The 41,249-nt window shown below is 73.8% G+C and carries 44 protein-coding genes; 19 read left to right on the top strand and 25 right to left on the bottom strand.

What is annotated here, in order from left to right:
- Positions 1-8: 8 nt before the first annotated feature.
- The 6 genes from BI06_RS55590 to BI06_RS27335 all read left to right on the top strand — a co-directional run bounded on the left by BI06_RS55590 (position 9) and on the right by BI06_RS27335 (position 5,283).
- Positions 9-164: a cold-shock protein gene (locus BI06_RS55590; RefSeq protein WP_369826260.1), complete on the top strand. Its 156-nt coding sequence runs from the start codon at positions 9-11 to the stop codon at positions 162-164.
- 157 nt (positions 165-321) lie between these two features.
- The gene (locus tag BI06_RS27355; RefSeq protein WP_078879562.1) at positions 322-2,004 is read left to right on the top strand and encodes a DEAD/DEAH box helicase; all 1,683 of its coding nucleotides are present in this window, start codon (positions 322-324) and stop codon (positions 2,002-2,004) included.
- Positions 2,005-2,517: 513 nt separating this feature from the next.
- Complete coding sequence (locus BI06_RS55585) at positions 2,518-3,243, top strand: RICIN domain-containing protein (protein ID WP_043472260.1); 726 nt, start codon at positions 2,518-2,520, stop codon at positions 3,241-3,243.
- A 48-nt stretch (positions 3,244-3,291) separates the two neighbouring features.
- The gene (locus tag BI06_RS27345; RefSeq protein WP_043472258.1) at positions 3,292-4,062 is read left to right on the top strand and encodes a ricin-type beta-trefoil lectin domain protein; all 771 of its coding nucleotides are present in this window, start codon (positions 3,292-3,294) and stop codon (positions 4,060-4,062) included.
- A gap of 42 nt (positions 4,063-4,104) precedes the next feature.
- Positions 4,105-4,863 carry a ricin-type beta-trefoil lectin domain protein gene (locus BI06_RS27340; protein WP_233290304.1) on the top strand — a complete coding sequence of 253 codons (759 nt, stop codon included), beginning with the start codon at positions 4,105-4,107 and terminating at the stop codon, positions 4,861-4,863.
- A gap of 42 nt (positions 4,864-4,905) precedes the next feature.
- Positions 4,906-5,283: a hypothetical protein gene (locus tag BI06_RS27335; RefSeq protein ID WP_149030492.1), complete on the top strand. Its 378-nt coding sequence runs from the start codon at positions 4,906-4,908 to the stop codon at positions 5,281-5,283.
- 83 nt (positions 5,284-5,366) lie between these two features.
- Here the strand turns inward: BI06_RS27335 and BI06_RS27330 are convergent, their stop codons facing one another.
- Entirely contained in the window at positions 5,367-5,981 is a 615-nt protein-coding gene (locus tag BI06_RS27330; RefSeq protein WP_051741956.1) for a TetR/AcrR family transcriptional regulator, read from the bottom strand.
- Between the two features lie 145 nt (positions 5,982-6,126).
- On the opposite strand from BI06_RS27330, the gene BI06_RS27325 reads away from it, so the two are divergent.
- The 4 genes from BI06_RS27325 to BI06_RS27310 all read left to right on the top strand — a co-directional run bounded on the left by BI06_RS27325 (position 6,127) and on the right by BI06_RS27310 (position 7,821).
- Entirely contained in the window at positions 6,127-6,795 is a 669-nt protein-coding gene (locus tag BI06_RS27325) for an FMN-dependent NADH-azoreductase (RefSeq protein ID WP_043472256.1), read from the top strand.
- A 5-nt stretch (positions 6,796-6,800) separates the two neighbouring features.
- Complete coding sequence (locus tag BI06_RS27320) at positions 6,801-7,121, top strand: multidrug efflux SMR transporter (protein ID WP_030391302.1); 321 nt, start codon at positions 6,801-6,803, stop codon at positions 7,119-7,121.
- Positions 7,122-7,192: 71 nt separating this feature from the next.
- Positions 7,193-7,414, top strand: a complete 222-nt coding sequence (locus BI06_RS27315; protein ID WP_030391301.1) for a type II toxin-antitoxin system VapB family antitoxin — start codon at positions 7,193-7,195, stop codon at positions 7,412-7,414.
- Complete coding sequence (locus BI06_RS27310) at positions 7,411-7,821, top strand: PIN domain-containing protein (RefSeq protein WP_030391300.1); 411 nt, start codon at positions 7,411-7,413, stop codon at positions 7,819-7,821. Before BI06_RS27315 ends, BI06_RS27310 begins: the two co-directional genes overlap by 4 nt.
- A 7-nt stretch (positions 7,822-7,828) precedes the next feature.
- Here BI06_RS27310 and BI06_RS27305 read toward each other — a convergent pair whose 3' ends face one another.
- The 12 genes from BI06_RS27305 to BI06_RS55580 all read right to left on the bottom strand — a co-directional run bounded on the left by BI06_RS27305 (position 7,829) and on the right by BI06_RS55580 (position 18,018).
- Positions 7,829-8,056 carry a hypothetical protein gene (locus BI06_RS27305; RefSeq protein WP_043472254.1) on the bottom strand — a complete coding sequence of 76 codons (228 nt, stop codon included), beginning with the start codon at positions 8,054-8,056 and terminating at the stop codon, positions 7,829-7,831.
- 41 nt (positions 8,057-8,097) lie between these two features.
- On the bottom strand, positions 8,098-8,901 hold the full coding sequence (locus BI06_RS27300) for a sirohydrochlorin chelatase (protein WP_051741954.1): 804 nt from the start codon (positions 8,899-8,901) through the stop codon (positions 8,098-8,100).
- Between the two features lie 10 nt (positions 8,902-8,911).
- The gene (locus BI06_RS27295; protein WP_030391297.1) at positions 8,912-9,823 is read right to left on the bottom strand and encodes an ABC transporter permease; all 912 of its coding nucleotides are present in this window, start codon (positions 9,821-9,823) and stop codon (positions 8,912-8,914) included.
- A complete protein-coding gene (locus BI06_RS27290; protein ID WP_030391296.1) occupies positions 9,810-10,613 on the bottom strand; it encodes an ABC transporter ATP-binding protein in 804 nt (267 codons plus the stop codon). The genes BI06_RS27295 and BI06_RS27290 overlap by 14 nt, the downstream gene beginning before the upstream one ends.
- Before the next feature lie 162 nt (positions 10,614-10,775).
- Complete coding sequence (locus BI06_RS27285) at positions 10,776-11,957, bottom strand: aliphatic sulfonate ABC transporter substrate-binding protein (protein ID WP_082558709.1); 1,182 nt, start codon at positions 11,955-11,957, stop codon at positions 10,776-10,778.
- A 255-nt stretch (positions 11,958-12,212) separates the two neighbouring features.
- The gene (locus BI06_RS27275; protein WP_043472251.1) at positions 12,213-13,553 is read right to left on the bottom strand and encodes a sulfate adenylyltransferase subunit 1; all 1,341 of its coding nucleotides are present in this window, start codon (positions 13,551-13,553) and stop codon (positions 12,213-12,215) included.
- On the bottom strand, positions 13,553-14,509 hold the full coding sequence (cysD, locus tag BI06_RS27270) for a sulfate adenylyltransferase subunit CysD (RefSeq protein WP_043472249.1): 957 nt from the start codon (positions 14,507-14,509) through the stop codon (positions 13,553-13,555). Before cysD ends, BI06_RS27275 begins: the two co-directional genes overlap by 1 nt.
- Positions 14,506-15,105 carry an adenylyl-sulfate kinase gene (cysC, locus tag BI06_RS27265; protein ID WP_255360254.1) on the bottom strand — a complete coding sequence of 200 codons (600 nt, stop codon included), beginning with the start codon at positions 15,103-15,105 and terminating at the stop codon, positions 14,506-14,508. Before cysC ends, cysD begins: the two co-directional genes overlap by 4 nt.
- Positions 15,106-15,155: 50 nt before the next feature.
- On the bottom strand, positions 15,156-15,857 hold the full coding sequence (locus tag BI06_RS27260) for a phosphoadenylyl-sulfate reductase (protein WP_233290303.1): 702 nt from the start codon (positions 15,855-15,857) through the stop codon (positions 15,156-15,158).
- Complete coding sequence (locus BI06_RS27255; protein WP_043472248.1) at positions 15,838-16,017, bottom strand: hypothetical protein; 180 nt, start codon at positions 16,015-16,017, stop codon at positions 15,838-15,840. The genes BI06_RS27260 and BI06_RS27255 overlap by 20 nt, the downstream gene beginning before the upstream one ends.
- Positions 16,014-17,738, bottom strand: coding sequence for a nitrite/sulfite reductase (locus BI06_RS27250; protein WP_030391289.1), 1,725 nt, complete (start codon positions 17,736-17,738; stop codon positions 16,014-16,016). Before BI06_RS27250 ends, BI06_RS27255 begins: the two co-directional genes overlap by 4 nt.
- Positions 17,739-17,934: 196 nt before the next feature.
- Positions 17,935-18,018: a putative leader peptide gene (locus BI06_RS55580; protein ID WP_310593185.1), complete on the bottom strand. Its 84-nt coding sequence runs from the start codon at positions 18,016-18,018 to the stop codon at positions 17,935-17,937.
- A gap of 313 nt (positions 18,019-18,331) precedes the next feature.
- On the opposite strand from BI06_RS55580, the gene BI06_RS27245 reads away from it, so the two are divergent.
- Both BI06_RS27245 and rsgA read left to right on the top strand, forming a co-directional pair.
- Entirely contained in the window at positions 18,332-19,627 is a 1,296-nt protein-coding gene (locus BI06_RS27245; RefSeq protein WP_078879560.1) for a YihY/virulence factor BrkB family protein, read from the top strand.
- A gap of 332 nt (positions 19,628-19,959) precedes the next feature.
- Positions 19,960-21,129: a ribosome small subunit-dependent GTPase A gene (gene rsgA / locus BI06_RS27240; RefSeq protein ID WP_051741952.1), complete on the top strand. Its 1,170-nt coding sequence runs from the start codon at positions 19,960-19,962 to the stop codon at positions 21,127-21,129.
- 77 nt (positions 21,130-21,206) lie between these two features.
- Here rsgA and BI06_RS27235 read toward each other — a convergent pair whose 3' ends face one another.
- Positions 21,207-21,662: an ASCH domain-containing protein gene (locus tag BI06_RS27235; protein ID WP_082558708.1), complete on the bottom strand. Its 456-nt coding sequence runs from the start codon at positions 21,660-21,662 to the stop codon at positions 21,207-21,209.
- A 171-nt stretch (positions 21,663-21,833) separates the two neighbouring features.
- Here BI06_RS27235 and BI06_RS27230 point away from each other — a divergent pair, with 171 nt between their 5' ends.
- Together BI06_RS27230 and BI06_RS27225 are read left to right on the top strand one after the other, a co-directional pair.
- Complete coding sequence (locus tag BI06_RS27230; RefSeq protein WP_051741950.1) at positions 21,834-23,405, top strand: DNA-3-methyladenine glycosylase 2 family protein; 1,572 nt, start codon at positions 21,834-21,836, stop codon at positions 23,403-23,405.
- Complete coding sequence (locus tag BI06_RS27225) at positions 23,402-23,914, top strand: methylated-DNA--[protein]-cysteine S-methyltransferase (RefSeq protein ID WP_030391284.1); 513 nt, start codon at positions 23,402-23,404, stop codon at positions 23,912-23,914. Before BI06_RS27230 ends, BI06_RS27225 begins: the two co-directional genes overlap by 4 nt.
- Before the next feature lie 37 nt (positions 23,915-23,951).
- Here the strand turns inward: BI06_RS27225 and BI06_RS27220 are convergent, their stop codons facing one another.
- Together BI06_RS27220 and BI06_RS27215 are read right to left on the bottom strand one after the other, a co-directional pair.
- Positions 23,952-24,497, bottom strand: coding sequence for a GNAT family N-acetyltransferase (locus tag BI06_RS27220; RefSeq protein ID WP_043472246.1), 546 nt, complete (start codon positions 24,495-24,497; stop codon positions 23,952-23,954).
- A 104-nt stretch (positions 24,498-24,601) separates the two neighbouring features.
- Positions 24,602-25,117 carry a MarR family winged helix-turn-helix transcriptional regulator gene (locus tag BI06_RS27215; protein WP_082558707.1) on the bottom strand — a complete coding sequence of 172 codons (516 nt, stop codon included), beginning with the start codon at positions 25,115-25,117 and terminating at the stop codon, positions 24,602-24,604.
- A 142-nt stretch (positions 25,118-25,259) separates the two neighbouring features.
- Between BI06_RS27215 and BI06_RS27210 the strand changes: the two genes are divergently transcribed.
- A complete protein-coding gene (locus tag BI06_RS27210) occupies positions 25,260-26,720 on the top strand; it encodes an MFS transporter (RefSeq protein WP_043472244.1) in 1,461 nt (486 codons plus the stop codon).
- A 166-nt stretch (positions 26,721-26,886) separates the two neighbouring features.
- Here the strand turns inward: BI06_RS27210 and BI06_RS27205 are convergent, their stop codons facing one another.
- The 3 genes from BI06_RS27205 to BI06_RS27195 all read right to left on the bottom strand — a co-directional run bounded on the left by BI06_RS27205 (position 26,887) and on the right by BI06_RS27195 (position 28,981).
- Positions 26,887-27,621, bottom strand: a complete 735-nt coding sequence (locus BI06_RS27205) for a DUF305 domain-containing protein (protein WP_078879557.1) — start codon at positions 27,619-27,621, stop codon at positions 26,887-26,889.
- Positions 27,618-28,298 carry a DUF3105 domain-containing protein gene (locus BI06_RS27200; protein ID WP_030391279.1) on the bottom strand — a complete coding sequence of 227 codons (681 nt, stop codon included), beginning with the start codon at positions 28,296-28,298 and terminating at the stop codon, positions 27,618-27,620. The genes BI06_RS27205 and BI06_RS27200 overlap by 4 nt, the downstream gene beginning before the upstream one ends.
- A 134-nt stretch (positions 28,299-28,432) precedes the next feature.
- Complete coding sequence (locus BI06_RS27195; RefSeq protein ID WP_149030491.1) at positions 28,433-28,981, bottom strand: hypothetical protein; 549 nt, start codon at positions 28,979-28,981, stop codon at positions 28,433-28,435.
- Between the two features lie 293 nt (positions 28,982-29,274).
- Here BI06_RS27195 and BI06_RS27190 point away from each other — a divergent pair, with 293 nt between their 5' ends.
- Positions 29,275-30,921 carry a protein phosphatase 2C domain-containing protein gene (locus BI06_RS27190; RefSeq protein ID WP_051741948.1) on the top strand — a complete coding sequence of 549 codons (1,647 nt, stop codon included), beginning with the start codon at positions 29,275-29,277 and terminating at the stop codon, positions 30,919-30,921.
- A 15-nt stretch (positions 30,922-30,936) separates the two neighbouring features.
- On the opposite strand, the gene BI06_RS27185 is transcribed toward BI06_RS27190, so the two are convergent.
- Positions 30,937-31,545, bottom strand: a complete 609-nt coding sequence (locus tag BI06_RS27185) for a TetR/AcrR family transcriptional regulator (protein WP_051741946.1) — start codon at positions 31,543-31,545, stop codon at positions 30,937-30,939.
- Positions 31,546-31,689: 144 nt separating this feature from the next.
- Here BI06_RS27185 and BI06_RS27180 point away from each other — a divergent pair, with 144 nt between their 5' ends.
- Positions 31,690-31,914, top strand: coding sequence for a hypothetical protein (locus tag BI06_RS27180; RefSeq protein WP_043472242.1), 225 nt, complete (start codon positions 31,690-31,692; stop codon positions 31,912-31,914).
- 34 nt (positions 31,915-31,948) lie between these two features.
- Here the strand turns inward: BI06_RS27180 and BI06_RS27175 are convergent, their stop codons facing one another.
- From BI06_RS27175 to BI06_RS27165, 3 genes are read right to left on the bottom strand one after another with little or no spacing between them, the layout of a single operon-like run.
- Positions 31,949-32,992 (bottom strand): agmatine/peptidylarginine deiminase, encoded by a 1,044-nt coding sequence (locus BI06_RS27175; protein WP_030391274.1) that lies wholly within the window; start codon positions 32,990-32,992, stop codon positions 31,949-31,951.
- A gap of 60 nt (positions 32,993-33,052) precedes the next feature.
- Positions 33,053-34,756 carry an urease subunit alpha gene (locus tag BI06_RS27170; RefSeq protein ID WP_043472240.1) on the bottom strand — a complete coding sequence of 568 codons (1,704 nt, stop codon included), beginning with the start codon at positions 34,754-34,756 and terminating at the stop codon, positions 33,053-33,055.
- Positions 34,753-35,463, bottom strand: a complete 711-nt coding sequence (locus tag BI06_RS27165; protein ID WP_043472238.1) for an urease subunit gamma — start codon at positions 35,461-35,463, stop codon at positions 34,753-34,755. The genes BI06_RS27170 and BI06_RS27165 overlap by 4 nt, the downstream gene beginning before the upstream one ends.
- A gap of 628 nt (positions 35,464-36,091) precedes the next feature.
- Here BI06_RS27165 and BI06_RS27160 point away from each other — a divergent pair.
- Together BI06_RS27160 and BI06_RS27155 are read left to right on the top strand one after the other, a co-directional pair.
- On the top strand, positions 36,092-36,445 hold the full coding sequence (locus BI06_RS27160) for an ATP-binding protein (protein WP_030391272.1): 354 nt from the start codon (positions 36,092-36,094) through the stop codon (positions 36,443-36,445).
- 282 nt (positions 36,446-36,727) lie between these two features.
- A complete protein-coding gene (locus tag BI06_RS27155; RefSeq protein ID WP_051741945.1) occupies positions 36,728-38,977 on the top strand; it encodes a SpoIIE family protein phosphatase in 2,250 nt (749 codons plus the stop codon).
- A 148-nt stretch (positions 38,978-39,125) separates the two neighbouring features.
- On the opposite strand, the gene BI06_RS27150 is transcribed toward BI06_RS27155, so the two are convergent.
- Positions 39,126-40,193: a DUF2637 domain-containing protein gene (locus BI06_RS27150; RefSeq protein ID WP_030391270.1), complete on the bottom strand. Its 1,068-nt coding sequence runs from the start codon at positions 40,191-40,193 to the stop codon at positions 39,126-39,128.
- A gap of 225 nt (positions 40,194-40,418) precedes the next feature.
- A partial coding sequence (locus tag BI06_RS27145; RefSeq protein WP_051741944.1) for a (2Fe-2S)-binding protein occupies positions 40,419-41,249 on the bottom strand: 831 nt, incomplete at its 5' end.

Genomic DNA, 41,249 nt, shown 5'->3' with positions numbered 1-41,249 from the left:
TCGGCTTCATCGAGCAGGAGACTGGCGGCCCGGACGTGTTCGCCCACTACTCGAACATCACGGCTCAGGGTTTCCGTGAGCTGCTCGAGGGCCAGAAGGTCGAGTTCGACGTCACCCAGGGCCAGAAGGGCCCGCAGGCCGAGAACATCCGCGTCATCGGCTGACGTCAGCCTCCGCTGACGCGCGATTTCGCGTAGCGAGGGCCCGCACCGCACGGTGCGGGCCCTCGCTCATGCCGCCGAACGGCCGGGGCGGCGAACTCCTTTCCGACGGCCGGACCAGCCCCTCACCAGGGGCTGTCATGCTCTGGATGGAGATCCTGTGACCACCCCTGCCCAGTCGCCCCGCGACGGCGGTCGTTCCCGCAAGCCCCGCACCGGTGGTGCCCCGCGCACCGGCGGCGCCCCGCGTACCGGTGCCCCGCGCACCGGCGCTTCCTCCCGGCCCCCGCGCCGGAACGCCCCCCGGGTCGCCGAACCCGCCGACTTCACCGTGGTCGAGGGCACCCCGGCCCGCCCGCCGGCGGCGAGCTTCGCCGAGCTGGAGCTCCCCAAGGGCATCCTGAGCGCGCTGACCCGCCAGGGCGTCACCGAGCCGTTCCCGATCCAGGCCGCCACGCTCCCCGACTCGATCGCCGGGCGCGACGTGCTCGGCCGCGGCCGCACCGGCTCCGGCAAGACCCTCGCCTTCGGCCTGTCGCTGCTCGCCCGCACCGCCGGCCGGCGCGCCGACGCCCGCCACCCGCTGGCGCTGGTGCTGACGCCCACCCGCGAGCTGGCCCAGCAGGTCACCGAGGCCCTCACCCCCTACGCCACCGCCGTCAACCTGCGGATCGCCACCGTCGTCGGCGGTATGTCGATCACCCGGCAGGCCAACGCGGTGCGCCGCGGCGCCGAGGTCCTGGTCGCCACCCCCGGCCGACTGGACGACCTGATCGGGCGCGGCGACGTCAACCTCTCCGACGTCGCGATCACCGTGCTCGACGAGGCCGACCAGATGGCCGACATGGGCTTCCTGCCGCAGGTCACCAAGCTGCTGGAGCAGGTCGCCGAGGGCGGGCAGCGGATGCTCTTCTCCGCCACCCTGGACCGCAACGTCGACCGGCTGGTCAAGCGCTTCCTCACCGACCCGGTGACCCACTCGGTGGACCCCTCGGCCGGCGCGGTCACCACCATGGACCACCACCTGCTCCAGCTGGACCCGGCGGACAAGGCGTCCACCACCGCCCACATCGCCTCCCGCGAGGGGCGCGTGATCATGTTCGTGCACACCAAGCACGGCGCGGACCGGCTCGCCAAGCAGCTGCTGGCCAACGGCGTGAAGGCCGCCGCCCTGCACGGCGGCAAGTCCCAGCCGCAGCGCAACCGGGTGCTCGACCAGTTCCGCGACGGCCACGTCACCGCGCTGATCGCCACCAACGTCGCCGCCCGCGGCATCCACATCGACGGCCTCGACCTGGTCGTGAACGTCGATCCGCCGATCGACCACAAGGACTACCTGCACCGCGGCGGCCGCACCGCCCGCGCCGGCGAGTCCGGCACCGTCGTCACGCTCGTCCTGCCGGATCAGCGGCGCGAGGTCAGCCGGCTGATGACGGTGGCCGGGATCCGCCCCACCACCACGAAGATCCGCCCGGGCGACGTCGAGCTCACCCGGATCACCGGTGCCCGCACCCCGAGCGGTGTGCCGATCACCGTGGCCGTGCCCGCCCCGGCCGCGCCGGCCCAGTCCGGTGCGGAGGGCGGCGCCGCCGGGAAGAACGGCTCCCCGCGCCGACGCTCCGGCAAGCGCTCCGGCCTGCCGACCGACGTCGACATGAACGGCAACCCGCGCCGGCCCCGGCCCAAGCAGCGCACCGGCGCCGCGGGCGGCGGACAGGGCGGCGGCGCGTCGCGCCAGGCGGCCGGCTTCATCGGCCGCTCCTCCGGGCGGGCGAAGCCGGGCAGCGGCTCCAAGACCGGCTCCAACTACGGCACCGGCCGCCAGCGCCGCCAGGGCGACTGACCGACCAGGCTCCCGACGGCCCGGATCCCCTCCAGTGGGGGAGCCGGGCCGTTCGCATGTGCTTCCGGAGGTGGATCCCGGCCACGACGCGTAGACGGTGGACGGTCGATCCCGGAGGCCGGCCGCCGACCGAAAGGCCCGACTGTCCGTCAATATTATTCAATAGTTGATGAGTTGACGTCCGTCGGCGAGCGAAAAGGCTCGGACTCGGGGGTGATCGGCCCCGAGTGGCGCGTGTGCCGCGCGGGCCGGCTCGGAGTGCGCGGCGCGGCGGCCGTGGGCCGGTGGTTTCCGGACGTATCGTCCGGAGCCCCGGCCTGCGGCCGCTTTCGCGCGTCCGTTCGTACCGCTGCCCGTCCGTGGACGGACCGTTGGCGTGATCATCTCCCCCTCATGTTGACCGTGGCCGTACATCACCCCGAGGCTTCACGCGGCCCGCACAACCGATACACCGTCATCACGGTTCCTCGACAGCGGGTTGACCGGTTCATCGTCTTCGGAAGGACCTTCCCGATGCGTCGTACCGCCGCGCTCCTCGGCGCTGCCGCCCTGCTGGGCGGAGCCGCCGCCCTCGCCACGCCCGCCACCGCCGCCCCGGCCGCGGCCAACTGCTACTCCTACGCCGGAGGTTGGAACGCCTACGGCGTCTGCAGCGGCAGCGACCCGCTCCAGGGCTGGTACGTCACCGTCACCTGCCAGTCCTGGAACGCCAACCACACCGTGCCGTTCTACCGCACCGCCATGGGCGGCGTGGTGTTCGGCGACGGCACCTCGGTCGCCTCCTGCGGGATCAACGACACCCTGAGCTTCCCGAACATCGTCTACGCCGGCCGGCTCCCCGTCCCGCCCGCCGGGCCGGTCGGCCGGATCACCGGCTACGCGGACAAGTGCGTGGACGTGAAGGGCGCCAGCAGCGCCGACCGCACCCCGGTGCAGATCTACGACTGCAACGGCACCAACGCCCAGCAGTGGAAGATCGCCGTGGACGGGACGATCCGCTCGCTCGGGAAGTGCATGGACGTCGCCGGCGCGGGCACGGCCAACGGCACCAAGGTCCAGCTGTACGCCTGCAACGGCACCGGCGCCCAGCAGTGGCAGGTCCGGGCGGACGGCTCGGTCCTCAACCCGGCCTCCGGCCGCTGCCTCGACGACCTGGGCTTCTCCACGGAGAACGGCAACCAGCTCGGCATCTGGGACTGCAACGGCGCCGCCAACCAGGTCTGGCACGTCCCCGCCTGACGCGTCGTTCCCCCCGATCGTCCCTCATCACTTCCCAGGAGCTTCCCCGTGCGTCGTACCACCGCCATGTTCGCCACCGCCCTGCTCGCCGGTGCCGCCGCGCTCACCGCGCCCGCCACCGCGGGAGCCGCCACGAGCGCCCCTGCCGTCGCGGGTGCCGCAGGTGCCGCCGCCGCCCCGGCCGCCCTGACCGCCGGCAGCTGTACCGTCACCCGGGCCGGCCTCGGCTTCCTCGGCACCTGTACGGACATCGACCCGATGCAGACCTGGCGGGTCGCGGGCACCTGCCAGACCATCGGCACCAACGGGATCCCCGTGTACTCGGCGGCCAACGGCAGCTGGGTCACCGGCAACACCCGCGCCACCGCCACCTGCTTCGGCACCGCGATGCCGCAGTCCGGCTGGATCGTCGCCGGCCCCGCCGTCCCGGCCGGCCCGGTCGGACAGATCAGCGGCTACGCGAACAAGTGCGTGGACGTGCGCGGTGGCATCAACGGCAACGGCACCCCGGTCCAGATCTGGGACTGTCTGGGCAACGCCGCCCAGACCTGGAAGGTCGGCAGCGACGGCACCGTCCGCGCCCTCGGCAAGTGCCTGGACGTGCAGGGCGGCAACACCGGCAACGCCACCCGGGTGCAGCTCTACGACTGCAACGGCACCGGCGCCCAGCAGTGGCAGGCCCGGGCGGACGGCTCGCTGCTCAACCCGCAGTCCGGCCGCTGCCTGGACGACCTGGGCTACTCCACCACCAACGGCAACCAGCTCGGCATCTGGGACTGCAACGGCGCCGCGAACCAGGTCTGGCACCTGCCGGTCTGACGCACCGTCGCCCTGTCCCCACTACTCCCTAGGAGTCTCCCCGTGCGTCGTATCGCCGCCATGTTCGCCACCGCTCTGCTCGCGGGAGCCGCCGCGCTGACCGCGCCCGCCGCCCAGGCGGCCGGGGGTGCCGCCCCGCAGGCCGCAGCGCCCGCCCCGGTCGCGGCCGCCACGGCCGCCCAGAACTGCTCGTTGCGCTTTTTCACCGTTGGCGTCAACGGGACTTGCACCGGCCTCGACCCGGAGCAGCTCTGGGGCATCTCGGGCTGGTGTCAGGAGTTGGTGAACGGGGTCCTGTACCAGGAGCCGCTCGTCGGCCCTAACACCACCGGTGACGGAACCATCGGCGCGTCCTGCATCCAGGGCGGGTATGTGGCCTTCGCCCAGATCATCTTCGGGCCCACGCCCCCGGCCGGGCCGAGGGGGCCGATCACCGGGTACGGGAACAAGTGCGTCGATGTCCGCTACGGCAGCAACGCCAACGGCACCCCGGTCCAGATATACGACTGCCTGGGCAACGCCGCCCAGACCTGGAAGATCGCCGCGAACGGCACCATCCACGCGCTCGGCAAGTGCCTGGACGTGCAGGGCGGCAACACCGCCCTGGGTACCCCGGTGCAGATCTACGACTGCAACGGCGGCGGCGCCCAGCAGTGGCAGGCCCGGCCCGACGGCTCGCTGTTCAACCCGATGTCCGGCCGCTGCCTGGACCTGTTCGCGTACTCCACCGCCAACGCGAGCCCGATCGTGATCTGGGACTGCAACGGCGCCGCCAACCAGGTCTGGCACCTGCCGGCCTGACGTGCCGTTGCCCCGCTCCCACTACTTCCCAGGAGTCTTCCCGTGCGTCGTACCGCCGCCATGTTCGCCACCGCCCTGCTCGCCGGGGCCGCCGCGCTGACCGCTCCCGCCGCCAATGCCGCCGGGAGCGGCCCGCAGGTCACGCCGCCCGCGCCGGTCGCGGACGCCGTGGCCGCCGAGAACTGCTCGCTCTCCGGCCGGATCACCGCCGTCGTCGGGACCTGTACGGGCCTCGATCCGCGGCAGACCTGGGGCATCTCGGGCTATTGCCAGGAATTCGCGAACGGCTTCCCTGTCATCGAGCCGCTCTGGAGTGCTGGGCCGGGCACCGGTGACGGCTCCGTCTTCGCCTCCTGCATCTACGGCGGGTGGGTGGCCTCCGCTCGGATCGTCTTCGGACCCAAGCCCCTGGCCGGCTAGACCGGCCCGGTACCACCCCGTCCGGCTCCGGGGCTGTGACGGCTGCGCCGACCAGGTCCGGTGCCTGCCGGTCCGCCCTCCGCTCAGCCCTGGCCCAGGGCGCCCCGGGCCAGGGCGGCGAGGCCGGCCGTGATCCGTTCCGGAGTGATGCCGCGCTCCCGCTGGTGGCGGAACAGCTCGGGGGCGAGCGGGGCGAGCAGCTGGTCGGCCAGGACCTCCGGGTCCGGCCGGCCGGCCTCGCGCACCAGGTGGGCGACGTGCAGCCGCCAGAAGGCGTGGGCGCCGGTCCGGTAGCGGGCCTCGCCGGTCTCGGCGCCGAGCACCAGGTGGACGTGGGTCTCGAGCAGTTCGACCATCGCCGCGTAGAAGGCGGCCAGCCGCTCCGCCGGGGCGGGGACCGTCCCGGCGGCCGTGTCGCCCGGGCCGAGCGGCGGGTCGCCGCGCAGCAGCCGCTCCTGCAGGGCGCGTTCGTGCTCGTCGAGCAGGGCGCGGGCGATCGAGGCGCGGTCGGGGTAGCGGCGGTAGAGCGTGCCGCGGCCGATGCCGGCGGCCCGGGCGATGTCGTCCATGGTGACGGCGGCCGGGTCGCCCGACGCGAAGAGCCGCTCGGCGGCGGCCAGCACCTTGGCCCGGTTGCGGGCGGCGTCGGCCCGTTCTCGGGGCGGCGGGCCGTCGGCCAGGGGGAGCTCGGTCGTCATGGGGAGCAACGGTAGAACGAAGGCAGGCCCAAGGGAAGTGGACACGGTGTCCGCTTCCCTTTACTGTTGGGCGCGTCGACAAGTGGACGCTGTGTCCGCTTAAGTCGGCGGTACCGTCCCGCCCAGACCGTCCCGGGGGTTCACCGTGTCCCACCTCCTGCACCTCGACAGCAGCGCGCGCACCGACTCCTTCACCCGCCGCCTCGGCGCCGCCTTCGCCGACGCCTGGCGCGCCGGCGGCGGCGAGGTCACCCACCGCGACCTCGCCGCCGAGCCCGTTCCGCCCGTCCGCGAGGGCTGGACCCGGATCTGCGACACCCTCCAGCGCGAGGAGATCACCGACATCGCCCGCTACCCCGAGGCGGTCCGCACCGACCAGGAGCGCGCGGCCTGGGCCGTGGTCCGGCCGCTGCTCGACGAACTCGTCGCGGCCGACGCCGTCCTGGTCGGCGCGCCGATGTACAACTACGGCATCCCGTCCGCCCTCAAGGCCTGGATCGACCAGGTCACCTTCCCCCGGATGGTGCTCGCGCCGCGCAAGTTCGTGGTGGTCGCCGCCCGCGGCGGCGCCTACGGCCCGGGCACCCCGCGCGAGCCCTACGACCACAACGGCCGCTACCTGACCGACTTCTTCCGCGGCCACTACGCGGTCGAGGACGCCGAGGTGATCGCCGCCGAACTCGTCAACTCCCTGGTCGACCCGGCCCTCGCCGGGCGGCTCGGCCAGCACCGCGAGTCGCTGGCCGACGCGCTGTCCCGGGCCGGCGAACTCGGCACCAAGCTGGTCGGCTTCCGCATCCCGAGGGAGGACTGAGCGCCGTGCCGTGGCTCTGGCTGCTGCTCGCCGGGGTGGTCGAGGTCGCCTGGGCGCAGTCGATCGAACCGACCCGGGGTTTCACCCGCCTCCCGCAGAGCGCCCTGTGCCTCGCGCTCATGCTGGCCGCGGTCTACCTGCTCTCCCGCGCCCTCCAGGACCTCCCGGTCGGCCCCGGCTACGCCGTGTTCACCGGCATCGGCACTGTCGGCACCGTCCTGACCGCTCTGCTCGTCCGCCACGAGGTCCCGTCCCCCACCGCCTTCGCGGGCCTTGCCCTGATCACCGGGGGGCTGATCACGGTCCACCTGGGCTCGGCGGGCTGAGGCTGTCGGTAGAGATGTTGATGGAATACAATGGCTTGTACATCGCCAACATCGTTTGCCGGAGGTGCGGGATGTCCGTGACGCAGATCGACATCGACGACGAGGCGCTGGAACGTGCCATGTCACTGGCCGGAGTCCGGACCAAGAAGGAAGCCGTGAACCTGGCACTCCGGTACTACGCCGAGCAGCAGGAGCGCGCGGCGCGCATCGGCCGCCACTTCGAACGGGCCCGCCACTGGGGAGCCGTCGAGGATGCGGAGCGTCTGCACCGGATGGAGAAGGACGCCCGGTGATCTACCTGCTCGACACCTCCGCCCTGGTGCGGTTGCTGCGTGACCCGAAACTGCAGACATCCTGGTACGAGGCGATCGACGCCCAGTCGATCGCCTCGTGCTATCCGCAACGCGCCGAGTTCCTCTACACCGCGCGCGACGGCAGGGAGTACGACGAGGTCGCGGAGATGTTCGCGGACCTCTACCCCGACGTATCGGTCCCGAAAGGCGCGGGTCGATGGATCGACACTGTGCAGCGCCGGATGGCCCTCGCCGGACAGCACCGGAGCGCCTCTGCCGTCGACCTCATGATTGCCGCCACAGCCGCGCACCACGGGCTCACCGTGCTCCACGACGATGCCGACTACCGGACGGTGGCTCGCCACGCCCCCGATCTGACCGAGCACAACATCTTCGCGCACGATTGACAGGGAACTACTCGTCGACTCCCCGGAGCTCCGAGCGGGCGATTCGTTTGGCCTCGGAGCCGAGGTCAGGATTGGCACTCACTCCTATGCCGGTGAAGCTCAGCCGATGGCGTGGCGGAACCTCGCCCTCGCCCACCAGACGGAGGGCGTGGCGGCGGACTTCCTCGGCCTGCTCCGGGTCCAGCCGGTCGATGAGGTCATGGAGCTCGGGGTAGTGGTCGTGGGCGACGCTCATGGCCTCACGATACTGCCGTTGGGGCTGGGCCCGGGGCCCGTTCAGGCCGTGAGGGCCCGGGGTGTGCCGGTCGCCGTGCGGGTCGCCGCGTGGGCCTCGTCGTAGCGGGTGAGGAGGAGGCGGGCCAGCTCGGGGGTGGGGGCGAGGACGTCGGCGAGGTGGTCGACGGCGGCCTCGGTGGCGGCCTCGGCGATGCGGTCGGGGAGCAGGCCGGGGGCGAGCAGGTAGGGGGAGACGGCGACCCGTTCGACGGCCGGGGCGCGGCGCAGGGCGGCGACGGCGTCGGGGACGCGGGGGCCGCCGGCGGAGGCGTAGGCGACCTCGACGGCGGCCCAGCCGCGGGTGCGGCGCCATTCGGCGGCGACCGCCCTGGTGGCGGCGTCGGCGGCCGGGTCGGAGGAGCCGGCGGCGGCGAGGACGACGCCGGTGCGGGCGCGGGCGGCGGGGGAGGCGAGTTCCGGCGCGGCCTCGGCGAGCCGGCGGTCGAGCGCGGCGAGCAGCAGCGGTGACGGTCCCAGCACGTCCGCGAGCGGCAGGTCGGCGCCGGCCGTGCGGAGGGCGGCGGGGATGTCGTGCTTGGCGTGGAAGGCCCGGTTGAGCAGCAGCGGGACGGCGATCGTGGCGCGGTCGAGCCGGTCCACCACCTGCGGGATGCGCGGTGCGCAGTGGTCCAGGTAGGCGGTGGCGACGTCCAGGCCGGGGCGCAGCCGGTGCAGCTGGGAGACCAGGGCGGCCACCGCGGCGGCGTGCCGGGGGTCGCGGCTGCCGTGGGCGATCAGCAGCAGGGCGGGGCTGCCCGCCGCCACCGGGGTGGCGGGGGCGGCGGACAGCCGTCGTTCGGTCATGCGGAGGGCCTTACTTGACGGCGGCCAGCAGGCCGCGGTTGCGCAGGACCCGGCGCTCGACCGGGGTGAAGACGAGCAGTTCGATGGCGATGCCGACGAACAGGATCAGGATGATGCCGAGCAGGACGCCCGCCATGTCGGAGAACTCGCGCTGGTTCTCCAGGAACCGGCCGAGGCCGAGGCCCAGGTCGGGGGAGGAGGCGACGAGTTCGGCGGCCATCAGCGAGCGCCAGGAGAAGGCCCAGCCCTGCTTGAGTCCGGCGAGGTAGCCGGGCAGCGCGGCCGGCAGCAGGATGTGCCGGGCCCCGGCGAGGCCGGTGGCGCCGATGGTGCGGCCGGCCCGCAGGAACAGCGGCGGCACCTGGTCGATGCCGGCGACCAGGCCGTTGGCGATCGAGGGGACGGCGCCGAGCAGGATGACGGCGTACATCATCGAGTCGTTGATGCCGAGCCAGATGACAGCGGCCGGGACCCAGGCGACCGAGGGCAGCGACTGGAGGCCGGAGAGGACCGGGCCGACCGCGGCGCGCACCGGCCTGACCCGGGAGACCAGCAGGCCGATCGGGGTGCCGATGAGGAGTGCGACCACGAAGCCGGACAGGCCGCGCCAGACGCTGGTCCAGATGATCGAGAACAGCGTGCCCTGGTACCAGAGATCCTCGGCGGCGTGCCAGACGTCGAGCGGGCTGGGGAGCTTGTAGGCGGAGGTGACGTGCAGGCTGTAGGCGGCCTGCCAGAGGGCCAGCACCAGGAGGACGCCGAGCAGCGGCGGCAGGACCTTCTGCCGCAGCGTCTCGGCGGTGGAGTTGCGCTGGGTGACGACCGCGTCCAGCGCGTCCAGCCCGGCCTCGACGCCGGCGAAGTCGGCGACGGTACCGCCGTGGCCCGACCCGGCCTTGGTGGTGATGTCAGTGCTGGCCATGGCGGCGGATCTCCCCACGCAGTTCTTCGGTGATCTCGATGGACAGGTCCGCCACGCCGGCGGACTCGATCCGGCGGGGCTGCGGGAGGTCGATCGTCCACTCCCGGGCGACCCGCCCGGGGCGGGAGGAGAGCAGCACCACGCGCTGGGCGAGCCGGACGGCCTCCCGCACGTTGTGGGTGACGAAGAGGACGGACAGCTTCTGCTCGGCCCAGATCCGGGTGATCTCGTTGTGCAGGACGTCGCGGGTGATGGCGTCGAGGGCGGCGAACGGTTCGTCCATGAGCAGCACCTGGCTGCCCTGGGCGAGGGCACGGGCCAGGGCGACGCGCTGGCGCATGCCGCCGGACAGCTCGTGCACCCGCTTGCCGTAGGAGTCCTGGAGCCGGACGAGCTTCAGCAGGCGCTCGGCCTCGGGGCGGCGTTCGGCGCGGGCCGTGCCGGCGAGCTTGAGGGCGAGTTCGATGTTCTTGCCGGCGGTGAGCCAGGGGAAGAGCGCGTGCTCCTGGAACATCAGCGCGGGGCGTCCGCCGGGGACGTCGATGCTGCCCGCGGTGGGCTTGTCGAGGCCGGCGACCAGGTTGAGCAGGGTGGACTTGCCGCAGCCCGAGGCGCCGAGCAGCGTGACGAACTCGCCCGGGGCGACGTCGAGGGTGATGTCGTCCAGGACGTGGGTCTGCGCGCCGGGGCGGCCGAAGGTCTTGTGCACGTGCGAGATCCGGACGGCGGGGGCACCGTCGAGGGTGCCGACGCCGTCGGCGTCGTTCGAGGTGGTCAGTGCCGGGCTCATTCCGGGCACCTCCTGCGTGGTTGGTCTGGCATCTGGCGACGAGGGAGCGGGGCCGAGGGCCGGGCCCCGCCCGGCCGTGCTCGGGGCATCGAGCGGGCAACGGACGGACGGGCGAGGGCCGGACCTCGGGGTTTCGGGCGCGGTACTGCGGTACGGCGGGCGCTACTTGGCGCCGAGGCCGGCGTCCGCGACGGGGCTCTGCCCCTTCTCCTTCAGCACCTTGTTGAGCAGAGTGAGGTCGTAGATGCCGTTCAGGTTCGGCTTCTTGAGCAGGCCCGCGGTGACCGCGTTGTCCGCCTCGGTCTGCAGGGTGGAGGCCAGCGGGTCGTCCAGGAAGTCGATGTCGGCCCAGGCCGGGTCGAGGATGGCCGGCTCCAGGGCGTTGCCGGCCTCCTTCTTGATCGCCTCGTTGGCGGTGGCCTTGGCCTTGTCCGGGTTGGCCTTGATGTAGGCGTTGGTGCTCACCGAGCCGCGCAGTACGGCCTCGACCACGTCGGGGTGCTCGGCGAGGAACTTCTGCGAGACGATGATGTTGGTGATCACGAACTTCTTGTCCGGCCAGATGTCCTTCTCGTTGAGGAGGACCTTCGCACCGAGGGTGACCAGCTTGGAGGCGGTCGGCTCGGGCACCCAGGCGGCGTCGATGGAGCCCTGCTTGTAGGCGTCCGGGGTGACCTTGTTGTCGGAGCGGACCACGCTGACGTCGCCGGCGCCGGACTGGGCGTCGACCTTGAAGCCCTTGCCGGCCAGGTAGTTGAGCAGCGCCACGTCCTGGGTGTTGCCCAGCTGCGGGGTGGCGATCTTCTTGCCCTTGAGGTCGTCCAGCGAGGTGATCTTGTCCGGGTTGGCGACCAGCTTGACGCCGCCGGAGGCCGAACCGCCGATGATCTTCAGCGACTTGCCCTCGGACTTGGTGAAGCCGTTGATCGCCGGGGAGGGGCCGATCCAGCCGATGTCGATGGAGCCGGCGTTGAGCGCCTCGATCTCGGCCGGGCCCGCGTTGAAGACCTGGGTCTTGATCTGGGTGGAGCCCAGCTCCTTCTGGAATATGCCGTCCTGGAGGCCGACCAGCGGGGTGCCGTGGGTGAGGTTGGCGAAGTAGCCGATCCGCACGGTGTCGGCGGAGAGCTTGGCCGCGGCCCCGCCGGAGGCGGAATCGGCGGCGGGGGCGGCGGTGTTGGTCTTCTTGTCGTCGTTCTTGGAGCCGTAGCTGCACGCGGAGAGCAGCGCGACGGCGGTGAGGCCGGCCACGACGGTCACGGCGGAGCGTCTGATCCGGCCGGCGCGGGGGCGAGTGGTCGGATGCGGGTCGTGGCCGTGCGACAGTGCCTGGTTCGGTGCCATGGTGAGTCCTGTTCGCGGACGGACCGTCAGGAAGCGGTCTCGGGGCGGAAGTTCGGTCAAGGTTGTGCTTGCGGCACCGTGCGGGGTGCCGGGCAAGCCGGGCCGGCCTGCGGTCGGGGCAGTCGGTCCGGTGACAGGGCGCTTCTCAGCCCTGTCGGCCCGCACATCGCGTCAGGCCGCCCTGGCCGCTGCCGAGGACGCCGCTGCCGATGCGGCCGCCTTCCTTGTCCATGCCCGAGAACGCCTCGCTGGGCATCAGACCCAGTCCTCCTCGTCGGGTTCGCTGTCGTCGGTGGTGCGTACGGTTCCGAAGGCCTCGCCCGCCATGCCGGCGGTGAGGGTGGTGCCGTCGGCCGGGTCGATCAGCAGGAACGATCCGGTCCGGCGGTTGTCGGTGTAGTCGTCGAGCGCCAGCGGCTCGGCGGTGCGCAGCACCACGCGGCCGATGTCGTTGACGTTCAGGCCGTCGGCGCCGGAGCGCCGCTCCAGCGTGTCGATGTCGATCCGGTAGCCGATCTCCTTGACCAGCGCCCGGACCGTGCGGGTGGTGTGCTTGAGCAGCACCTTGTCGCCGGCCCGCAGCGGACGCTCGTTGAGGTGGCTGACGGTGGCCTCGATGTCCTTGGTGGGGACGGGGGCCGGGCCGGTGGCGATGAGGTCGCCGCGGGAGATGTCGATGTCGTCGGCCAGGCGCACGGTGACCGACTGGGGGGTCCAGGCGATGTCGGTGGCGCGGCCGAGCACGTCGATGCCGGTGACGGTGGTGGTGTGGCCGGAGGGCAGCACGGTGACCGGGTCGCCGACCCGCAGCACGCCGGAGGCCAGCTGGCCCGCGTAGCCGCGGTAGTCCGGGTGCTCCTCGGTCTGCGGGCGGATCACGTACTGGACCGGGAAGCGGGTCGGTTCGGCGCTCGGGTCGCTGCCGACCGGGACCGTCTCCAGGTGCTCCAGCAGGGTCGGGCCGCCGTACCAGTCCATGTGCGCGGAGGGCTCGACGACGTTGTCCCCGGCGAGTGCGGAGATCGGGACGGCGAGCACGTCGCCGATGCCGAGCGAGGCCGCGTAGGCGGTGAACTCGGCGGCGATGGCGGCGAAGACCGGCTCCGCGTAGTCGACCAGGTCCATCTTGTTGACGGCCAGCACGACGTGCGGCACCCGCAGCAGGGCCGCGACGGCGGCGTGCCGGCGGGTCTGCTCGACGACGCCGTTGCGGGCGTCGACCAGGACGACGGCCAGTTCGGCGGTGGAGGCGCCGGTGACCATGTTGCGGGTGTACTGCACGTGCCCGGGGGTGTCGGCGAGGATGAACCGGCGCCGGGGGGTGGCGAAGTAGCGGTAGGCCACGTCGATGGTGATGCCCTGCTCGCGCTCGGCGCGCAGGCCGTCGGTGAGCAGCGCCAGGTCGGGCGTCTCCTGGCCGCGGCTGAGGGAGACCCGCTCGACGGCCTCCAGCTGGTCGGCGAGCACCGACTTGGAGTCGTGCAGCAGCCGGCCGACCAGGGTGGACTTGCCGTCGTCGACGGAGCCGGCGGTGGCGAAGCGCAGCAGCGAGGTGGCGGTGCCGGTCCGGGTCGTGCCGGTCGGGGTGGTGCTCATTAGAAGTATCCCTCGCGCTTGCGGTCTTCCATCGCGGCCTCGGAGAGCTTGTCGTCGGCCCGGGTGGCGCCGCGCTCGGTGAGGCGGCTGGCGGCGATCTCGGCGATGACGGCCCGGATGGTGGCGGCGTCGGAGTCGACGGCGCCGGTGCAGGACATGTCGCCGACGGTGCGGTAGCGGATCAGCCGCCGCTCGACGGGCTCGTCGTCCCTGGGGCCGCCCCACTCGCCGGCGGTCAGCCACATGCCGCCGCGGGCGAAGACGTCGCGCTCGTGGGCGTAGTAGATCTCCGGGAGTTCGATGGACTCGCGCTCGATGTACTGCCAGACGTCCAGCTCGGTCCAGTTGGAGAGCGGGAAGACGCGCACGTGCTCGCCGACGGCGTGCCGGCCGTTGTAGAGCGACCACAGCTCGGGGCGCTGGCGGCGCGGGTCCCAGGCGCCGAACTCGTCGCGCAGGGAGAAGACGCGCTCCTTGGCGCGGGCCTTCTCCTCGTCGCGGCGGCCGCCGCCGAAGACGGCGTCGAAGCGGCCCTTCTCGATGGCGTCGAGCAGGGGGACGGTCTGCAGCGGGTTGCGGGTGCCGTCCGGGCGTTCGCGCAGCCGGCCGTCGTCGATGAAGTCCTGCACCGAGGCGACGTGCAGCCGCAGGTTGTGCTCGGCCGCCACCCGGTCCCGGTACTCGATGACCTCGGGGAAGTTGTGGCCGGTGTCGACGTGCAGCAGCGAGAACGGGATCGCGGCCGGCCGGAAGGCCTTGAGCGCCAGGTGCAGCATGACGATGGAGTCCTTGCCGCCGGAGAACAGGATCACCGGGCGCTCGAACTCCCCCGCGACCTCGCGGAAGATGTGCACCGACTCGGCCTCCAGCGCGTCCAGGTGGGACAGCGCGAAGGGCCCCTCTGAATTCTGGTCGGGGTCGTCGTTACGGAGCAGGCTGTCCGTCGCGGTGGTCATGCCAGGCCCCTCTCGGTCAGGAAGACGTGCAGCTCGGCGGCGGAGTCGGCCACCTCGCGTCCCTGGGTCTGCAGCCGCAGCTCCGGGTGCTCCGGGGCCTCGTACGGGTCGTCGACGCCGGTCAGGCCGGAGATCTCGCCGGCCGCCTGCTTGGCGTACAGCCCCTTGACGTCGCGTTCGGCGCAGAGCTCGACCGGGGTGGCGACGTGGATCTCCAGGAACGCGGTGCCGTTGGCGCCGTGCCGCTCGCGGACCGCCGCGCGGGAGTCCGCGAACGGGGCGATCACCGGGGCGAGCACCTTGACGCCGTTGGCGGCGAGCTTCTCGGCGACGAAGCCGATCCGGGTGACGTTGGTGTGGCGGTCCTCGCGGCTGAAGCCGAGGCCCTTGGAGAGGAACTCGCGGATCTCGTCGCCGTCCAGGACCTCGACCTTGTGGCCCTCGGCGCGCAGCCGGTCGGCCAGGGCGAAGGCGAGCGTGGTCTTGCCCGCGCTCGGGAGCCCGGTCAGCCACACGGTGGCGCCGCGCTCGCAGGGACCGGCCGCGGGGGCCGCCTCTGCGGCTCCGGCGGCGGCCGGGGTGTCGGCTGTGGTCACGGTGGAAGTCCTTAGAACGGGGGTCGACGGTGGGTCTGCCGGGGTCGGGTCTAGAGGTGGATGCCGCACTCGGTCTTGCCGGAGCCGGACCAGCGGCCGGACCTGGCGTCCTCGCCCTCGCCCGGCTTGCGGGTGCAGGAGAGCGGCGAGCAGCCGATCGAGGTGTAGCCCTCCCACAGCAGCGGGTTGAGCAGCACGCCGTTGGCGTTGACGTAGGCGTCCACGTCCTCCTGCGTCCAGCGGGCGATCGGGGCGAGCTTGACCTTGCGGCGCCGGGGGTCCCAGGAGACCACCGGGGTGTTCGCGCGGGTCGGCGACTCGTCGCGGCGCAGTCCGGTGGCCCAGGCGTCGTAGCCGCCCAGGCCGCGGTTCAGCGGCTCGACCTTCCGCAGCGCGCAGCACTGGTCCGGGTCGCGGTCGTGCAGCTCCGGCCCGTACTGGGCGTCCTGCTCGGCCACGGTCAGCGCCGGGGTGAGCGTGATGACGTTGACCGGCATGGTCGCGGCCACCGCGTCCCGGGTGCCGATGGTCTCCGGGAAGTGGTAGCCGGTGTCCAGGAACACCACGTCGACCCCGGGGAACACCGAGGAGGCCAGGTGGGCGACGACCGCGTCCTCCATCGAGGAGGTGACGCAGAAGCGCTTGCCGAAGGTGTCGGCGGCCCAGCGCAGGATCTCCTGCGGCTCGGCCTCCTCCAGCTCGCGGCCGGCCCTGGTGGCCAGCTCCTCGAAGTCAGTCGTCGTGCCGGTCACTCCGGTTACCCCCATTGCTCGGTGACAGCAGGCCGAGGAACTTCAACTGGAAGGCCCGGCGGCACCCGTGGCATTCCCAGGCGCCGTGCCCGGCCTCGGACGGACGCAGCTCCTCGTCCCCGCAGTACGGGCAGAAGAAGGGGGCGGCACGCTCACTCACGACAGTTGCTCCTCGCTGGCCCGGGCCGCCCACTGGGCGAAGCGCTCGCCCTCGGTGCGGTCCTCCTGGTACCGGGTCAGGACGCGCTCGACGTAGTCGGGCAGGCCGTCCTTGGTGACCTTGAGGCCGCGGACCTTGCGGCCGAAGCCGGCCTCCAGTCCGAGCGCGCCGCCCAGGTGCACCTGGTAGCCCTCGACCTGGTTGCCCTGCTCGTCCGTCACCAGCTGGCCCTTGAGACCGATGTCCGCGACCTGGATGCGGGCGCAGGCGTTCGGGCAGCCGTTGATGTTGATGGTCAGCGGCTCGGCGAACCCGGGCAGCCGCTGCTCCAGCTCGTCGATGAGCGTGCGGCCGCGCTCCTTGGTCTCGACGATGGCGAGCTTGCAGTACTCGATGCCGGTGCAGGCCATGGTGCCGCGGCGGAACGGCGAGGGGGTGACCCGCAGGTCCAGCGCCTCCAGGCCGGCCACCAGGGACTCGACCCGGTCCTCGGGGATGTCGAGCACGATCATCTTCTGCTCGGCGGTGGTGCGCAGCCGGTCGCTGCCGTGGGCCTCGGCGAGGTCGGCGATCTGCCCGAGCAGCTTGCCGTCGACCCGGCCGACCCGCGGTGCGAAGCCGACGTAGTAGCGGCCGTCCTTCTGCCGGTGCACGCCGACGTGGTCGCGCCAGCGGCCGCTCGGCTCCGCCGGGGCGGGGCCGTCGACCAGCTTGTACTTGAGGTACTCGTCCTCCAGCACCTGGCGGAACTTCTCGGTGCCCCAGTCGGCGACCAGGAACTTCAGCCGGGCGCGGTTGCGCAGCCGGCGGTAGCCGTAGTCGCGGAAGATGCCGATCACGCCGCCGTAGACGTCGGCGACCTCGTCGAGCGGGACCCAGGCGCCGAGCCGGACGCCGAGCTTGGGGTTGGTGGACAGGCCGCCGCCGACCCAGAGGTCGAAGCCGGGGCCGTGCTCGGGGTGGACCACGCCGACGAAGGCGATGTCGTTGATCTCGTGGGCGACGTCCAGGAGCGGCGAGCCGGAGACGGCGGACTTGAACTTGCGCGGCAGGTTGGAGAAGTCCTTGTTGCCGATGAAGCGGCGCTGGATCTCGTCGATGGCGGGGGTGCCGTCGATGATCTCGTCCTCGGCGATGCCGGCCACCGGGGAGCCGAGGATGACCCGCGGGGTGTCGCCGCAGGCCTCGGTGGTGGACAGGCCGACGGCCTCCAGCTTCTGCCAGATCGCCGGGACGTCCTCGATCCGGATCCAGTGGTACTGGACGTTCTGCCGGTCGGTCAGGTCGGCGGTGTTGCGGCCGTACTCCTCGGAGACCTCGGCGATGGCGCGCAGCTGGGCGACCGTCAGCCGGCCGCCGTCGATCCGGACCCGGAGCATGAAGTACTCGGCGTCGAGCTCGTGCGGGTCCAGGATCGCGGTCTTGCCGCCGTCGATGCCCTCCTTGCGCTGGGTGTACAGCCCCCACCAGCGCATCCGGCCGCGCAGGTCGGCCGGGTCGATCGAGTCGAAGCCCCGCTGCGCGTAGATCGTCTCAATACGTGTCCGCACATTGAGACCGTCGTCGTCCTTCTTGAACTGCTCGTTGGCGTTCAAGGGGGTGAAGTGACCCATGCCCCACTGGCCCTCGCCGCGGTGACGGGTCACCTTGCGAGCTGCGACGGGGCGGCGCGCCGGGGCGCTCTCGGCCGTGGGCTCGGCGGTCTCGGGGGTGGTGGCCATGGTGAAGTCCTTCGGGGCAGGTGGCTCTGACGCCGAGTTGGTCGCGGGGCGTGCTCGACCGGCGAAGCTGCTGTGACCTGCGGGTTTCTCAGGACCGGGGGAGCTTTCGCGGCGGCCGGGCGGCGCCTGCGCATCCGCTTCGACGGGGATGGCGGTGAGGTGGCGCCGGGTGCGGTGGGAGGCGGCGGGGTTGGGCTCAGGTCACCGGACAGATGGCGCTGGACACGCGAAGGAGATCGACGTGAAGTCGACCAACTAGGGTGGTTCCGGCGCTCGGCATGGCAAGAGATTCGCACGGAGCACGACTCGCGGTCCACTAACGTCCGCATTTTGGACCTCGTAGTTTCGGATGGCGAGATGCGGGCGCGTTCCCGCCGCTCCCGCCGACCGGCCCCTGGATCCCCTTCTTTTCCGCGCCGGCGGGACGCTTCTTCTCCGCGTTCTTCTCCGCGTTCTTCTCAGCGCCCGCACGCCGCTCGCACGCCGCCCGGGCCCTGCTCGCGCACGGCCCGGATACCGTCCGCGCGCCGCCCGTGTCGCGCCCGTGCCCCGGGAGAGCGGCCGACCGGTCCGGGCCCGATAACGTTGGGCCTGTGCAAGCAGCAGGCGAAACGACCCGGTCGGCCCCCGAGCGCCCCTCCCGTCGTCGGGGCAAGGGGTCCCGGCGGGCGGCCAAGCAGGCCACCTGGCGGACCACCGTCTGGGCACTGGTCAAGGACACCACCAACACCTGCGTCGAGTACCGGGTCACCGGGCTCGCCGCCGAGGCGGCGTTCTTCACCCTCCTCTCCATCCCGCCGCTGCTGCTCTGCCTGGCCGGCACGCTCGGCTACCTCGACGACTTCCTCGGCGCGGGCACCATCGACAAGCTGAAGGCCGACATCGTCAAGGCGGCCGGCACGGTGCTCTCGGACTCCTCCATCACCCAGGTCGTCCAGCCGCTGCTCCGCCAGGTCTTCGACCAGACCAGGCCGGACCTCATCTCGATCGGCTTCCTGCTGTCGCTCTGGTCCGGATCCCGGGCGCTCTACATCTTCATCGACACCATCACCGTGATGTACGGGCTCGACGGCAAGCGCGGCATCGTCAAGACCCGGCTGATGTCGCTCGGCCTCTACCTCGGCGCGCTGGTGATCGGCTCGCTGGTGCTGCCGCTGCTGATGGCCGGGCCCGAACTGGTGACCAACGCCGTGCCGGAGAGCGGCGGGCTGATCAACGCCGCCTACTGGCCGTTCGCGATCCTGCTGCTGATCGTCTCGCTGACGACGCTCTACCACCTGGCGGTACCGGTCTCCACGCCCTGGCGCGAGGACATCCCCGGCGCGCTGGTCGCCCTGGTGGTGCTGGTCTTCTGCAGCGTCGCGCTGCGCCTCTACCTGGTCAGCTCGATCGAGGGCCACTCGGTGTACGGCTCGCTGGCCGCGCCGGTGGCCGTACTGCTGTGGATCTTCGTGGTCGCGCTCGCGGTGCTCATCGGCGCCGCCATGAACGCGGCCATAGACCGCCGCTGGCCCACCCTGGAGACCGCCGACGCCCGCGCCGAGAACGAGCGCGCGCACGAGGAGGCCGCCGCCGCCGTGGTCCGCGAGGTGGCCGCCCGGCGCGCCGTCGAACGGGCCCGCCGGGCCCGCGAGCTGGGCCTCGCCGAGGGCGGCGAGGAGGAGTACTGGGAGGAGGACGGCGAGGACGCCGACGTGCCCTCCGAGTACCCCGAGCGGTGGGCCGACGTGCTCGCGGCCGACAACGTCCGCGGCCGGATCACGGCGCGCGGCGGCGGTCCGCACCACCGGCCGGCCCCGCCGCCGCCGGACAGCGACCGGCCCACCGCGCCGCCGCCCGAGTACCCGCTGCCGGGCCGCCCGCCGAGCCCGCCGTGGGACCGGCGGTGAGCTCCGGGGCGCACGGGACCCCGCGGGTGGCGTACTGAACCCCGAAGGTGGTGGACGCGACCGCGCAGGTGGCGGACGCGACCGCAGGTGAAAAACCGGTTGGCAGGGCCGGTCGGCCCCGCTAGCGTGTTGGACGTCCGGTTCGGGCGGCGTGGTGCGCCGTCCGAGGAGAGAAAGCAGGAGGTGAGTCTCGTGGCCACGATTGCCATGACGGCTGCCCTGGGCAGCGACCGCGTTCACCTCTCCCTCCCGGCCGCCGGCTGACGTAGCCCTTCGCGCACGCAGCCGCAGCAGCCCGGCGGGACCACTTTCCTCCCGAAGGGCCCACTGCGTTGTTCAACGCTGCCTCCGCTCCGTTCTCCTCCTCCTTCCCCTCCACCGCCTCCACCGCCTTCGCCGGCGCCGACGGTTCCGCGCCCGCCGAGGCCGCCGGATCGCTGGTCGGCTACGGCTGGACCACCGCGCTCGACGAACTGTTCGCGCCGCTGGCCGAGGCCGGGCTGGTCCCGGCCCGGATCGTCCGGATCGACCGGGGCCGGTGCGACGCCGTCCTGGTCGACCCCGGGACGGGCGAGCTCCGCACCGTCCGCGCCGACACCCGGCAGGTCGGCGACGCCGACATGATCAACTGCCCGTGCACCGGGGACTGGGTCGCCGTCGACCTCTCGCCCGGGCTGCCCATGCCCGCGGTCGCGGCCCTGCTCCCGCGCTCCACCGCGATCATCCGCAAGGTCGCGGGCAAGCGCTCCGACGGCCAGGTGCTCGCGGCCAACGTCGACACCGTGGTGATCGCCGCCTCGCTCGCCGCCGAGCCCGACCTCGGCCGGATCGAGCGCTTCCTCGCCCTCGCCTGGGAGTCCGGTGCCGAGCCGCTGGTCGTGCTCACCAAGGCCGACCTGGTCGACGACGCCGACTTCATCCGCTCCGACGTCGAGGCCGCCGCGCCCGGCGTCACCGTCCTGGTGGTCAGCGCCGAGACGGGCGAGGGGATCGACGTGCTGCGCGCCTGTACGCCCGGCACCACCGCCGTGCTCGGCCAGTCCGGCGTCGGCAAGTCCACCCTGACCAATGTGCTCGCCGGGGTCGATGTGATGACCGTCCAGGCCGCCCGTTCCGGCGACCAGAAGGGCCGGCACACCACGACCACCCGTGAGCTCGTCCTGCTGCCCGGCGGCGGGGTGCTGATCGACACCCCCGGCCTGCGCGAGGTCGGCCTCTACGGCGGCGAGGGCGTGGCGCTCGCCTTCGCCGACATCGAGGAACTGGCCGAGGGGTGCCGCTTCCACGACTGCCACCACGCCGGCGAGCCCGGCTGCGCCGTGCGGGCCGCGCTGGAGGACGGCTCGCTGCCCGAGCGGCGGATGGACAGCTACCTCAAGCTCCAGCGGGAGAACGAGTGGATCGCCTCCCGCTCGGACGCCCGGCTCGCCTCCGAGCGGTTGAAGAAGTGGAAGACCATCACCAAGTCGATGCGCGCCGCGGGAGGCCCCGTGAAGCGGTGACGTCGGGCCGGCGGCTGCCGCCCCGCCCGTCCGGCCCGCCGCCGCTGCCGGTGGCGGGTCGGGGTGGGCGGCGGCCGTCAGCGGAAGTCGGCGACCAGCCGGAACCGCTCCAGGATCACCCGGGTGTCGTCCTCCACGGTGAAGTCCGGGTCGCCGAGCACCGCGTGCATTTCGTCGCTGTGCCAGAACCGCTCGTGCCCGGCCCGCCACTCGGCGACCGTGGTGTACCCCTCACCCTCGTCCAGGGCGTGCTGCAGGTCGACCTCGTCGAGCGTGACGATCCGGACCTCGGTGGTCTCGGTCACCGCGACGATCCGTCCGGCCGAGTCCACCACGGCGCTCCGGGTCCCGGCCCGCGGCACCGGCTCGTCCTCGGCCTCGTACTGGGTGACCAGGCCGGTGGTGCTGGTCTTGGCCCCGGACAGCACGGCGTTCACCAGTCGGTCCCGCAGCGGGCCGGGGAAGGCGAAGTTCTCGACCCGCAGGGCGGTGACCCGGGGGTCGTCCGGACCGGAGTAGGGCTGCTCGGACACGGGATCTCCTGTCGGTCGGGGAACATCGGGAAGCACTGCGGACACCGGGGAACACCGGGGAATGCCGTGGCACGTCGGGCGTCGGGCAGGCTACCCGGCCGGTGCGGGCGCGGGCTCCTGGTTTTCCACCGCTCCCGGTGCCCCGGTCGGCCGGAGGAGCGGCCGACGCCCATGTCCGATTTCCGCCGGTCGACGCCCCTCCGGTGCCGCAGACTGGACAGCGTGATCGACGACGACATCCGGTACCGCGCCGTGGACAGCCGGGACGCCCGCTTCGACGGCGTCTTCTTCACGGCCGTCACCTCGACCGGCATCTACTGCCGGCCGAGCTGCCCGGCCGTGACCCCGAAGCGCGTCAACTGCACCTTCTACCCCAGCGCCGCCGCCGCCCAGCACGCCGGCTTCCGCGCCTGCCGCCGCTGCCGCCCCGACTCCGTCCCCGGCTCGCCCGAGTGGAACCAGCGCGCCGACCTGGTCGGCCGGGCCATGCGGCTGATCGGCGACGGCGTGGTGGACCGCGAGGGCGTGGCCGGTCTGGCCGACCGCCTCGGCTACAGCTCCCGCCAGCTCCAGCGCCAGCTCACCGCCGAACTCGGCGCCGGGCCGATCGCGCTGGCCCGCGCCCGCCGCGCCCAGACCGCCCGGCTGCTGCTCCAGACCACCGGGCTGCCGGTCACCGAGATCGCGTTCGCGGCCGGCTTCGCCTCCGTCCGGCAGTTCAACGACACCGTGCGCGAGATCTACGACCGCACCCCGAGCGGGCTGCGCGCCGAGGTCGCGGCCGGCCGGCGCGCCGCCACCCCGGCCGGCGGCCTCGCCCTGCGGCTCGCCTACCGGGGGGCCCTGGACAGCGACCACCTGATCGACTTCCTCGCGCTGCGGGCCGTCCCCGGCGTGGAGGAGGTCGTGCCCGGTCCGGGCCCCGGGGTGCGGACCTACCGCCGCACCCTCGCGCTCCCGTACGGCACCGGCCTCGCCGAGGTGGACGGCCTGGGCACCGACCGGCCGGCCACCCGGGGGTGGCTCGACTGCCGGCTCTTCCTCACCGACCTGCGCGACCTGCCGACCGCCGTCCAGCGCCTGCGGGTGCTGTTCGACCTGGACGCCGACCCGGTCGCGGTCGACGAGCAGCTCGGCGCCGACCCGCTGCTCGGACCGCTGGTCCGGGCCCGCCCCGGGCTGCGCTCGCCGGGCCACGTCGACCCGCACGAACTCGCCGTGCGCGCCGTCCTCGGCCAGCAGGTCACCGTCGGCGCGGCCCGCACCCTGGCCGGCCGGCTGGCCGAGAAGTACGGCACCGCGCTGCCCGAACCCAGTGGCGGACTGCGGCTGCTCTTCCCGACCGCCGCCGCCCTGGCCACCGCCGACCCGGAGGACTTCGCGATGCCGGCCGCCCGGCGCCGCGCGCTCACCGGCCTGTGCGCCGCCCTCGCCGAGGGCACCGTCCGGCTGGACGGCGGCGTCGACCGGGAGGAGGCGGCCGCTCAACTGCTCGCCCTGCCCGGCATCGGCCCGTGGACCGTCGGATACCTGCGGATGCGCGCGCTCGCCGACCCCGACGTCTTCCTCCCGAGCGACATCGGCGTCAAGCACGGACTGCTCCGGCTCGGCGCCCCGGGGGACCCGAAGTCCGCCGCCCTCGCGTCCGACGCCTGGGCCCCCTGGCGCTCCTATGCCGTGCACCGCCTCTGGGCGGCCCCGGCCGACGACCTCAGCACCCGAACGGAGAACACCCCCGCATGAGCACCACCGTCTTCACCTTCCTGGAGAGCCCCTTCGGCCGGCTGCTGCTCAGCGGCGTCCTGCCGGAGGACGGCGGGCCGGCCGGGCTCGCCACCGTGACCGCTCCCGGCCAGAAGTACGCGCTCGCCGAGCCCGCCGACGACTGGGTGCACGACCCGGACGCGCTCGCGGTCGCGGCCACCCAGCTCACCGAGTACTTCGCCGGCGAGCGCACCGCCTTCGACCTGCCGCTCGCCCCGGTCGGCACCGACTTCCGCAGGCGGGTCTGGGAGGCGCTCGACCGGATCCCGTACGGGGAGACCGTCACCTACGGGCAGCTCGCCGATCTGGCCGGCGAGTCGCCGCGCGCCGTCCGCGCGGTCGGTGGCGCGGTCGGCGCCAACCCGCTGCTGATCGTCCGCCCCTGCCACCGGGTGGTCGGTGCCAACGGCGCCCTCACCGGCTTCGCCGCCGGGGTGGACCGCAAGCGCTGGCTGCTCGACCTGGAGGGCGGCACCAGCCTGTTCTGAGCCCGGGGCCCGGTCTCCCGGTTCCCGCCGGTGCGGGTCAGGCGCCCGTGAGCGCGCCGAGGTCCACCCGCCAGTCGTTGCTGCGCATCCAGCGACCGGGCGGGAACTCGAAGTCGGTCTCGCCGACCAGGGTGAAGCCGGCCCTGCGGCAGACGGCGTTGGAGGCGGGGTGGTCCACCGAGGGGAAGGCGTGCAGGTGGCGGTGGCACGCGGTGCGGGCGGCGGCCTCGACGGCGGCCCGCGCCGCGGCGGCGGCGATGCCCCGGCCCCGGTAGGGCGCGAGCACGTTCCAGCCCATCTCGTAGACGGTGCCGCCCTGCCAGGCGCGCTCGGCGTAGCCGACACTGCCGACATCCACCGCCCGGGACACCCCGCCGGGCACGTCCTCGGTCTCCAGCACCACGCGGTACATGCAGCCGATCCCGGAGGGGACGAAGTCGAGGTAGCGGCGGTGGCGGTGGAGCATTCGCTCCTCGCTCTCCGGACCGCCGACGTGCCGGCGCATCTCCGGGGTGTTGATCAACCGCAGCAGGGCGAGATCGGCGTCGGTCCAGGGTTCGATTCGCAGCGCGGGGGCGTCCATGGCCGGACGATAGTGGCCCCGTCGGTGGGGGCGGTAACGGTTTTCGCAGCTCGGGCGAGGCTCGGGCCGGGCTCGGGCCAGGCTCATGCGGGCTCGGGCCGGCTTCAGGCCGGGGGCTCGGCGAGGGCGTGGGCGAGGTTCTCCAGGGCGGGCAGCGCGTGCATCACGGCGTCGCGGTCGGCGGTGGAGAGGGTGTCGAGGGCGCCCGCGATCCGGCGCTCGTGGGCGCGCTGCCAGTCGTCGAGCTGGCGGCGCCCGGCCGGGGTGAGCGCGATCCGGGCGGTGCGGCGGTCCCCGGGGTCGGCCTGGCGGTCGACGAAGCCGGCCTCCAGCAGCTTGCCGACCAGTCCGCTCACGGTGTTCGGGGCGAGCCGCTGCCGGGCGGCCAGTTCGCCGACCCGGAGCGGGGCGGCGGCGAGGGTCTGGAGGAGCTCGACCTGCGCCATCGGCAGGGACTCCCACGGGTAGTCGGTCCGGATGCTGCTGCGCAGGGCGCGGCGGAGCCGGGTGACGGCGTCGGTGAGTCGGCGGGCGCGTTCGATCGTCGTCGGCTCCGTGTCCTGCGGCTCGATGTCCTGCGGGCCTGCGGTGGATTCGGGAACGGACGGTGACGACGGCATGGCCGACAGCGTAGCGCCTGGTACCGGTGCCCTTTGACGGCCGCGGACCGGTCGGGGGCGACCGGTCCCGCTGGGTAACGGACCGGTCGCATCCAGAATAAATCGTAGAACGAACATATCTGCATCCGATATATTTCGCAGTATGAACGCCGCGTCGACGCTCACCGCCCGGCTGCTCGCCGAGCGCCCCCGACCGCGCGGCATAGCCGGCCGCCGGTACGCCCACTGGCTCGCCGTCGGGACGGTCTGCCTGGGGGCGTTCCTCGGCCAGCTGACGGCCAGCGTCACCGCGCTCGTCTACCCGGCGCTCCAGCACCGGTTCGACGCCGGGTTCGCGGCCGTCGAGTGGGTCGCCCTCGCGTACCTGCTGGTCCTGGTCGCACTGCTGGCGCCGATCGGCCGGCTGTCCGACCTGGTCGGCCGGAAGACCATGTACCTGGGCGGGTTCGCCGTCTTCGGGCTGGCCTCGCTCGGGGCCGGGTTCGCCGGCGGCCTCGGCACCCTGGTCGCCTGCCGGGCGGTCCAGGCCGTGGGCGGCGCGATGATGCAGGCCAACAGCGTCGCCCTGGTCGCGCGCGGTGTCCCCGGGCACGCGATGCGCCGGGCGCTCGGGGTGCAGGCCGCCGCGCAGGGCCTCGGCCTGGCGCTGGGCCCCAGCCTCGGTGGGCTGCTGGTGGCGCACGCCTCCTGGCGCTGGGTGTTCTGGATCAATGTGCCGGTCGCCGTGGTGGGCATCGTGGCCGGGTGGTTCCTGCTGCCCCGGACCAGGCCCGAGGCCGCACCGGCGCTCCCGCGTGCCGCCGCCGGACCCGTCGTCGGCCCGGAGCCGGACGGCGGGCGCTTCGACCTGGCCGGCCTGCTGCTGCTCGGCGGCTCCACCACCGCGCTGCTGCTCGCCCTCTCCGCCGCCTCCGGCCTGCCGCTGCCCGCGTGGGCGGTCGCCGCCCTGCTGGCCGCCGCCGTGCTGTGCGCGCTCGCACTGGTCCGCCAGGAGCGCCGCGCCACCCGGCCGATCCTCGCTCCCGGCCTGGTCAACACCCCCGGTGTCCGCCCCGGCCTCGCGGTCGCGCTGATCGGCTACCTGCTGCTGTTCTGCCCGCTGGTCCTCGGCCCGGTGCTGCTCGCCGAGGCGGGGCTCCCGACCGCGCGCTCCGGCCTGGTGATCACCGTGCTCCCGGCCGCGTTCGCGGTGGCCGCCACGGTCGGCGGCGGGCTGCTGCCGCGCGGCTGGTCCGACGTCGCCCGCTGCCGCTGCGGCGCGGCCCTCGCCGGGGCCGGACTGCTCGGCTGCGCGCTGCTGCCCGCCCTGGGCGCGCCCGCGGTGCTGCTGGCGGGCCCGCTGCTGGTGCTCGGCGGCGGTCTCGGCCTGCTGCTGCCGGCCAACAACGCGCTGGTGATGCGGGCGATCCCGGCGGAGTGCTCGGCGGTCGGCGGCGGCATGGTCAACATGGCCCGCAGCCTCGGTACGGCGCTCGGCACCGCGCTGCCGGTGCTCGGCGTCCACCTGGCCGGCCCGGCGGTGGGCGGGCGCGCGGTCCTGCTGGCGCTCGCCGTCGTCGCGGGCCTCGCCGTCCTGCTCTCCCGGCCGGTGCGGCGGCGCTGAGCGGCGCTCCGGGCAGGGACGGCACGGGGGCGCGGGTCCGGACACGGCAACGGCCGGGGCGGTGGACGGGAGTCCCGTCCACCGCCCCGGCCGTGCTGTGCCGCGGTGCGGATAGTGCCGTGTCGCTGTGCCGCTGTGTCGTTGTGCCGCTGAACCGCCGGGCGGCTCAGGAGGCGGGCACGCCCGGGGCGGCGCCGCGATCCTTGAGCATGTCGGTGATCAGGCCGATCTCCGAGGTCTGGCCGATCACCATCGACTGCGCGAGCCGCTTCTCCGACTCGTTGTGCGCCATGTCGACATAGCCCTGGGCCATCTCCACCCCGCCCTTGTGGTGCTCCAGCATCAGCTGCAGGTAGAACACCTCGGCCTCCCGCCCGCTCAGCGAGCGGAGCTTGGCGAGCTGGGTGTTGGTGGCCATGCCGGGCATCAGCGAACCGTCGTGCGCCTGGTAGTCGGCGCCGTGCCCGTGCCCGCCCATCGCCATCCAGGCCATCGGCTTGGCCGGGGAGTGCTGGGTGAGCCCCCACTGGTCGAGCCAGCCCATCATCATCCCGCGCTGGTTGGCCTGGGTGTTGATGATGTCGAAGGCCAGCGTGCGGGTGGGCTCGTCCGTGGTGCGGTCCCGGACGATGAACGACAGGTCCACCGCCTGCTGGTGGTGGGTCGCCATGTCGCGGGCGAACCCGGCCTCCGGGGAGTCGTCGGCCGGCACGCTGAGCGAGGAGGTGCCGGAGGCCGACGTCCCGCCCGCCACCAGGGCCGGCACCCCGAGCGCGAGGGCGAGCGCGGCGGCCAGCGCGGCCGGCCACCAGATCCGTCGGCGCGAGGCCGCCGGAGCGGCGTCCGGGACCGCGTCCTCGTGGCCGTCCGTCTCGTGGCCGTTCGCCTCGGCGGCGGTCACATCTGCCCCATCGAGCAGGAGGCGCCCGGCTCCTGGGTCTGCTTGCCCTGGACGTACTTGGTGAAGAACTGGTTCACCCGGGGGTCGCTGGCGCTGTCCACGACGAGCTGGGTCGACCAGGCGTTCAGGGTGATGGTGCCCTTCTCGTCCGGGTACGGGCTCATCAGCGAGTACGGGGTGGCCTTCACCTTGTCCGAGAGGGTCTTGATGTCGTCGGGGGTGGCCTTGCCGTTGTAGGTCACCCAGACCGCGCCGTGCTCCAGCGAGTGGACGGCGCGCTCGTTCTCGACCGGCTGGTCGTAGACGGTGCCCATGCAGTCCAGCCAGACCGCGTTGTGGTCACCGCCGACCGGCGGGGTCTGCGGGTAGGTGACCTTCTCCTTGACGTGGTTGCGGCTCAGGTCGCCGAAGGTCTGGACGCCGTCGATCGGGGCGGCGGCAGCGGCGGCCTTGGCCTTCTTGTCCTTGTTGGCGTCGACCACGATCCAGGTGCCGGTGGCTATCGCGGCGATCACCAGGACACCCGCGACCGAGCCCGCGATGATCTTGTTGCGGCGGTCGCGGCGCTGCTCGGCGGCGCGCAGCTCGGCGATCCGGGCGCGGCGGTCGTTGCTCGCCTGCTTGGCGCTCGGCTTGTTGCCCTGGGCCTTGTTCGACTGCTTGGAGGCGGAACCCATGAGATGTCCTTGTCCCCACCGCGCATCGGGCACGGCGGTCTGAAGAGGTGGTGGGAGGGGGCGGATCCGTCGGTCCCGCCCTCCCGGCGCGTGTTGGGCGGCGGGGGAGGGCCGGGGCCGGCGGCGGGTTCCGCTCAGGACCGTTGTACTTGGAGTTCGTGCAGGTCGGGTACGGGGTGCGGCCCGACCAGCAGCCCGGCCGGCGCCACCCGGGGCGGCGCCTCGGCGGTCTCCGGCCGGAGTGCCGCGGCGGGTTGCTGCTGCGGCGGCGGGTTGGGGAGCTGGGCGTCCTGGGCGCAGTACGGGTGGCCGGAACAGCCGCTGTTGCGGTGCGGCGGGTCGCCGTCGACCGAGCACCAGGTCCAGTGCCGGTGGCTCTCCGCGCGGAGGCGGTCGGCGAGGGTCTGCGGCGTGGTGGCCGGACCGGTGGCGGCGGTGCCGAGGAGGTACGGGGGTGCGTCGGCCCGGGGAACGGCGCCGAGTCCGGTCGGCGGCCCCACCGGGGGGTCGGCCGGAACGGTCACCGGGGAGCCGGATCGCTCGGCCGTGGCCGCCTTGGCGTGCGCCGCGCACGGCAGCGCCGTCAGCAGCCCGACCAGCAGCAGGATCCACAGCACGCCCACCGGGCGGACCGCGAGAGCGGCCCTCCCCGGCCGGGGTGTGCTGGGGGCCGACGCGGTCATGCGCACATTTAATCAGCCGAACGGGTGAAGCGAGCCCCCTCCCCGGTTCTCATTTTCGGGCGCGGAGCCGCCTGAATACCCCGGAAACGCCCTGGTCCGGGCGGTTCGGTCGACTGCGGGAGGAACGGAAGCGAAACGGGCGCCGAACGCGGTGATCGGTATCGGCCGATGTGTGCGTGGTTGTCGCCGAAACCCGGACAGCGTCGTTGCACTTGGGGACAATGACGTCGAGCCCGCCCGGGGGCGGCGTCAGAAGCAGCGAGCGACGAGCAGCAGTGACCAGGAGCCGCCAGATGACCGAACAGGGTGCACCCGCGCAGCAGCAGCTCCGGCCGGACGACGGCTGGTGGGACACGGTCTACGCGGGACCGGCCGGCACCCTCCCCGACACCCCGGACGCCGGACCGGGGGAGGGCAGTGTCGACGACTGGTTCGAGACGGCGGCGGGACTCATCGGGCAGCAGCGGGGCGGGGACGGGGAGGCTGCGGCGGCAGGGGACTCCGGGGAGGCCGGGGCAGCCGGGGAGCCCGAGCCGGTGCGGGCCGACCAGAAGGTGCTGGAACGGGACAGCATCGACGACTGGTTCGACACCGCCGTCGGCGTGATCGCTCCGCAGCACCCGGCGGACGAGGCTCCGGGCGCCGACGACACCCGCCGCTTCCCCGCTCCCGCCTGGGCGGACGCGGGACCCGCGGCCCTGGCCGAGCTGCCGGAGGCCGTGGAGGTGGCCGTGGACGCAGAACCGGCGCCCCGGGTGCCCGAGCCCCGGGCCAAGCCGGATTCCGTGCCCGAGCCTGCCCCGGAGCCGGTTGAGCCGTTGGCCGAGGTAGCCGCTGCTCCCGAGCCTGCTCCTGAACCCGAGCCTGCTCCTGAACCCGAGCCTGCTCCTGAGCCCGAAGCTCCCGTTCCCGCGCCCGAAGCCTCCGCGCCCGAAGCCTCCGCGCCCGAACCCGCGCCCGCGCCGCCCGCCCCCCGGCCCGACCCCCGCCCCGGGGGGGCCGCGTCTGCGCCCGCCGTGCCGCACGTCGGCGAACGCCCGCCCACGTACGGCCCCGAACCGACCGCCGTCCCCGAGGCGGACCCCGGCGCGCTGGGCGGCATCGTCGCCGACACCGTGCTGGAGGGCGCCCAGTACGCCGCCACCACCCTGCGGGCGGTCTCCGTCCGCGGCGACTCCGCCCGCTACCGCGGCGAACCCCGGCGGGACTCGCTGCTGGTCACCCGGTTCGGCGAGGGCGCGGACGGGCTGCTGCTCGCGGTGCTCGGCGGGTTCGACCACTCAGGTCCGGCCGCCGACCTGGTCGCCACCGCGAGTGCCGAGGCCTGCCGCCAGCTCGCGGCCGCGGTCGGCCGCAGCCGCGAGGGACTCGCCGCGGACCTGCGCGACGGCGCCCGCGACCGCCTCCGCTACGGCCTCCAGCGGCTCGCGCTCAGCGCCGTCGCCCCGCTCCGCGCACTCAGCCCGGTCGGCACATCGGACGGTGCTGAGGACCGGGCGGCGGCCGAGGCGGAGGAGGAGCCGTCCCCCGCCTCGCTGCACTGCCTGCTGGCCTCGCTGGACCCGGAGGCCGGGTACCGGGCGGCGTTCGGGGTCGGCCCGGGCGGGCTGTACCTGCTGCGCTCCGGCCACTGGATCGACGCGTACGCGGCCCGGCTGCTGCACCACCCCGACGGCCAGCCGCCGGTGCCGGAGTCCCCGGTGCCGGGCCCGCGCCCGTTCCGCTTCCGGATGGTCCCGGCGACCCCGGGGGACATCCTGCTGCTCTGTACCCCGGGGCTGGCCCGCCCGGTCGCGGACGAGCCCGCCGTCGCGCACTTCCTGGCCTCGCATTGGGCGCACCCGCACCCGCCGGGCACCGTGGACTTCCTCCGCCAGGTCCAGGTCCGCGCCAAGGGCTACACCGACGACCGGACCGCCGCCGCGATCTGGACCGAGTAGCCGGACCCGGTCCGCTCAGGCGGGTGCGGCGGCCAGCAGGGTGCCGCAGGCGGACCCGGCGAGGTGGAGCGCGCGGCTCCGGCGTGCTCCGGTGAGGCCGAGGGCGATCGGGACGGCGAGGCCGTCCAGCAGGGCGCGGATCTGGACGGCGCGTTCGGTGGCGTCGCCGGGGCCGAAGCGGCCGACGGCGGTGCCCTCCTCGATCAGGGCGACCAGGTCGGCCTGCCAGGGGCCCTCGATCTCCAGCTGTCCCTGCCGCAGCTCCTCGCTGGCGGGGGAGCGGCCCCACACCTCGACCCAGAGGATCCAGCGCGGGTCCCCGGGGCCCTCCGGCAGGTACAGCGCGGTGTACTCGTCCAGCCGCCCCCGGACGTCGCGGGCGCCGTCGGCGAGCATCTCCCGGCGGCGGGCGCCGAGCTGCTCCTCGCTCCAGCGGAGGGTCTCCAGCAGCAGCTGGTCCTTGCTGCCGAAGTAGTAGAGCAGGTGGCCCGCACTCATCTGGAGCTTCTTGCCGAGGCCGGCCATGGTGAGGCCGGCCAGCCCGTGCTCGGCGATCGCGGCGCGGGCGGTGGCGAAGACCTCCTCGCGCGGGCGGGCCGGTCGGCGCGGGCGGGCGTCGGCCATCGGTGCTGCTCCTCCGGGGTTCAAGGTGCCTTCACGATACCCACCGTGCCCGGCGGGCCACGGAGCGGGAGCCCGGCCGGTTCGACCTCCCAGTCGTCCGGGTACGTACCAGTCGGGTGTTCCCCGATCCGAGGAGGTGGCCCGATGGTCGCACTGGTCCTCCTGTTCGCCGGTTTCGCCGCCCTGGTGGCCGGTCTGGCGGTGTTCTTGCACCGGCGCCGCGGCGGCCCGACCGAGAACGTCGACGGGCTGCTCGCCGAGCAGGAGCGCCTCGCCCAGCTGCGGGCCCTGCGCTCCTCCTACAGCTCCATCGCGATGCACAGTACCCACGGCCGCACCACCGACGACCTGGGCAGGTACCACCGGTAGGGCCGGGCCCCACCGGTGGTACGGCCCGGCCGGATCAGGCCTTCGGCTGCTGCTGGGTGATGCAGTGGATGCCGCCGCCGTTGGCGAAGATCTCGCGGGCGTCGACCAGTTCGACCGTGCGGCCGGGGTAGGCCTCGGCGAGGATCGCGGCGGCCTCCTGGTCGCGCGGGTCGTCGAAGGCGCACAGCACCACGGCGCCGTTGGCGACGTAGTGGTTGATGTAGGAGTAGTCGACCGGCTCGCCGTCCTCGTCCAGCAGGACGGTCGGGGCGGGGAGTTCGACGACCTCCAGCGCGCGGCCCCGGGCGTCGGTGGAGGCCCGCAGGATCGCCACCAGCTCCTGGCACACCGCGTGGTCGGGGTGCGCCGGGTCCGGCTGGACGTGGGCGACGACGACGCCGGGGCGGACGAAGGAGGCGACGATGTCGATGTGGCCGCGGGTGCCGAACTCGTCGTAGTCGCGGGTAAGTCCGCGCGGCAGCCAGATCGCCTTGGTGGTGCCGAGGAAGGCGTGCAGCTCGGCCTCGACCTCCTCGCGGGTCCAGTCGGAGTTCCGGCCCTCGCCGAGCTGGACGGTGTCGGTGACGAGCACGGTGCCCTCGCCGTCGACGTGGATGCCGCCGCCCTCGTTGATCAGCCGGGAGGCGAAGCGGCGGACGCCGGTCAGCTCGGTGATGTGCTCGGCGATGTGCTGGTCCTTGTCCCAGCGGGCCCAGCCCTGGGCGCCCCAGCCGTTGAAGATCCAGTCGGTGGCGGCCAGCCCGCCCTCGCCGTCGATCAGGAAGGACGGGCCGATGTCGCGCATCCAGGCGTCGTCCAGCGGGCGCTCGACGATCTCGACCTGCTCGGAGACGTACTTGCGGGCCTCCGCGGTCTCACCGGTGTTGACCACCAGGGTGACCGGCTCGTACCGGACGATCGTGTTGGCGACGGCGGCCCAGGCCTCGCGGCCGGTGTGCAGGTTCTCCGGGGTGTCGAAGGTCGGGTTGCTGGTGGGGAAGGCCATCCAGGTCCGGTCGTGCGGGTGCCACTCGGCGGGCATCCGGTAGCCGAGCGAGGCGGGGGCGGGGGTGGTCATCGCGAGGTCCTTCGGTGAAGCGGGTGAGTGGTACGGGGGAGTAGTGGTCGGGGGTGCGGGTCAGAGGAAGTAGAGGCGGCTGAGCGAGACGCTGTCGGCCGGTTCGGAGCGCAGCGGGTCGCCGTCGAGCGAGACCAGGCCGGTCTCTGTGACCTCGACCTGTCCGGTCCGGGCGTTGCGCACCATGTCGCGCGGGCCGATGCCGCGGGTGTTGCGGACGCCGACGCGGCGGCGCCGGGTGGGCAGGCCGTCGGCGGCGCGGTCCAGGTAGGCGCCGTCGGCGGCCGCCCGGGCCACGAAGGCGACCGAGAGGTCGGCGGCGGTGGCACCGTGGGCACCGAACTGCGGTCCCAGCACGAGGGGTTCGCAGCGGTCGGTGGAGGCGTTGGGGTCGCCGACCACGCCGTAGGCGGGGAAGCCGGCCTTGAGGACCAGCTGCGGCTTGGCGCCGAAGTGGTCGGGGCGCCAGAGCACGATGTCGGCGAGCTTGCCGGTCTCGATCGAGCCGACCTCGTGGGAGAGGCCGTGGGCGACGGCCGGGTTGATGGTGAGCTTGGCGATGTAGCGCAGCACCCGCTGGTTGTCGTCCTCGGGGCCGTCGCCCTCCATCGGGCCGAGTTCGGCCTTCATCTTCCCGGCCAGGGCGAAGGTGCGGCGCACGGTCTCGCCGGCCCGGCCCATGCCCTGGGCGTCGGAGGAGGTGATGCCGATGACGCCCAGGTCGTGCAGGACGTCCTCGGCGCCCATGGTGCCGGCCCGGATCCGGTCGCGGGCCATCGCGGCGTCGCCGGGCAGGTCGGTCTTGAGGTCGTGGGCGGAGACGATCATGCCGAAGTGCTCGCCCAGGGCGTCCCGGCCGAAGGGCAGGGTGGGGTTGGTGGAGGAGCCGATGACGTTCGGCACGCCCGCCATCTTCAGCACATTGGGGACGTGGCCGCCGCCGCAGCCCTCGATGTGGAAGGCGTGGACGGTCCGGCCGTCGAGCACCCTGAGGGTGTCCTCGACGGACAGGCACTCGTTGAGGCCGTCGGTGTGCAGGGCGACCTGGACGTCGTACTCCTCGGCCACCCGCAGCGCGGTGTCCAGCGCGCGGGTGTGCGCGCCCATGTCCTCGTGCACCTTGAAGCCGGACGCGCCGCCCTCGGCGAGGGCCTCGATCAGCGGGGCCTCGTCGGAGGAGGAGCCGCGGGCGAGGAAGCCGATGTTGACCGGCCAGGCGTCGAAGGCGTTGAAGGCGTGCCGCAGCGCCCAGGGCGAGTTGACGCCGACGCCCCAGACCGGGCCGAACTCCTGGCCGATGATCGTGGTGACGCCGGAGGCGAGCGAGGCCTCCATGATCCGCGGCGAGAGCAGGTGGACGTGGGTGTCGATGGCGCCGGCGGTGGCGATCAGGCCCTCGCCGGAGACGATCGTGGTGCCGGTGCCGACCACGACGTCCACGCCGTCCAGGGTGTCGGGGTTCCCGGCCCGGCCGATCGAGGCGATCCGGCCGCCGACGAGGCCGATCGAGGTCTTGCGGACGCCCTGGACCGCGTCGATCACCAGCACGTTGCTGATCACCACGTCGCAGGTGTCGCGGACGGCGGCGGGCTTGAGGTGCAGGCCGTCGCGGGCGGTCTTGCCGAATCCGGCCAGGAACTCGTCGCCGGGCCGCTGGGAGTCCGACTCGACCCGGACGACAAGACCGGAGTCGCCGAGGCGGACCCGGTCGCCGGCGCGCGGGCCGTGCACGGAGATGTAGTCGTGCGGGGTGATGGACGTCATGACTCCACCTCCGCGTCGTCGAAGCCGGTCAGGTAGCCGGTGGCGCGGGCCTTCGCGAGGGCGGACTCCTTGGCGCCCGGGGCGTCGAGCGGGCCGTCGACCAGCCCGGCGAAGCCGATCGCGACCCGTGCGCCGCCGATCGGCACCAGGCCGACCTCGACGGTGCTGCCCGGGTCGAAGCGCACCGAGGAGCCGGCCGGGACGGCGAGGTGGGTGCCGTAGGCGGCGGCGCGGTCGAAGGCCAGCCGGGGGTTGGCCTCGAAGAAGTGGAAGTGCGAGGTGACGGAGATCGGGACGCCGGAGGTGTTGTGGACGGGGAGGACGACGGTCTCCTCGACCGGGTCGTAGCCGGCGCCGTCACCGGGCAGGGCGCCGCCGGGGGCGTCCTCGCCGAGCGAGCCGGCGCCGCGGAACGGGTCGTCGACCACGGCCAGGCGGGTTCCGTCGTCGAAGACCGCCTCGACCTGGACCACGGTGACCACGTCCGGCACGCCGGGCAGCACGTCGTCGGCGGTGAGCACGGAGCGGCCCGCCTCGACGGCCTCGGCGAGGCGCCGGCCGTCGCGGGCGGCCTCGCAGACGGCGTCGGCGATGAGCGCGGTCGCCTCGGGGATGTTGAGCCGCACGCCTCGGGCGCGGCGGGCGCGGGCCAGCTCGGCTGCCGTGAAGATCAGCAGCCGGTCCCGCTCGGTGGGGGTCAGTCGCACGGTTCCTCGCTCGCGGTCGCCAGGAGAGGGTGAGGGCTTTTAGAACGGCGTTCAAACACCTCCGGCCATTGAACCCGGAGCCGTCCGCCCTGTCCAGCCTTGCTGCTCGCGCGCCTTTCGGCACACGGGACGCGTCCGGTCGCCCCCGGGGCGGGCGGCCCGCGCGGCCGGGGCCGGGGGCTCGCGCCGTGCCAGGTCGGGGGCCCGCGCCGGTCCCCGAACGCCCTCCGGGGCCCGGAAGCCGCCCGTACGCTTCGCAAACCTGTCCGGCGGGGGCGGCTGGATCACGCGAACCGCCTCGTGCCCCTTTCACCCCAGGTGATCGCCCGCGCACTGTTCCAAATGCCGAAAGGTGGGCATGACGAAGATTGGTCAGTACCAAAGGGGCCGACCGACCGGCGGGGGCCCGGATCGGCGGCCCGGAGCGAGGGTGGGGGCAGGGGTGATGGACGGTCAGTCGCGATTCCCGCGGCAGCGTACGAGTTCGGGGGGCGCCTTCCGGATCACCGGAACCGGCCAGGGCGCTCCGGCGGTCACAGCAAGCGCGGCAGGCGTCGCCCGGCCGGGCGTACCGGCGCCGGGGTGCGCGCTGAACCGCCGGCTCCACCTGGCACTGGAGGCCGCCGACATGGTCGCCGTCGGCGCGGTCCGCCACCGGCTGCGCGCCGCGCTCGGCCACTGGGGCGTGCCCGAGCTGGCCGACACGGCCGAGCTGCTCACCTCCGAGCTGGTCACCAACGCGCTGCAGCACACCGGCCGGGGAGCGGTCTTCGACGCGGTGCTCACCGGCGACCAGCGGCTGCGGATCGAGGTCCAGGACGGCGAAGCCGGACTCCCCGGCCGCCGGCGCGACCCGGACGCGGAGTACGCCACCTCCGGCCGGGGGCTGATGCTGGTCGAGGCGCTCGCCGACTCCTGGGGCGTGCAGCTGCGCGGCGACGGCAAGGTCACCTGGTTCGAACTCGCCACCGCCGAACTCTGAGTTCCCGGCCCACCGTTTGTCGCACGAGCACTGTTCGTCACCGAACGATGCCCGTAGGTGAAGGCGATCGGCAAGATTTCCGGCCCGTTGCCATTGCCGCTCGGCCGAACATTGGCCAGGATGGTGGGAATGTGTGCCCACGAGCGAGAAGCGGCGGGAAACTCCTACCGTCTCGACCGATGACCGCCCGTCGGCGCGCGACCGTCGAGCACCACCCATCACACCGCCACGCGGCCCGTCCGGACGGTCGGCGCGGTCCGCCACGGCAGCGGCAGGAGCAGCATGCCCACAGAGCCCGAGTCACCGGGGCCGGCCCTCCCGTCCGGTCCACCCACGACCGGCTCCGGACGAGCCAGGCCCCCCGCGCAGGCGGCCCGGCGGCACGCGCTGCGCACCGCTCCCGGCCTCGCCGCCGGCCGGCTCGCGCCGATGCTCTCCGGCGGCCTGCCGCTCTCCCCGGGCGACTCCACGCCGGACTGGCTGGAGCCGGCGATGGCGGCCAACGGCATCGGCTCCTTCGACTGGGACATCCGCCGCGACATCCTCGAGGGTGACCAGCGGGCCTGCACCATCGTCGGCCTGGACTCCGCCGAGAAGGGCCGCTTCGACCGCACCTCCGCCTCCTTCCTGTCGCTGCTCCACCCCGAGGACGCCCCCGTGGTGCGCCGCCGGGTCGAGCGCGCCGTCGCCGAGCTCGGCCAGTGCGGCGCCTACTACCGGACGGTCGGCCCGCACGGCACCACCCGCGCCGTCCGCTTCCGCGGCCGGGTCCTCGCCGACGCCTTCGGCCGGGCCTCCCGGATGGTCGGCTTCGTCTGGGACGCCACCGTCGAGCTGCACAAACGCGACCGCGCCGACCGGATGGCCCTGCTGCGCGAGGAGCGCTCCCGCTTCATCAAGGAGGCCGCCCGGGCGCTCTCGGAGGCGGTCACCGTGCGCGACGTGGCCCGGGTCTTCACCGAGCTGCCGCTGCCCGGCCTGCCGCCGGACGGCCTCGTGCTGGCCTCCTTCGAGGCCGGCCGGGTGCAGATCCTCGGCGCCTCCGGCTACCGGCCCGAGGAGCTGGCCGGGTACGACCGCTCGGTGCTGCCGCCGAGCCACCCCGCCGCCGAGGCGCTGCGGGGCCGCGCCCCGGTGTTCTGCGCCAGCCGCGAGGAGTACCGCGAGCGCTACCCGGACGTCTGGGAGCAGGCCCGCCGCACCAGCCGCAGCTCCTGGGCGTTCCTGCCGCTGGTCGCCAGCGGCCGGGCGATCGGCGTCTGCGTGGTCAGCTTCGACGACGACCGCCAGCTGGACGCCGACGAGCGCACCCTGCTCTCCACCCTCGGCGGCCTGGTCGCCCAGTCCCTGGCCAGGGCCCGGCTGCACGACGCCGAGCACGAGCTGGCGGCCGGCCTGCAGCGGGTGATGCTGCCGCGCACCGTGCCGTCCGTACCCGGGGTCACCACCGCCGTCCGCTACCTCGCGGCCGGCTCCGGGCTCCAGATCGGCGGCGACTGGTACGACGTGGTGCCGCTGCCCGGCGGGCACGTCGGCCTGGTGATCGGCGACGTCCAGGGCCACGACGTGCACGCCGCCGGGATCATGGGCCAGCTGCGGATCGCCCTGCGCGCCTACGCCGCCGAGGGCCACCCGCCCGCCGCCGTGATGGCCCGGGCCTCCCGCTTCCTCGCCGACCTGGACACCGACCACTTCGCCACCTGCACCTACGCCGAGGTGAACGTCGACTACGGCGTCGTGTACGCGGTGCGGGCCGGCCACCTCGACCCGGTGGTGCGGCGCGCCGACGGCACCGCGAGCACCGTGCCGGTGGCCGGCGGCCTCCCGCTCGGCATCGCCCCCGACGAGGAGTACCGGGTCACCCGGTTCAGCCTGGACCCGGGCGAGACGGTGCTGCTCTGTACCGACGGCCTGGTCGAGGCCCGCGGGATGGACCTCGACGAGGGCATCGCGCGACTCACCTCGGTGCTGGCCGAGCCGCTCGCGGACGCCGCCCGGACCGGCCGCGACCCGCTGGAGGAGCTGGCCGACCGGATCGCCTCGCAGGCCGCCGACGACAGCGAGCGCGAGGACGACATAGCGCTGCTGGTGCTGCGCTGGGACGGCCCCGAGGGCGGGCTGGCCGCCCAGCAGCTGCGCCGCCGGATCGGGCAGGCCGACCTGGCCCGGATCGCCGAGGTCCGGGCGGAGCTGCGGGACGCGCTGCGCCGCTGGGGCGTCGCCGAGCTGATCGACACCGCCGAGCTGCTCTCCTCCGAGCTGGTCACCAACGCGATCCGGCACACCGACCGGGACGCGATGTTCACCGCCCGGCTCTACCGGGAGCCGGCCGCGGACGGCGGCCGGGCCCGGCTCCGGGTCGAGGTGGAGGACGAGTCGGACCTCTGGCCGACCCGCCGCACGCCGGGGGAGCAGGCCTCCTCCGGGCGCGGGCTGATGCTGGTCGAGGCGCTGGCCGACGGGTGGGGCGTGGAGCCCCGGGGGTCGGGCAAGCGGATGTGGTTCGAGCTCACGGTGGCGACGGCGGAGTGACGCCCGGGGTGTGACGTCCAGGTGTGACGTCGGGGGTGTGACGTCGGGGGTGTGACGTCGGGGCGGGCGGCCCCCGGGGTGTGGTGCCCGGGGGCCCTGCGACGGCCTCGGTGCCGGCCTCGGCCTCGTGTCAGCCTCGGCCCCGGCCTCAGCCGAACTGCTGCTCGAGGTCCTTCAGCTTGCGTTCCAGCGAGTCCAGCCGGGGCAGTGCCACGGTGTCGTCGTCGGGCGTGAGGTCGATGGTGCGCCGTTCGGGACGGGCCGGCAGGCCCGCCTGTGCGACCGCTCCCTCCACGGCCTCGGCCCGTCCCGGTGGCTCGACCGCGGGCCGGTCGGGGCCGCCGGGACCGCCCGTGCCGCCCGTTATGGCGGACTCCGGGCCGGGCTCCAGCTGCCGGGACGACGCCCCGGACCCGCCGCCGCGCGGGCGCCAGACGCTGTGGGTGCGGTTGATGGCCCTGATCTCGGCCCGCTCGCGGCGCCCCGCGAGTTTGCGGCGCTCCTTCTCCCTGGCGTTCTCGCGCTTGTCCTCGCGGACCTCGTCGACCGCCTCCTCCAGGCTCCGCACGCCCTCCAGCAGCATCAGCGACCAGGCCGCGTAGGTCTCGCGCGGGGCGCGCAGCCAGCGGACGATCCGGATCTGCGGCAGCGGACGGGGGACCAGGCCCTGTTCGCGCAGCGCGGCCCGGCGGGTCTGCTTGAGGGCCCGGTCGAACAGCACGGCGGCCGAGAGGGACATCCCCGCGAAGAACTGCGGCGCGCCGGCGTGGCCGAAACCGCGCGGGGCGTGCACCCAGTTGAACCAGGCCGAGGCACCGGCGAACAGCCAGACCAGCAGCCGGGAGCCGAGCGCGGCGTCGCCGTGGCTGGCCTCGCGCACGGCGAGCACGGAGCAGAACATCGCCGCCCCGTCCAGGCCGAACGGCACCAGGTACTCCCAGCCGCCGGACAGGTTGAGGTTCTGCACCCCGAACCCGACCAGGCCGTGGAAGGAGAGCGCGGCGGCGACGGCCGCGCAGCAGAACAGCAGGGTGTACGAGGCCCCGCCGTACAGGGACTCCTTGCGGCGGCGCCGTTCCTCGGAACGCTCCCAGGAATCGGCGGCGGTCCCGCCGCCGGATCCCCGGCTCCGGGCCAGGGCCACCAGGAGCGCGCTGACCAGCAGCGCGGCAACGCCGGTGACGGCCCAACCGAGCGGTATGTCGGACAATTTCATCGCCTGGACCAGCCTCGCTTTCCTGCGTCGCAAATTCCTGCGTCGTGATGGCGGGGACCATCATGACGGATGCTCGGCCGGAGAATGGCTGATTCGCTGTCAATGCGCTGACGAGAGGGATTTCTGGCGAGGGATAAGTCGCATTGTCATATTGATTTCAACGGGGAATTCCCGTGTTTCCGGGGGTCGCGGCCCGGCCGGGCCCCGCACCGTCGTCCGCCTCCGTCAACCCCGCGTGACCCGGGGACAGCCGGCGCACATCGCCTCGGCCCGGGCGGTGTAGACGAGGCAGCAGCTGGCCCGGCACCGGTCGGAGCGTTCGCTGCCGCCGGACGCGGGGGCGGTGAAGCCGGCGCCCGGCGTGAAGGGCGCGCACTCCGGCGCCGGGCGGGCAGCCCGTGGCTCCGTCGGTCCGGACGCCCCGGACACGCCGGGCGCGAACAGTGCGGCGAGCTCCGTCCGGGCGCGCTCCTCCTCGCCGAGCAGGCCCCCGGCGTACCAGAGGCCCTCGACCACCGCGTCGGTGGCCATCGCCCACAGGGTGCGCGGGCCGCGCCGCACCTCGGGGCGGAAGGCGTCCAGCACCGGGGTGAGGAAGTCCGCCAGCGCCGAGCGGAGCCCGGCGGCCAGGGCCGCCTCGTCGGGCACCGTGCGGGCACTCGGCGGGGGTGGCGCGGTCGTTGTGCTCGGGGCCGCCGGGTCGTCCGGCAGGCAGAGGAAGGCGCCCGGGCGGACCGTCAGTTCGCCGGTGCGGCGGCGGAGCGCGATGTCGCCGGGCGCGAGCAGCGGCACCCGGCGCTCCAGGAACCACGGCAGGGTGAACAGCAGCGCGACCGGCCAGACGAACCGGTGCAGCCCGATGCCCGCCGCCACGTCGGGGCGCAGCGGCCGCCCGTAACGGGCCAGGCCCTGCCGGGCGTCGTGCGAGATCAGCTCGCGCAGCGCCGCCGGCCGGGCCACCAGGTCGGCCCCCGCGAGCCAGCCCCGGCCGCTGCGGGGCGGGGCGCAGCGCACCCGGAGGGCGGGGAGCACCTGGCCGAGCCGCCGGTACGCGGC

Source organism: Kitasatospora sp. MBT66, assembly GCF_000710405.2.
In the GTDB taxonomy this organism is placed as follows: domain Bacteria; phylum Actinomycetota; class Actinomycetes; order Streptomycetales; family Streptomycetaceae; genus Kitasatospora; species Kitasatospora purpeofusca.
Note: the sequence above shows the minus strand (reverse complement) of the source record. Positions and strands in the feature narration are given on the sequence as shown.

Excerpts from the sequence above, each read along its gene's own strand:
- BI06_RS55585 (WP_043472260.1), top strand. The coding sequence starts at position 2,518 with ATGCGTCGTACCGCCGCGCTCCTCGGCGCTGCCGCCCTGCTGGGCGGA.
- BI06_RS27330 (WP_051741956.1), bottom strand. The coding sequence starts at position 5,981 with ATGACGACCGAGCTCCCCCTGGCCGACGGCCCGCCGCCCCGAGAACGG.
- BI06_RS27315 (WP_030391301.1), top strand. The coding sequence starts at position 7,193 with ATGTCCGTGACGCAGATCGACATCGACGACGAGGCGCTGGAACGTGCC.
- BI06_RS27305 (WP_043472254.1), bottom strand. The coding sequence starts at position 8,056 with ATGAGCGTCGCCCACGACCACTACCCCGAGCTCCATGACCTCATCGAC.
- BI06_RS27300 (WP_051741954.1), bottom strand. The coding sequence starts at position 8,901 with ATGACCGAACGACGGCTGTCCGCCGCCCCCGCCACCCCGGTGGCGGCG.
- BI06_RS27295 (WP_030391297.1), bottom strand. The coding sequence starts at position 9,823 with ATGGCCAGCACTGACATCACCACCAAGGCCGGGTCGGGCCACGGCGGT.
- BI06_RS27290 (WP_030391296.1), bottom strand. The coding sequence starts at position 10,613 with ATGAGCCCGGCACTGACCACCTCGAACGACGCCGACGGCGTCGGCACC.
- BI06_RS27285 (WP_082558709.1), bottom strand. The coding sequence starts at position 11,957 with ATGGCACCGAACCAGGCACTGTCGCACGGCCACGACCCGCATCCGACC.
- BI06_RS27275 (WP_043472251.1), bottom strand. The coding sequence starts at position 13,553 with ATGAGCACCACCCCGACCGGCACGACCCGGACCGGCACCGCCACCTCG.
- cysD (WP_043472249.1), bottom strand. The coding sequence starts at position 14,509 with ATGACCACCGCGACGGACAGCCTGCTCCGTAACGACGACCCCGACCAG.
- BI06_RS27250 (WP_030391289.1), bottom strand. The coding sequence starts at position 17,738 with ATGGCCACCACCCCCGAGACCGCCGAGCCCACGGCCGAGAGCGCCCCG.
- BI06_RS55580 (WP_310593185.1), bottom strand. The coding sequence starts at position 18,018 with ATGCCGAGCGCCGGAACCACCCTAGTTGGTCGACTTCACGTCGATCTC.
- BI06_RS27230 (WP_051741950.1), top strand. The coding sequence starts at position 21,834 with ATGTCCGATTTCCGCCGGTCGACGCCCCTCCGGTGCCGCAGACTGGAC.
- BI06_RS27225 (WP_030391284.1), top strand. The coding sequence starts at position 23,402 with ATGAGCACCACCGTCTTCACCTTCCTGGAGAGCCCCTTCGGCCGGCTG.
- BI06_RS27220 (WP_043472246.1), bottom strand. The coding sequence starts at position 24,497 with ATGGACGCCCCCGCGCTGCGAATCGAACCCTGGACCGACGCCGATCTC.
- BI06_RS27215 (WP_082558707.1), bottom strand. The coding sequence starts at position 25,117 with ATGCCGTCGTCACCGTCCGTTCCCGAATCCACCGCAGGCCCGCAGGAC.
- BI06_RS27210 (WP_043472244.1), top strand. The coding sequence starts at position 25,260 with ATGAACGCCGCGTCGACGCTCACCGCCCGGCTGCTCGCCGAGCGCCCC.
- BI06_RS27200 (WP_030391279.1), bottom strand. The coding sequence starts at position 28,298 with ATGGGTTCCGCCTCCAAGCAGTCGAACAAGGCCCAGGGCAACAAGCCG.
- BI06_RS27195 (WP_149030491.1), bottom strand. The coding sequence starts at position 28,981 with ATGACCGCGTCGGCCCCCAGCACACCCCGGCCGGGGAGGGCCGCTCTC.
- BI06_RS27190 (WP_051741948.1), top strand. The coding sequence starts at position 29,275 with ATGACCGAACAGGGTGCACCCGCGCAGCAGCAGCTCCGGCCGGACGAC.
- BI06_RS27185 (WP_051741946.1), bottom strand. The coding sequence starts at position 31,545 with ATGGCCGACGCCCGCCCGCGCCGACCGGCCCGCCCGCGCGAGGAGGTC.
- BI06_RS27180 (WP_043472242.1), top strand. The coding sequence starts at position 31,690 with ATGGTCGCACTGGTCCTCCTGTTCGCCGGTTTCGCCGCCCTGGTGGCC.
- BI06_RS27175 (WP_030391274.1), bottom strand. The coding sequence starts at position 32,992 with ATGACCACCCCCGCCCCCGCCTCGCTCGGCTACCGGATGCCCGCCGAG.
- BI06_RS27170 (WP_043472240.1), bottom strand. The coding sequence starts at position 34,756 with ATGACGTCCATCACCCCGCACGACTACATCTCCGTGCACGGCCCGCGC.
- BI06_RS27160 (WP_030391272.1), top strand. The coding sequence starts at position 36,092 with ATGGTCGCCGTCGGCGCGGTCCGCCACCGGCTGCGCGCCGCGCTCGGC.
- BI06_RS27155 (WP_051741945.1), top strand. The coding sequence starts at position 36,728 with ATGCCCACAGAGCCCGAGTCACCGGGGCCGGCCCTCCCGTCCGGTCCA.
- BI06_RS27150 (WP_030391270.1), bottom strand. The coding sequence starts at position 40,193 with ATGAAATTGTCCGACATACCGCTCGGTTGGGCCGTCACCGGCGTTGCC.